The organism is Porphyromonas bobii (genome assembly GCF_943169685.1).
Taxonomy (GTDB): domain Bacteria; phylum Bacteroidota; class Bacteroidia; order Bacteroidales; family Porphyromonadaceae; genus Porphyromonas; species Porphyromonas pasteri.
In genome coordinates, this window is the sequence record NZ_CALPBU010000001.1 from 288,358 (window position 1) to 346,028 (window position 57,671).

Annotated in this window: 46 protein-coding genes and 1 CRISPR repeat array (2 of these 47 only partly in view); of the genes, 13 read left to right on the forward strand and 33 right to left on the reverse strand. The window is 54.2% G+C overall.

The genetic code is table 11. From position 1 onward, the window contains the following. The 23 genes from KO088_RS01185 to pyrH all read right to left on the reverse strand — a co-directional run. Window positions 1–107, reverse strand: the beginning of a protein-coding gene (locus tag KO088_RS01185; protein WP_215492992.1) for a NanQ anomerase/TabA/YiaL family protein. 343 nt of this gene lie to the left of the window's left edge; only the first 107 of its 450 coding nucleotides appear in the window; its start codon is at window positions 105–107; its stop codon lies off the left edge, out of view. A 526-nt stretch (window positions 108–633) separates the two neighbouring features. After that, window positions 634–2,097: a DUF5686 family C-terminal domain-containing protein gene (locus tag KO088_RS01190; protein WP_215492994.1), complete on the reverse strand. Its 1,464-nt coding sequence runs from the start codon at window positions 2,095–2,097 to the stop codon at window positions 634–636. Between the two features lie 16 nt (window positions 2,098–2,113). Then, the gene (locus KO088_RS01195) at window positions 2,114–2,761 is read right to left on the reverse strand and encodes a carbohydrate-binding family 9-like protein (protein ID WP_215492996.1); all 648 of its coding nucleotides are present in this window, start codon (window positions 2,759–2,761) and stop codon (window positions 2,114–2,116) included. Window positions 2,762–2,803: 42 nt separating this feature from the next. Then, window positions 2,804–3,460, reverse strand: a complete 657-nt coding sequence (locus KO088_RS01200; RefSeq protein WP_215492998.1) for a LysE family translocator — start codon at window positions 3,458–3,460, stop codon at window positions 2,804–2,806. A 12-nt stretch (window positions 3,461–3,472) separates the two neighbouring features. After that, entirely contained in the window at window positions 3,473–4,141 is a 669-nt protein-coding gene (locus tag KO088_RS01205; protein WP_251419706.1) for a MarR family winged helix-turn-helix transcriptional regulator, read from the reverse strand. Beyond that, a complete protein-coding gene (locus KO088_RS01210; RefSeq protein WP_215493001.1) occupies window positions 4,131–5,045 on the reverse strand; it encodes a DUF5106 domain-containing protein in 915 nt (304 codons plus the stop codon). The genes KO088_RS01205 and KO088_RS01210 overlap by 11 nt, the downstream gene beginning before the upstream one ends. After that, window positions 5,038–6,027: a glycosyltransferase gene (locus KO088_RS01215; protein WP_215493003.1), complete on the reverse strand. Its 990-nt coding sequence runs from the start codon at window positions 6,025–6,027 to the stop codon at window positions 5,038–5,040. The genes KO088_RS01210 and KO088_RS01215 overlap by 8 nt, the downstream gene beginning before the upstream one ends. Window positions 6,028–6,033: 6 nt before the next feature. Continuing rightward, the gene (gene cysS / locus KO088_RS01220) at window positions 6,034–7,509 is read right to left on the reverse strand and encodes a cysteine--tRNA ligase (RefSeq protein ID WP_215493005.1); all 1,476 of its coding nucleotides are present in this window, start codon (window positions 7,507–7,509) and stop codon (window positions 6,034–6,036) included. A gap of 298 nt (window positions 7,510–7,807) precedes the next feature. Continuing rightward, window positions 7,808–9,181: an MATE family efflux transporter gene (locus KO088_RS01225; protein WP_215493007.1), complete on the reverse strand. Its 1,374-nt coding sequence runs from the start codon at window positions 9,179–9,181 to the stop codon at window positions 7,808–7,810. Between the two features lie 120 nt (window positions 9,182–9,301). Further along, window positions 9,302–12,037, reverse strand: a complete 2,736-nt coding sequence (locus KO088_RS01230) for a transglutaminase domain-containing protein (protein ID WP_215493009.1) — start codon at window positions 12,035–12,037, stop codon at window positions 9,302–9,304. 49 nt (window positions 12,038–12,086) lie between these two features. Further along, window positions 12,087–12,839, reverse strand: coding sequence for a copper homeostasis protein CutC (locus KO088_RS01235; protein WP_215493010.1), 753 nt, complete (start codon window positions 12,837–12,839; stop codon window positions 12,087–12,089). A 7-nt stretch (window positions 12,840–12,846) separates the two neighbouring features. Further along, entirely contained in the window at window positions 12,847–14,178 is a 1,332-nt protein-coding gene (locus KO088_RS01240) for an alpha-L-fucosidase (RefSeq protein ID WP_215493011.1), read from the reverse strand. 415 nt (window positions 14,179–14,593) lie between these two features. After that, complete coding sequence (locus KO088_RS01245; RefSeq protein ID WP_215493012.1) at window positions 14,594–16,867, reverse strand: GH92 family glycosyl hydrolase; 2,274 nt, start codon at window positions 16,865–16,867, stop codon at window positions 14,594–14,596. 83 nt (window positions 16,868–16,950) lie between these two features. Beyond that, the gene (locus tag KO088_RS01250) at window positions 16,951–18,528 is read right to left on the reverse strand and encodes an MltF family protein (protein WP_215493013.1); all 1,578 of its coding nucleotides are present in this window, start codon (window positions 18,526–18,528) and stop codon (window positions 16,951–16,953) included. A 24-nt stretch (window positions 18,529–18,552) separates the two neighbouring features. Further along, window positions 18,553–19,992, reverse strand: coding sequence for a 23S rRNA (uracil(1939)-C(5))-methyltransferase RlmD (gene rlmD / locus KO088_RS01255; protein ID WP_215493014.1), 1,440 nt, complete (start codon window positions 19,990–19,992; stop codon window positions 18,553–18,555). 103 nt (window positions 19,993–20,095) lie between these two features. Next, window positions 20,096–21,490 carry a phosphoglucosamine mutase gene (gene glmM / locus KO088_RS01260; protein ID WP_215493015.1) on the reverse strand — a complete coding sequence of 465 codons (1,395 nt, stop codon included), beginning with the start codon at window positions 21,488–21,490 and terminating at the stop codon, window positions 20,096–20,098. Between the two features lie 18 nt (window positions 21,491–21,508). Further along, window positions 21,509–22,141, reverse strand: coding sequence for a DUF4827 family protein (locus KO088_RS01265; protein WP_215493017.1), 633 nt, complete (start codon window positions 22,139–22,141; stop codon window positions 21,509–21,511). A gap of 37 nt (window positions 22,142–22,178) precedes the next feature. After that, window positions 22,179–23,219: a DHH family phosphoesterase gene (locus tag KO088_RS01270; RefSeq protein WP_215493019.1), complete on the reverse strand. Its 1,041-nt coding sequence runs from the start codon at window positions 23,217–23,219 to the stop codon at window positions 22,179–22,181. 97 nt (window positions 23,220–23,316) lie between these two features. Continuing rightward, window positions 23,317–24,255 (reverse strand): M48 family metallopeptidase, encoded by a 939-nt coding sequence (locus tag KO088_RS01275; RefSeq protein ID WP_421957753.1) that lies wholly within the window; start codon window positions 24,253–24,255, stop codon window positions 23,317–23,319. A 42-nt stretch (window positions 24,256–24,297) separates the two neighbouring features. Next, entirely contained in the window at window positions 24,298–25,455 is a 1,158-nt protein-coding gene (locus KO088_RS01280; RefSeq protein WP_215493021.1) for a CapA family protein, read from the reverse strand. 6 nt (window positions 25,456–25,461) lie between these two features. Then, entirely contained in the window at window positions 25,462–26,415 is a 954-nt protein-coding gene (rsgA, locus tag KO088_RS01285; protein WP_060936159.1) for a ribosome small subunit-dependent GTPase A, read from the reverse strand. Between the two features lie 36 nt (window positions 26,416–26,451). Further along, window positions 26,452–27,015 (reverse strand): ribosome recycling factor, encoded by a 564-nt coding sequence (gene frr / locus KO088_RS01290; protein ID WP_188807327.1) that lies wholly within the window; start codon window positions 27,013–27,015, stop codon window positions 26,452–26,454. 41 nt (window positions 27,016–27,056) lie between these two features. Then, complete coding sequence (gene pyrH / locus KO088_RS01295) at window positions 27,057–27,767, reverse strand: UMP kinase (RefSeq protein WP_009433175.1); 711 nt, start codon at window positions 27,765–27,767, stop codon at window positions 27,057–27,059. A gap of 329 nt (window positions 27,768–28,096) precedes the next feature. On the opposite strand from pyrH, the gene KO088_RS01300 reads away from it, so the two are divergent. From KO088_RS01300 to KO088_RS01345, 10 genes are all read left to right on the forward strand, one after another. Beyond that, the gene (locus KO088_RS01300; protein WP_215493022.1) at window positions 28,097–28,744 is read left to right on the forward strand and encodes a DUF4230 domain-containing protein; all 648 of its coding nucleotides are present in this window, start codon (window positions 28,097–28,099) and stop codon (window positions 28,742–28,744) included. Next, the gene (locus tag KO088_RS01305) at window positions 28,741–29,382 is read left to right on the forward strand and encodes a DUF4230 domain-containing protein (protein WP_060936156.1); all 642 of its coding nucleotides are present in this window, start codon (window positions 28,741–28,743) and stop codon (window positions 29,380–29,382) included. The genes KO088_RS01300 and KO088_RS01305 overlap by 4 nt, the downstream gene beginning before the upstream one ends. After that, entirely contained in the window at window positions 29,366–31,297 is a 1,932-nt protein-coding gene (locus KO088_RS01310) for an ABC-F family ATP-binding cassette domain-containing protein (protein WP_215493023.1), read from the forward strand. The genes KO088_RS01305 and KO088_RS01310 overlap by 17 nt, the downstream gene beginning before the upstream one ends. 442 nt (window positions 31,298–31,739) lie before the next feature. Next, complete coding sequence (locus KO088_RS01315) at window positions 31,740–32,348, forward strand: DUF5063 domain-containing protein (RefSeq protein ID WP_215493024.1); 609 nt, start codon at window positions 31,740–31,742, stop codon at window positions 32,346–32,348. Then, on the forward strand, window positions 32,272–33,048 hold the full coding sequence (locus KO088_RS01320; RefSeq protein WP_188807332.1) for a 3'-5' exonuclease: 777 nt from the start codon (window positions 32,272–32,274) through the stop codon (window positions 33,046–33,048). The genes KO088_RS01315 and KO088_RS01320 overlap by 77 nt, the downstream gene beginning before the upstream one ends. Further along, complete coding sequence (locus tag KO088_RS01325; protein ID WP_215493025.1) at window positions 33,049–34,278, forward strand: class I SAM-dependent rRNA methyltransferase; 1,230 nt, start codon at window positions 33,049–33,051, stop codon at window positions 34,276–34,278. It abuts the gene before it with no gap. 44 nt (window positions 34,279–34,322) lie between these two features. Beyond that, entirely contained in the window at window positions 34,323–34,976 is a 654-nt protein-coding gene (gene upp, locus KO088_RS01330; protein ID WP_215493026.1) for a uracil phosphoribosyltransferase, read from the forward strand. After that, the gene (locus KO088_RS01335) at window positions 34,960–36,399 is read left to right on the forward strand and encodes an SGNH/GDSL hydrolase family protein (RefSeq protein WP_215493028.1); all 1,440 of its coding nucleotides are present in this window, start codon (window positions 34,960–34,962) and stop codon (window positions 36,397–36,399) included. Before upp ends, KO088_RS01335 begins: the two co-directional genes overlap by 17 nt. Next, window positions 36,383–37,624 carry a GDSL-type esterase/lipase family protein gene (locus KO088_RS01340; RefSeq protein WP_251419709.1) on the forward strand — a complete coding sequence of 414 codons (1,242 nt, stop codon included), beginning with the start codon at window positions 36,383–36,385 and terminating at the stop codon, window positions 37,622–37,624. The genes KO088_RS01335 and KO088_RS01340 overlap by 17 nt, the downstream gene beginning before the upstream one ends. A 14-nt stretch (window positions 37,625–37,638) precedes the next feature. Further along, on the forward strand, window positions 37,639–39,162 hold the full coding sequence (locus KO088_RS01345; protein WP_215493030.1) for an MBOAT family O-acyltransferase: 1,524 nt from the start codon (window positions 37,639–37,641) through the stop codon (window positions 39,160–39,162). Between the two features lie 448 nt (window positions 39,163–39,610). Further along, a CRISPR array of direct repeats spans window positions 39,611–41,460; the repeat unit is 33 nt; unit sequence GTTTCAATTCACGCACCCTGGGAAGGGTGCGAC. Between the two features lie 259 nt (window positions 41,461–41,719). On the opposite strand, the gene cas2 is transcribed toward KO088_RS01345, so the two are convergent. The 7 genes from cas2 to cas3 all read right to left on the reverse strand — a co-directional run bounded on the left by cas2 (window position 41,720) and on the right by cas3 (window position 49,865). After that, on the reverse strand, window positions 41,720–42,010 hold the full coding sequence (gene cas2 / locus KO088_RS01350; protein WP_060936149.1) for a CRISPR-associated endonuclease Cas2: 291 nt from the start codon (window positions 42,008–42,010) through the stop codon (window positions 41,720–41,722). Between the two features lie 7 nt (window positions 42,011–42,017). Beyond that, on the reverse strand, window positions 42,018–43,046 hold the full coding sequence (gene cas1c, locus KO088_RS01355; RefSeq protein ID WP_215493032.1) for a type I-C CRISPR-associated endonuclease Cas1c: 1,029 nt from the start codon (window positions 43,044–43,046) through the stop codon (window positions 42,018–42,020). Between the two features lie 278 nt (window positions 43,047–43,324). Further along, on the reverse strand, window positions 43,325–43,993 hold the full coding sequence (gene cas4 / locus KO088_RS01360; protein WP_215493034.1) for a CRISPR-associated protein Cas4: 669 nt from the start codon (window positions 43,991–43,993) through the stop codon (window positions 43,325–43,327). Window positions 43,994–43,999: 6 nt separating this feature from the next. Continuing rightward, entirely contained in the window at window positions 44,000–44,863 is an 864-nt protein-coding gene (gene cas7c, locus KO088_RS01365) for a type I-C CRISPR-associated protein Cas7/Csd2 (protein ID WP_215493035.1), read from the reverse strand. Window positions 44,864–44,886: 23 nt separating this feature from the next. Next, the gene (cas8c, locus tag KO088_RS01370; RefSeq protein ID WP_215493037.1) at window positions 44,887–46,815 is read right to left on the reverse strand and encodes a type I-C CRISPR-associated protein Cas8c/Csd1; all 1,929 of its coding nucleotides are present in this window, start codon (window positions 46,813–46,815) and stop codon (window positions 44,887–44,889) included. Further along, window positions 46,812–47,501 carry a type I-C CRISPR-associated protein Cas5c gene (gene cas5c / locus KO088_RS01375; protein ID WP_215493039.1) on the reverse strand — a complete coding sequence of 230 codons (690 nt, stop codon included), beginning with the start codon at window positions 47,499–47,501 and terminating at the stop codon, window positions 46,812–46,814. The genes cas8c and cas5c overlap by 4 nt, the downstream gene beginning before the upstream one ends. Before the next feature lie 30 nt (window positions 47,502–47,531). Next, window positions 47,532–49,865 (reverse strand): CRISPR-associated helicase Cas3', encoded by a 2,334-nt coding sequence (cas3, locus tag KO088_RS01380; protein ID WP_215493040.1) that lies wholly within the window; start codon window positions 49,863–49,865, stop codon window positions 47,532–47,534. An 852-nt stretch (window positions 49,866–50,717) separates the two neighbouring features. Between cas3 and KO088_RS01385 the strand changes: the two genes are divergently transcribed. Both KO088_RS01385 and KO088_RS01390 read left to right on the forward strand, forming a co-directional pair. Next, a complete protein-coding gene (locus KO088_RS01385) occupies window positions 50,718–51,836 on the forward strand; it encodes an AAA family ATPase (protein WP_251419711.1) in 1,119 nt (372 codons plus the stop codon). A 39-nt stretch (window positions 51,837–51,875) separates the two neighbouring features. Continuing rightward, window positions 51,876–52,541 (forward strand): outer membrane beta-barrel protein, encoded by a 666-nt coding sequence (locus KO088_RS01390; protein ID WP_215493042.1) that lies wholly within the window; start codon window positions 51,876–51,878, stop codon window positions 52,539–52,541. A 91-nt stretch (window positions 52,542–52,632) separates the two neighbouring features. On the opposite strand, the gene KO088_RS01395 is transcribed toward KO088_RS01390, so the two are convergent. From KO088_RS01395 to KO088_RS01405, 3 genes are all read right to left on the reverse strand, one after another. Further along, on the reverse strand, window positions 52,633–54,315 hold the full coding sequence (locus KO088_RS01395) for a PAS domain-containing protein (protein WP_215493043.1): 1,683 nt from the start codon (window positions 54,313–54,315) through the stop codon (window positions 52,633–52,635). Between the two features lie 14 nt (window positions 54,316–54,329). After that, window positions 54,330–54,611 (reverse strand): cupin domain-containing protein, encoded by a 282-nt coding sequence (locus KO088_RS01400; RefSeq protein WP_060936139.1) that lies wholly within the window; start codon window positions 54,609–54,611, stop codon window positions 54,330–54,332. 251 nt (window positions 54,612–54,862) lie between these two features. Further along, on the reverse strand, window positions 54,863–55,789 hold the full coding sequence (locus tag KO088_RS01405; protein WP_215493044.1) for a DUF3078 domain-containing protein: 927 nt from the start codon (window positions 55,787–55,789) through the stop codon (window positions 54,863–54,865). An 849-nt stretch (window positions 55,790–56,638) separates the two neighbouring features. On the opposite strand from KO088_RS01405, the gene KO088_RS01410 reads away from it, so the two are divergent. Further along, a protein-coding gene (locus KO088_RS01410) for a helix-hairpin-helix domain-containing protein (protein ID WP_215493045.1) crosses the window boundary here: on the forward strand, window positions 56,639–57,671 show its 5' portion. It continues 935 nt past the right edge of the window; 1,033 of the gene's 1,968 nt are visible here — the first part of the coding sequence; it begins with the start codon at window positions 56,639–56,641; the stop codon falls past the right edge of the window.

The window sequence follows — 57,671 nt, forward strand, 5'->3', positions numbered from 1 at the left end:
GGCTCCATAGCCCGTAGGTCGTGACTCTTGATGTAGTCGAAGACCTCCTTAAAGCGAGGATGAAGGGACTCGTAGCAAGCGGACTCGTCGAGGGTACTGTGGATCATAGGGTGATTAATAATGTATGTGTTGTTGCTTGGCGTGTGGTCTTATCCCGCGTGGGGAGTGGGAGCTCGCGTCATCAAGCTCATAGCAAAGGTAGAAACTTCCCGTTACTTCATCAAGCGCCGTTTGTGTCTGATTTGGGGGAAGCCTACCTCCTATTTCTCGTACAGAAGGCTCGTAGAAGGCTGGACGTGCTTCCGTCCGAAAGGGCAGAAGGTAGGGATGCTGGACAGAACGTATACCCTTGCTGAGTGCAACGTATAGCTATCGCGGGCAAAACGTATACGTTTGGCGATGAAAACGTATACGTTTCGAGCGTGAAACGTATACGTCTTGGTCATGAAACGTATACGTTTTGATCAGGGAACGTATACGTCCTCTTACCGCAGGCCTTTCCCTTTATAAATGCATGGTGCTCGGAAAGTATAGAGGCATTGCCCCTAAGCTCTCGCCAGCCCCTACTCAAGATAAAGCCACCCGACGTGATGCTATTGGCATCGCGTCGGGTGGCTTTATCTTGAGTAGGGGCTAATAGCGCTCGCTGGCGCTGGCCGAGAGGCAGAGGACGGGTAGGCTGATGCGGAAGGCAACGTGTGGTCGTGTCTTCTGCCAGTCATACCCAGCGAAGAGACCAAAGCGTGCCATATCGCCCCAGCCGATGGAGTAGCCGATCTCGCTGAAGGCACGACCGTCTCCGGTGAGGAGGTTGCGGGCATGGAGCGCATCGTCCATACGGAAGAAGCCCCCGAAGCCCTTGGTGCGTGAGAGGAGGAAGCGATTCGAATAGAAGTTGACTTCCTGCGTCGTCCAGCTCTTCCCCCCAGTGAAGAAGGGGGGCAGGGTCGCCCAGTTGTCCTTGAAGGGCGTGCGGTCAATGACAGGAGCGAGGGCGAAGTACTTCTCATCGCTTGGGGAGAGATATTCCCGAGAGAGGTACGTGCCCGCATTGACCTTCAGGTCGATCTTATTGTCCTCGTTCAATGGGATCGTGCCACGGACGAAGGCTTCGAGCTGCTGGAAGCGGCTGTAAGGGACGGCCGAAGCGGACTGCGTGCTCCCATTTGGGTCGAAGGCCTGCTTATAGATGACCCCCAGCTCACGGCGATGGCCGATGGGAATGGGTATGCCCGACTCGCTACGATTGAGGAAGGAGGGAGCCCAAAGCACTTGTCCCGAAGCAAGCAGGGCACGATGGTGCTCCAAGGGGATCCCTACTTGTGGCTTGCGATCCTCAAAGAGCAGGGAGGTCGAGAGGTCGAGGCTTTCGGTGAGTTGGATGCGATTGCGCAGCTGGAGATAGTCCTTGACGAACGATACGACGGGGCTATTTGCAGCAGGGAGCGCTCCATAGTATCCGCGGTAGATCTCCTCGGGAGTGAGGTGGAAGGTCTCTCGTGAGGTATGCCCGCCAGAGAGTACCATGAGTCCGTTGAGCTGGGGCGCGTAGTAGAGGAGCAGGTTATGCTCGTGATACCAGTTGCGGCTCTTGAGTGCATAGTTGATGGAGGAGCGCAGACGTATCGATCGACCTTCTCCCAGCTTACGTGCTATGAGAATGCCATAGCCAAACCACTGGCCGTCGATGGCGTTCTTGGCCGTCAGGAGGTCAATGACCGCATCAATGCCAATGCGCCACTTCCCGAAGTCAAAGTCCTTCCCACCCCCGATCTCAATGAGCGTCTTCAGGGGCCCGCCTGTACTGCTTGAGGGATTTTGATTACGAGCCATACTCGCTGCGACGGCATGGAGGAACTGATAGCCACGATTCTGATTGTAGGGGGCTACAGGCTCGTAGCGGAAGAAGCGGTCTATCATCGGGATGCCATACTTCGGGCGAGCCTCGTTGGCACGAACAAGCTCTCGGCGGAGCCCGTCAAGGGAGTCCAGACGCAAGCTATCCTGAGGGGTGAGTCCCGTCTGAGCTCTTAGAGGAGCCAGCGCGATGAGACTCAGTGCAAGAGCACCAAGCCAAGTGCAGTGTCGGTGGGGCATAGTGGGCGTATCGGGACTATGCTTGGAGGAAGAGCTCACCGAAGAACTGTGGACGATGGAAGGCGGGCTGAATTTCATCGATAGGTGCCCAGCTAAGGAAGTGAGGATGTGGGGTCTTGTCGCCGCACTTGTATAGGTTAGCACGCAGTGATGTGGGGAGCTTACCAGCTTCGTAGCCCATCGTCGTCCAGGGGATAGCGACGGTGACTTCCCATGCATGAGCACCCGTCAGCTCCAGCCCGTGCTCTCCGAGATGAGTCGCCCAGCGCTCAATGCTGGCGAACTCTTCTGCGCTGAGAAGCTCAGCTTCGGAGGGAGACTGGTGGTGTGCTGCGTAGCATACCCCAGCAGCATTGAACTCAAAGTTAATATAGGCCTCGCCAGCTTCGCGCTGCATGAAGAACTCGACGCAGCTGTCTTCGTGGACATAGTTCCCATCTCCAGGGGAGAGCGTGCGGAGGTCTTGACCATCGACGACGTAGGTGATGTAGAGTGCCTTGGCATCATAGCCCAGATAGGCAGCTACGAGTGGGCGGTGAGGGAAGTCTGCACGCCAGTTCAGCGTATCGATATAGAGCACTTCACCTTGCTCTCGCAGGATGGGAGTGAACTCAGATAGGGTGTGTGCACCGCGCTCGATGCGGGGAATATAAGCTTGCTTCATAAGTTTTGTACAAGGATAAAAAGAGGGAGGGCTACGCAGGGGCTACTCAAAGAGTGAGGTGTAGATCCCTACGAGAGCTAAGATGATGAGTACGAGGGCTACGATACGGTTGATCCATTCGAGACTCTTCATGCCAAAGCGGGCAGAGAGCTTCTTGATGATATAGGTCAGGATGACCCACCAGAGGAGGCAACCGATACCGATGCCCGCCATAGCTACAAAGAGCTCGACGAATTGGAGCTTCACAGCTCGTACGAACTCAAGTCGTGCGTACAGCGGGAGGAAGAGTAGGATGATGAAGGGATTGGAGAGTGTAAGAGCAAAGGCTCCAGATACCTTCTTTACACTGTAGGCAGACTTGAGGCGATGTGGGGGAGCGGGCGTGTCGTCTTCGCTCGTCGAGACGTGTCGCGTGAGGAGGATGATACAGAAGCCCAAGATGAAGATACTCCCACCGAGTCTGAGTGAGCTACTGTACTGATCGAGGAGATTCAGTACGATCCCTACGCCCCAGTAGGCGATGAGGCCATAGACTAAGTCACTGAGGGTCGCTCCGAGGCCTACCAGCATCCCATCGCGACGTCTGCCACGTGTCGTCTCTCTCATGCAGAGGAGACCCGTCGGCCCCATAGGGGCAGACACTAAGAGACCGATAAGTATACCTTTTGCAAACGTAAGGAGTAGCTCTAAGAGAAGCATAGGCAGATGATACTAATGGGATGGGGCACCACGTAGTGTCCTTAGAAGCTCGGCAAGATCACTGTCGCTCTTAGCGGGGGGCAGTGTCGAAAGAGCTCCGCAGAGATAATGGAGGAGGAAGTCCAGGGTAGCCTGTTGTTGCTCCTGTAAAGGCGCTGATAGGAGGAGGGCAGCTGTATGAAGCTGGGGGAATACCTTCATCAGTTCGGCTCGGCCCTGTGGGGTGATGGTGACGAGTACACTGCGTCGGTCTCGCTCGTCAGGGCGCTCTTCAGCCAGGCCCTTAGCTACCAAGCGACGGATGATCTCAGCACCCGAGGTCTTCTCCATCGCATTGAGTGCATTCAGCTCGGTCTTGGTCTGGGGCTTGCCACTCATAAGGCTTGCCAAATAGGAGTATTCCTCTTCGCTCTGCAGGAGGTCGGAGGCCATAAGCGCACGCTTGATGTAGCCCTTAGAGTAGCGATGGAGAAGGCTTAAGTGACGAGCTATGGATACCTCGCGCTGCTGCCCCATGTTCGCTGGACGCATCGTAGACGTGGGGCTTGCTTCCGCTCCCTCTTGCATACTCTGCACAAAGATGAGGAAGCTCTTCATACTGAGCTCCTCATCGTTGGGGAAGGACTGCTCGAAAAGCTCGATGTAGTCCAGTAGTTCCGTTAGTAGTCGCTTACTCTTCATCACGGGCATGGAGGTAAGTGGCGATCTTGGGGATGGAGGTGTTACGGAGAAGAACGGTCTTCTTCGCATCTAAGAGGTAAAGCGCACTACCGTGGCTCAAGTCATAGCGTCGCTGAGCTGTGATGAGCTGTGCGGAGTCGTAGCCCAGCGTCGCCCCAGACCAAAGACTTCTAAGGGCTGAGTCTGGGCGTGTAGCTCCCGTATAGACGACCAACGGGCGTAGGTTCCTCTCCTGCACGAGGCGATAAAGAGCCTTGTGCAGGTGGAGTGCTTCTGCCCATTGCTGATTTCTCTTATCTGAGTCGACGGAGAGGACGAGTAGGGTATAGGGAGCGTTGAAGTGCGATAGACGTCGGCTCACCGTACCCGTAGTGTCGCTCGTATGGTAGAGGAAGTCTTGGGCAGTACGACCTACAGCATTGTGCTGAAGGCGTATACGCTGGAGGTATGCCGCCACCTTTTGAGTTGAGTCTACCTTCATAGAGGACTCTTCCCACGACAAGACGAGGCTATAGAGCCCCTCGTTGTAGTGAGGACTCTCGGGATTATATAGCTGCGCGCGGTAGGTGGAGAGGGCTGTTTGGAGAGCTTCTCCAGAGAGGAAGTTTAGAGAACGGGAGATACTACGGCGAGCAGTCCCGAGGGGAGCTCCGTGTAGGAGACCACAGAAGTCTTCTATTTGGCGTGTAATAAGCGCTTGCGAGGTGTCAGGCTGTGCCTCCATCTTGTCCCAGTAGTGGTCGATGAGGTAGCCGAGACGCTCACGTGGGGAGGTGAGATGGTCGGGTAGGTAGACTTCGCCGAGGGATGAGGTCGCTACCTTTGGACGGCAAGCGCCCAAGGTCAAAGGTAGGAATACTACGATCCCATAGGTACGAATGTAGCTAACCCAGCCCTTACTCATAGAAGTTATCCTTGAAGGCAATGAACTCCTTACTGCGAAGGATGTACTTCCCCCACCAAGCACGAAGGAATCCTGAGCCATAGCCCCAAAGCTGGATGAAGCATGCGGGTACAGCGAGGAGGGCAACTTCGACAGATCGCCCGGCTCGATGATACGCATCAATAAAGAAGATGACGGCAAGAGCCAATAGCCCCAGCCGACCGATCCAAAGGAAGAGCGCGATGACGGAGGCAATGGTGAAGAGGGCGGGTAGAAGGTGCACTAATCGTGTGCTCCCAGGATGGCGCGTCTCCAGGTGGATACGTGCGATACCTGAGTTATGGACCTGCTTGAAGAACTTGCGGAAGTCTACTCTGCGCTTGTGGTAGACGAAGGCTTCTTGGATGAGTGCCGTGCTATGCCCTCCCTCGATGAGGCGAAGGCTGAAGTCAATGTCCTCACCGAAGCGCATCACTTCATTGAATCCTCCAAGCTGCAAGTATACAGAGCGACGGCAACCGAGGTTGAAGCTACGTGGCTTGAACTTCTCCATCCCGTCAGCACTCCCACCACGGATCCCCCCAGTCGTTAGGGGAGAGGTCATCGCATAGTTGATAGCCTTCTGCACCGTGGTAAAGTCGTCCGATGCAGCATCAGGCCCGCCGAAGGCATCCACGGGATGTTTCTCCAGGTAGTCATCTACTGCACTGAGATAGCCTGGGGGTAGGACGACATCCGAGTCGAGGATAATAAGGTACTCGCCTGTGGCTTCACGAGCTCCGAGGTTACGGGCTCGTGAGGGACCTCCATTGGGTACAGCGATATAGCGTAGAGCTGGGAAGCTCCCACGATAGCTCTCGACGATGGCTTCCGAACTCACGGAGCTGCCGTCCTCGATAATGACTATCTCGAAGTCGAAGAGCTCCTGATGGGTCAGGCTCTCCAGTAGCTCCCGCACCTCATCGGGACGGTTGTATACGGGGATGACGAAGCTATATCGCATAAGGGCTTAGAGGGACCACTCGGTACCTTCCTTCGTGTCCTTAATAGTGAATCCGAGGGCAGCCAGTTCATCACGTATGCGGTCAGAGGTCGCCCAATCCTTGTTGCTCTTGGCCTCAGCTCTTATAGAGAGGAGAAGGTCTACTGCGCCTGAGAAGGCTTCGCTTGCGCCTCCTTCGCCTAAGCGCTCGTCACGGAGTCCCAGCAGGTCGAAGAGGAAGAGGCGATATACTCGACGGAGCTCATCAAGATCCTCCGCTGTGATCGTGGCTTGCTTATGATGAATGGAGTTGATAGCACGCGCAGCCTCAAAGAGCTCAGCGATGGCAATCGGCGTATTGAGGTCGTCGTTCAGAGCCGCATGGCAGCGCTCTGAGAGACCTTGGATTCCTTCGATGGAGGTCGTGCTTCCAGCCTGTAGCCCGTCGAGTAAAGCGGCAGCGTCAAGCAGACGAGCCAAGCCCTTCTCTGCGGCCTTCAGAGCTTCGTTGCTGAAGTCTACTGTACCGCGGTAGTGAGCGCTGAGGATGAAGAAGCGAATCGTCATCGGCGAATAGGCCTGCTCCAGCTGGTCGTGTTCGCCAGTGAAGAACTGATCCAGTGTAATGAAGTTCCCGAGGGACTTCCCCATCTTCTGCCCATTGATGGTGATCATGTTGTTGTGCATCCAGTAGCGCACCATGGATTCTCCGCCTTGAGAGGCCTTGGCTTGAGCGATCTCACACTCGTGATGGGGGAAGACCAAGTCCATGCCACCACCATGGATGTCAAACTGTTCGCCGAGATACTTTCGTCCCATAGCAGTGCACTCTGCATGCCAGCCTGGGAAGCCTTCGCCCCAAGGGCTGGGCCAGCGCATGATGTGCTCAGGTTGGGCCTTCTTCCAGAGGGCAAAGTCCAGTGGACCACGCTTCTCATCCTGACCATCGAGAGCACGCGTATTGCTCAGCATATCTTCGATGCGGCGTCCACTCAGCTCACCATAGTTAAAGCTCTTGTCATACTTCTCTACGTCGAAGTAGACTGACCCATTGCTCTCATAAGCAAAGCCTGCATCAAGAATCTGCTGGGTCAAGGCAATCTGCTCAATGATGTGCCCTGAGGCCATAGGCTCAATGCTTGGAGAAAGTACTCCAAGGCGCTCCATCGCATGATGGTAGCGGGTCAGGTAGTACTGCACCACTTCCATGGGCTCAAGCTGCTCGAGGCGTGCCTTCTTAGCGATCTTGTCCTCTCCCTCATCTGCGTCGTGCTCAAGATGCCCGACGTCTGTGATGTTGCGTACATAGCGCACCTTGTAGCCTAAGTGGCTCAGGTAGCGGAAGAGAATATCGAAGGTAATCGCAGGGCGGGCATGCCCGAGGTGGGCATCCCCATAGACGGTAGGCCCACAGACATAGAGCCCCACGTGAGGAGCCTGCGCAGGGACGAAGGCTTCTTTGCGTCGGTGGAGCGTATTATAGATAGATAGCGGATGCTGCATCTCGTATATGATTATTTGCCACAAAGATAATAGTTCTTGCTGGCTTCCCCGCCCTTTGATCGCCTTTGTATAGGGCTTCTACACCCGAATGAAGGTAGACTTTGTTCAGCTGCTTGATCTTTCTCTACAGAGGGGGAGGGACAAGTGCCTCGGCCGGATAGTGGTATGAACCTATACTGGTCGACGGGTGAACCAATATAGGTCAGCTTCGCGACCTATATTGGTTGTTTTCACGACCTATATAGGTTCACCCGTCGACCAATATAGGTTGCTATCATCCCCTCAATGGGTATGGAGCTCACCTTGGTATAGAGATGCGGTCAAAGCGTCGCTTGAGAAGGAACCCCAAGAGCAGTAGGCTCACAGGGAAGGCAGACCAAACAGCAGTGAGCTGGATGCCTCCTCCTTCCAGTCCAAGCCCAAAGCCGAAGAGTAGACAGAGAGCTGGCGCTATGATGAGGTGTACCCCACAGGCATAGAGGGCCATCTGCTTCACGTCCTCCATCCCGCGGAGGGCATTGCTATAGATGACCTGAAGGGCGTCTGCCGGTTGGTATAGTGCCATAGGGAGTATGGCCAGTGCTGCCATCGCGATGATACTTGGGTCATCACTAAATATATAGCCGAGGTAATTTCGTCCTAGGATAAGTCCTACGAGGACGAGTAGTGCCACAGCCTCAGCTAAGATGAGGGCTATTCCCACGGTATGTCGCACTTGTTTACGATCTCCCTTGCTATGGGCACTGCTCACGAGGATAGTCGCTGCAGCCCCAATGCCATAGTACACCAAGAAGCCCAGTGCAGTGAGTGTGCATAGGATCTGATGGACAGCCAGAGGATGCTCACCCAATGGGGTGACGATAATAATGGCAAAGGTCCAGGCTGCAGTCTCTACCCCCGTCTGTATGCTGATAGGTGTCCCCAGACGGAAGAGGCGGACGAAATAGGCAGGGAAGATGCTGCGCTCAAAGGTGGCTCGGCTGATGACTTTAAATGAGTGGCTATAGCGCAGCACGAGTGTGAGAGCCACAAGCATATAGATGCGCGAGAGGAGTGTGGAGAGTCCAGCACCATAAAGCCCAAGCTCAGGGCATCCCCATTTGCCGAAGATCAAGAGATAGTTCCCGATGACATTGAGTAGGTTGGAGCTAAGGATAATCCACATGGGGACCTGCGTGCGTCCAATACCATCGAAGAACTGCTTCAGCGCTGCTGATGCCATGTACACGCCGAAAGAGACCATCTGTAGGATGAAGTACGGCCGGATGAGTGGCAGTAGGTCGGAGGGTACACGGAAGAGCTCCAGGAAGGTATATACTCCGACAAGTAGTAGGGTAAGGCCGAAGGCAATGAGCAGATTCAGTAGGGTGCTATGGCGAAGAAGTCGTCCGAGCCTAAGCTGATCACCACGGGTATGTGCCTTCGCTACCAAGGGAGTAAGCCCATAGCTGAAGCCCAGTCCGAGGACAAAGAAGAGGGCGAAGATATTATTGACGAAGGAGGCGGCTGCCAGAGCATCGGTGCTATACTTGCCGACCATGATGGTGTCAGCGAAATTCACCGAGATAATGCCCAATTGCCCAAGGATGATAGGCGTACCGATATGGAGGAGTTGGCGTAGCGTGTGAGACTGCTCATGTAGGTAGCTACGAAGTCGTTTGATAGGAGTCATCTGCATCTTTTGTGGGACAAAGATACGATACTCTCTCGGCTTGCTCCCTGGATAGATGGACAAGAGGCCCCCTCCCAGAGCTGGGAGGGGGCCTCTTGACGATGCTTTATAAGCGCTTGCTTATGGGGCAGTGCAGGTCTGCGTGGGAGCGGTGCACTGCTCCTTCTCGAGGGCGGTGATGACCTGACGGATCTGGCGACCCAAACCGATGGTGTAGCCCTGCGAAACGAAGACCACGCGGTTGAAGGTGTCAGCGATGACGAAGACGGGGAGGTTACCAGCACGGAGCTTCATATTCGTGACGAGCTCGGAGAGGATCGTACCCTTGTCATCAAGACCGAAGACTGTGCCCTTGGGAAGACCTGCGAAGTCCTCTGGACGGTAGCGGCTCTGGCTCGTCTTGTCCTTGAAGAGGAGTACAAGGTTACGGCCCCAGTGCTCGAAGACTTCACGCTCTGCGATGATGTCCTTAAGCGCATGGTTCGTAGGCTCTTCGCCTGCTCCGAGGACACCGAGGATATAGTAGCCACGGCCTGTCGTCGTGAGGATGGACTGTTCCTTACCAGTGGGGGCTACGAACTGCTCGGTCTTCGTCAGATCCTTAGCTTCACCATAGTAGGTATAGAGGTTCTCAGCATTGAAGCTACCGAGGACTGCTACAGCCGTGGTGTCGCGACGCATAAGGAGCTCCTCATCGGTCGTCTGCCCTGCCTTGATATCGAAGGTGCGCATATTCACCAGGACGCTACCGCTCGCCAGACGTGAGCCCGTGACAAGCAGGTAATGCCCTGCATCCATAGGAGCGCCATCCTTGAAGGTCTTAGCCCACGAGGTCCCTTGCTCCAGCCCGTTGTCACCTTCGTCATAGGCAAGTAGGCGAGTCTGCCCCTTGTCGTCGAACTTGGAGATAGTGAACTGGTAATAGTACTTTGGATTGTCGATGATACCATTGTCCTTATAGCTCAGGCGAAGTGTTCCCTGCTTAGCAGCTGTCTGGGGGAGTCCCTTGTCGAGGATGACATCGTGCCAGCCATCCTTCTCATAGACCTGTACCTTACCCGTCACCCCGTCGATCTGTGCAGGCCAGCCCATGGCACGTGCCAGCGAGACGAAGAAGATATTACGAGAGTGGGTATCAGCTTTCTGACTCTTCCACACCCCGATAGGCTCAATTGGGTAGGTCAGTGGGTTGTAGCTATTATCTATCTGGATGGTAGCGACGCACCACTGGCGTAGGGCTTCGAGGGAGGAGCGGAACTTGCTCTGCAGCTCTTGTGGAACTGCTTCGGCAAAGTATTTCTTATAGGGAACTAAGGGCTCGTTGGCTACACGAGGATTGTAGATGTAGCTCATAGCAAGCTCCTTGTTCGCTGCAAACTGGGGGAGGGGTTTCGTGTTATCCAGATGGTCGCGTAGCACTTCGAGAGGAATGTCACGGCGGTCCTTAGCGGAGATGACTCGGAGGAGAGCCTTGGCCTGCTCTTGATCCTTAGAGCCCTCGACGAATTCGTGTAAGGTCTTCCAATTGCCACGAGCATCGAGACCCTCGAGCTGCTTCCCGACGAAGGAGGCCACGTACTGCCCGCGGATAGAGTCCTCGACAGCCATGCGACGATTGTTCTCAGCACGCTGGGCCTCAGTGACGTTGGGGTACTTTGCATCCTCACGTGGAGGTGTGATGAGGAGGTCTTCATTGATACGATCTCCCGGGCGATACTTCAGCTGGAGGCGTACCTGCTTGTCAGTGCCGAAGGTGACCTTCTGCATGCCGAAGCGATAGCTTGTCCCCTCGGGCTTGCTGGCATAGACGAGCATATCTCCTTGTCCTGCAGTGAGTGAGACACGACCAGCGGCATCACTGACCTTGGTAGCTACGGTATAGAACTCCCCATAGTTGTACACGCGGAAGGAGACGGGGACACCAGCGAGGGGGCGACCCGTAGCATCGGTGACCTGCACACTGACCTTGCCTACATGAGCATAGTTGTCAATGACATTGATCTCGGTGTAGGTAGGAGTATTCCCGATAACTTCCTCTGGTCCGTCATAGCGGCCAAAAGCCTTCGTGTGGACGAGCATGGCTCGGGAAACGGGAGCGTTGAACCATGCGAGATTGAGCACAGGCTCAGGCTCGCAGGCTCCGAGGAAGAGCCACTTGCCATCTACCCAAGCTTCTACCCAAGCATGGTTGTCATCGGTGTGTGCCCAGCGAGGGGTATAGACCTGGCGAGCGGGGATACCGACTGCACGCAGAGCTGCGACCAAGAGCGTGGACTCTTCGCCACAGCGTCCATAGGCAGAGCGTATGGTAGCCAGCGGAGAGGAGGTGCGGGAATCACTTGGCGTATAGACGACGTGCTCGTGGCACCAGCGGTTGACCTCGAGTACAGCATCATGTAGGGAGAGTCCCTTGACGCGATCCTTCAGAGCGTCAAAGAATACCATGCGTGAGGCGTCAAGCGCCTCATTATTGACACGGATCGGGAGGACGAAGTGCTTCCACTCACGCTCAGGGATGGACTTCCCCCAAGGGAGTTCCTTTCGAGCGCGTAGTGAGGCGCGGACATTCTCAAGGTAGAAGTCCCCATCTCTATCGATGAGGTCATTCGTAGGCATGTACGCATAGAGGAAGGTCATAGCGTCACGCTCCTCGGGAGTCATCTGTTGCTTGAAGATTCGGAAGAAGTCACCCTTGGGGAAGGCCTTCTGCTTGGCAAGGAAATCCTGCTGGAGCTTAGAGGCTGTGGGGCGGCTGGTCTGTACCTTGCGGGTCGGCTTCTGAGGGAGAGCACTGAGCTCAGTGATCCCACCGAGGAGCCCGAGGGCAAGGGAAAGGGTGATGATTCGTGAATTCATGCGGATGTGTATAGTATCTGTACGTCGTGCGGATGAGTATCGAGTAGGCTTACTCGAGTGCTTGTAGGGCCTCTACAGCCTGACGTATCTTTTTGGGGTCAGTGAAGAGGTAGGCATATTCGTCGATGGTCACAGTGCCTCCCATTGAGACGCCCTCATGACGGTAGCGCATGGGACTTGGCTCGGCAGTTCGGCCTGAGAAGTGGAACTCTCGAGCACCTGTCTTACGAGCAAGGTCTGCTACATTCTCTGGGGTGACACCAGCTCCAGGCATGATGATGATGCGATCTGCAGCCTGCTTGACGAGGGCGGCGATGGCGTCTGCTCCCTCTGGTGCTGAGGCGGCACCTCCTGAGGTCAGTACGCGGGCGCAACCAGCTTCGATGATGTCCTCCAGTGCCTGGGCGCGGTCCTGACAGACGTCAATGGCACGATGGAAGGTCACGGGGAGGCCTTCTGCGGCCTCTACAAAGCGACGAAGGAGGGGCTTGTCTACGGCTCCGTCAGCTGTAAGACAGCCGACGACGATGCCGTCAGCGCCCAGCTCGCGAGCCATGCGAATGTCGGCAAGCATGGCCTCTACCTCAATGGGAGTATAGAGGAAGTCCCCGCTGCGTGGGCGGATGATGACGTTGAGCTTGATATTGATAGCTCGGCGTGCGGTGAGGATCTCACCATAGGAGGGGGTCGTACCCCCCTCGGGGAGACCAGCGCAGAGCTCGACTCGATAGGCTCCGCCCAGCTCAGCTCGGCGAGCGCTCTCGGCACTCCCTGCGCAGTTCTCTATCCGATAGGTACTCATTATTGTCTTAGTGGAGGGTGACCTCTACGATATAGTCAATAGCATTGGCTTCTGATGGAGCCTTGTCGAAGGAGAGCGTCAGCCCGAGCTTTGTCTGCTGGAAGGGGATGGGGCGACGGGTATCGTAGGCTACCACGCTCTTCACCTTCTCGGTCAAGGGCAGTGAGAGCATACGGCTCTTCCAGTCGAGGATATGCAGGTAGACGGTCTTACCCTTCTGGGTCGATACCCCCCATTCCTGCGGAGGAATGATGCCTTCGCGTACACCATCCTTGACGGTCTTGCCGTAGGTCTTCATCCACTTCCCGATCTTCTCGAGGCGGTCGATAGCCGTAGCAGGTAGAGCACCCGTAGCTTCGGGGCCGATGTTGAGGAGGAGGTTCGCATTGCGACCTGCGGTCTGGACGAGCAGACGAATGAGGGTCGTATCAGACTTGTAGGTCTGGTCGATGATCTTGTAGCCCCACATACCATTCATCGTCTGGCAGGTCTCGATGGGGAGCTTACTGATAGCCTGACCGGAGAGCCCAGCGGTGTTGGCACCGGGGACATCACGCTCAAACATCTGGAAGTCTTCGCCTGGGTGTACTTCACCGTGGTGGTTATTCCCGATAAGGCAGGCGGGGTTGAGCTTGTGGATCCCAGCGTACATCTTATCGAAGTTCCACTGGAAGTCTGGGTTGATATCCTGGTCCCATTCACCATCGAACCAAATAGCTTCGGCATTGTAGTCGCGGACGAGTTCGGCGAGCTGGGCGTTCATAAAGGTGTCATACGTCTTCCACTTCCCGTGCTTGGTGCGACCCGTACCCTGGCCTGTGCGCCCGAGGGGGTAGTAGTCATCGCGGTGCCAGTCAAGGAGGGAGTAATAGATGTGGAAGCCCAGCCCCTGCTTACGACACTCGTCGCGGAGCTCAGCGAGGATGTCTCGCTTGAAGGGCGTTGACTTGATGATATTGTAGTCGCTCTGCTTGGTGTCCCACATAGAGAAGCCTTCGTGGTGACGGGAAGTGATCGTCAGATAGCCTGCACCAGAGGCCTTGATAGCAGCGACCCACTTAGCGGCATCAAACTGTGCGGGGTAGAAGGCTCCTGCGACCTTGGAATACTCATCACGATTGAGATTGGCATTGGTCATATACCACTCGCCCTGACCGAAGATGCTATAGAGCCCCCAGTGTAGGAAGATCCCGAAGCCACGATCGCGGAATTTCTCGCGTGCAGCGAGGTTCTCCTTAGTAGGCTTATAGTTCTTTTGCGCATGGGAGATAAGGGGTGAGGATACGGCTAAGCCAAGGGCCAAAGCGGCCACACGTGTAGTAGTTAATAGGCTCTTCATTCTGATGTTTTAGTTCGTCAAATATGTGTATTGTCTACAGACGTACCAAAGATACTCAATTCGGCGCATACTGCCGAGAAAAAGCGCCTGAATTCAAGGGCTTCTTTCGAGGTCGATAAAATCGTCCTTTGAGTAGGATCGGTAAGGGGATCGTATGGGGTCAGTAGGATCTACTGATATGGGCAAGAAAATTGACCAGTACTGGTTGACGATTTGACCAGTACTGGTCAGAGCGGTGACCAGTACTACTTCATATAGGTGATCAGTACTGGTTCACTCACCGACCAGTACTGGTCGCAGCAAGCATCTCATAGAACTATTTCTAAGGAGCTGTATATGATCGCCCCCCACGGTGGGTTAGTTGATGGACTAACCTGCTGTGGGGGGCTAATTTAAGTGGATGGTATGGAGGAAACTACTTCTTCGCTCGCGAGAAAGAGTAGGGGCGAGCGGAGGCGTGTGTACCCCATGAGGTAGCTTTAGCCCTGAGGGTGAAGGTCATCGAGCCTCCACGTCGTAGCGTCTCATAGTCGATATAGGTCTTCTCCCAAGGCTTGCCATTGAGCTGTGCTGACTGGATGTAGGGGACGCTGGGATCGGAGGCACGGATGACGAAGCTCTTCCCCTCGGGCATGGATAGGCGGACCTCTCGGAAGTAAGGCGTGCCGATAGCATACTGCCCGAGTGCTGGTGTCACGGGATAGAAGCCCAGAGCAGAGAAGACATACCATGCCGAGGTCTGCCCATTGTCTTCGTCTCCGCAATAGCCGTCGGGGCGGTCAGAGTAGAGGCGTCGCATGACTTCGCGCACCCAGTACTGCGTCTTGGAGGGCTCCCCTGCATAGTCGTAGAGGTAGATCATGTGCTGTATGGGCTGGTTACCGTGGGCGTAGTTACCCATATCCATGATCTGCATCTCACGGATCTCGTGGATGACGAAGCCATAGTAGCTGTCGTCGAAGATGGGAGGGAGGGTGAAAATGCTGTCGAGCTTGCGAGTGAAAGCCTTATCTCCGCCCATGAGATCAATGAGCCCCTGCACGTCATGGAAGACGGACCAGCTGTAGTGGAGTGAATTGCCTTCAGTGAAGGCATCTCCCCATTTGAATACGGAGAAGGGAGACTGGAAGGAGCCATCCTGCCGGCGCCCGCGCATCCAGCCGATGCTGGGGTCGTAGAGCTTGCGGTAGTTCATCGCTCGCTCGGCATAGAGCTGCTGTTGGTCAGCTGAGGCTCCTGCCTTCTGAAGGGCCTGGAGGATACACCAGTCGTCGTAGGCATACTCAAGGCTTCGGGCGGCATGCTCATTGATCCCTGCATCGGAAGGTACATAGCCAAGTTTGTTGTAGTTCTTATACCCGAGGCGTCCGGTGGAGCGGATGCTTGGATGTTCGTTGTTGGCACCGTGGAGTAGCGCTGTGGTGAGCTCCTTCGGATCAATACGTCCCAGCCCCTTGACGAAGGCATCTGCGATGACCGAAGCGGAGTTGTTGCCGACCATACAGTCTCGATGTCCGGGGCTCGCCCATTCGGGGAAGAAGCCACTCTCGCGGTAGGCATTCATCATCCCCTCAGCCATCTTCGCTCCCTCCTCTGGGTAGACAAGGTGGATTAGCGGCATAAGGGCTCGGAAGGTATCCCAGTAGCCTGTGTCGGTATAGAGGTAGCCAGGGAGTATCTGCCCATTGTATGGGCTGTAGTGGACGACCTCCCCCTCGCCATTAATCTCATAGAAGCGTCGGGGGAAGAGGAGTGAGCGATAGAGGCAGCTGTAGAAGGTGCTCATCCGATCTGGGCTATCGGTGACAGCTATACGACTCAGCTGCTTCTCCCACTCAGCTTTGCCTTCCTCGCGGACTTGCTGGTAGCTCCGAGAGGCTACTTCTCTTAGGTTAAGCTCGGCTTGCTCACGGCTGATGAACGAGGAGGCAACATAGAAGGTCGTTGGTGAGCTTACCTTCTCGCCGGCGAGATTTACAGCAACAAGGGTGTGTCGTCCGCCTTTGCCTTTGCGCTCCTCACGCACGAGACGCTGGATAGGCTCGGTGAACCGCACGATGAAGTAGTTCGCAAAGCCCTTAGGCACTCCGCCACTATTCTTACGGCTGATACCAGCTATGGTATAGCGGTCCAGCTGCTGAATCTCGGAGCCTGAGTCAAAGGCATCTACCACGATCCAGCGCTCCTCGGGTCGTGCCATACGGGAGAACTCGACCTCAAAGACAGCGGCACACTCACTCGGAGCCATGCGGACGCGTGTGTCGTAGTCAGCCAGATAGACCTCATAGGAATAGGGACGAGCCTCCTCCGCCTTGTGGCTGAACCATGAGGCTCGCTTCTCCTCGTCAAAGACAGGAGCTTTCCCCGTCATCGGTAGTAGGGAGAACTGCCCGTAGTCGTTGATCCATGGACTAGGCTGGTGTGTCTGCTTGAGCCCGCGTAGCTTGGTCGCCTGATAGCTGTACTGCCAGCCATCTCCCATCTTCCCCGTCTGGGGCGTCCAGCTATTCATCCCCCAAGGACGGGAGATGACGGGGTAGGTGTTGCCCGAGCTAAGGTCGAAGGTGCTTTGAGTACCGACGAGGGGATTGACCAGATCGACATAGCTCGTGGGGCTGGTATTGCTCGCCTGGAGGGAGAGGCAACAGCCGAGAAGCAGGCTAAGTGGAAGGTGTCGGAGTAATTTCATCAAGGATAAGTGAGGTAAAAGAGAAGGGGGCGGGAAGACCAGTGCTTCCCGCCCCCTCAGATGTTGTAGAGGATGACGGAGGATTACTTTGTTCGGCTGAGGTAGCCGTGGTAGCGGGAGATGATTTCGTCTACGTAGCGTGCGACGCCCTTACCTCGGAGATAGCCTGCTCGGCAGACGGGGTCATTGTAATACTTCGCTTCGCTCTTCAATCGTAGAGCCGTCTCGATACCCCCCTCCCAGCGTGTAGAGGAGTAGCCGTACTTCTCTGCCAGTCGGATAGCATCCTGCAGGTGTGCAGGACCAGCGTTGTAGGCTGCGAGGGTAACCTTGATACGCTCCTCTGGATCGGTGAGTTGCTTTTGGAAGAGTGCATCAATTGATTTCAAGCAGTCCACTGCTACACGTACGGACACTGCTGGATCGAGGAGCTGCTTGACCGAAGCACCATAGATCTTACCCGTTCGGGGCATGATACCCATTAGTCCACGAGCGCCCGACCAACCAACGACCTCGGGGCGGAAGTTCGACTCCTGATAGGCGATGGAGGCCAATACCTGCCAGGGCCAGCCGATGCGTCGTGCCTCCTTCTCGAAGAGCTTGTCGAAGCGTGAGATACCGTAACCACCACTGGGAGTCGGTTCGTGTGTAGCGGTTTCCTTGGGCTGCTTCTCTGTGGTAGAGGGAGGCGATGGGCGAACAGGCTGAGTCCCATGCGACGGCTCCTTTATTTCTTTCTTGGTCGGAAGCTCACGCTCTTCCTTTGTCTGGGTATTGGGGAGAGGAGATTCCTCTCCATCATCAGACTTGCTGAGCTCGAAGTAGCGCTTATAGATCTCATGGAAGCCTCGGTCTTCGGGGATATCCTTCGCCCACTTATCCAGGGCATCAGCGAGTCCAATAGCCTTGGGAGAGACAAACCAGCGAAGACGCTGTGCAAAGCCAACCTCCAGCGAGATGTCCAGCTGAGGGTAGTAGGTCTTGCTGAGCTTAGCCAAGTCTGCATCAGCGATCGTATAGTTGATCTCTCGGCTGGCGACTTGAGCGATGAGGTCTTCCGTACTAATGGTATCGGCTGTAATCTCATGCATGAGGATCTTACCTCCAAGCTGCTCCTCAAGGCGCTTGATACGCTCCTCAGCGCGTGAGCCCCCCATGACAGTCAGCTCCTTACCGAGGAGGGCTGCTACATCTTGGATGTAAGGGATGCTATCGCCTGTCTTGGCTTTGCGCTGGACAAGTACCAGTCCTGTCATCACCTCAGGCCCCGCAAAGCGTAGGCGCTCCTTCGCAGAGTGAGTCATAGCCTGAGGGGTGATACAGAGATCGACACGCCCTTGCTCAACCATTGCTTCAGCCTCCTCCATGCTGTGAGTGACGTAGAGCTTCAGCGGGAGCTTGTGGCTTTGAGCAAAGAGGCGCACCAGTTCGTACTGGTAGCCCATCGGTTCATCGCGGTAGATGAAGAAGGTCGTAGCACCTGAGAGCGTGACGACTCGGAGTGTATCGGGGAGGCGTAGCTGCTCTGCTTGGAGCTCTCTCGCTGTCGCTTGCCTAGTCCTATGCCTCAGGAAGACAGCCGTAGCTATGGCAATAGCGATGCCGACAAGTAGGAAGAGCACTGTCGGGCGACGCAGGGATGCAAGGATCTTCTGAAGCATAGTTTGGGGAATTAGGGGAGAGGGCTAGCGGCGTACGAGCTGTACGACGTTCTCGATATGATGCGTGTGCGGGAACATGTCCACTGCACGTGACTTCGTCACACTGTACTCGCCCGTTGCGGTGAGTAGCTGAAGGTCACGAGCCTGTGTGGCGGGATTGCAGCTAACGTACACGATGCGTCGGGGAGCTGCACGCAGAATCGTAGCGACGACATCTTCATGCATGCCAGCACGTGGGGGGTCGGTGATGATGACGTCAGGCTCACCATGCTCGCTGATGAAGTCTGTGGTGAGGATATCCTTCATATCGCCTGCGTAGAAGAGCGTGTTCTCAATGCCGTTAACCTCGCTATTGACGCGTGCATCTTCAATCGCCTCGGGTACATATTCGATACCTACGACGGAAGCGCACTGCCTGGCGACGAAGTTGGCTATCGTCCCCGTCCCCGTGTAGAGGTCATAGACATGCTCCGAGCCAGTTAGCTCTGCGAACTCACGAGCTACTTTATAGAGCTCATAGGCCTGACGGCTATTCGTCTGGTAGAAGGACTTGGGCCCGATACGGAAACGTAGACCCTCCATCTCCTCCTCGATGTACTCTCGCCCGTAGAAGCAATGGATCTCTTGGTCCCCAATGGTGTCATTGCACTTACCATTGATGACGTAGAGTAGGGCTGTGATCTGGGGAAAGCGCTCCTGTAGAGCCGTGAGTAATGCGATGCGCGCAGCTTCATTCTCTCGGTAGAAGACGACCACAACCATGATCTCTCCCGTAGAGGTTGTACGTAGCATGAGGGTACGCATCAGTCCCTCCTGCTTGCGGAGGTCAAAGTAAGGATACTCCTCGGGACGAGCGGAGCAGTAGTCTCGGACGAAGAGACGGATCTCATCCATGACTTCGGCTCCGAGGTAGCAGGTGTCGATGTTGAGGACCTTGTCAAACATCCCTGGGAGATGGTAGCCGAGGCCGGAGAGCTCATAGGGCTCTGGTGGCGTAGAGCGTGCGTTGAGTACGTCAAGCTCCTCTGGGAAGAGCCAGCGCTTGTGGCTGAAGGTGAACTCAAGCTTATTGCGATAGCGCTCAGTTTCCACCGAGCCTAAGATGGGGAGATATTCGCCTACCTCAATCTTGCCGATTCGCTGGAGGGCGTCGCGGACGACCTGATCCTTGCTCTGTAGCTGGAGGGAGTAGGGAAGGTGCTGCCACTTGCACCCCCCGCAGATGGTGAAGTGTGAGCAGATGGGCTGGGTACGCTCAGGGGAGGGAGTGACGATACGTGCAATCTTCCCTTCCATAAAACTGCTCTTCTTTTTTGTGATCTGGATATCGCAGACATCCCCTGGTGCAGCGAAGGGAACAAAGAGTACCTTGCCGTCTATATGGGTGAGCGCCTTGCCTTCCCCAGCAAGACCTGTGATCGTGATACCTTCTAAAAGAGGGAGGTCTTTCTTCTTACGTGCCAATTGTCGTGTAAACCGTGAGTGATATGATAAGTACAAACACCAAGCCTCACGATACGGGGAGTCACAATGGAGCTTCCCTGCATGGTGAGGCTTGGTGTGTTGCTTAGTTAAGGTAAGAGAGGAGGACGGCCTTGAATTCGTCTGCGAGACGCTGGGCCTCCTCAGCTGTAGGAGCTTCGGTGTAGATGCGGATGATGGGCTCGGTATTGCTTCGGCGCACATGTACCCATTCTGTCGGGAGGTCGATCTTCACCCCGTCAATGAGGTTGATATCCCCCTTGTCGCTGTATTCCTTGGCTAAGCGCTCCAAGAGAGCACCTGCATCAACGTCCGAAGGGAGGTCTACTCGCTGCTTGCTCATCGCATAGTTGGGGTAGGTGGCTCGGAGTTCGCTGACCTTCTTACCGCTCTTTGCGAGGAGAGTGAGGAAGAGAGCGATACCGACGAGAGCGTCGCGTCCATAGTGAAGCTCGGGATAGATCACGCCGCCGTTTCCTTCACCGCCAATGAGAGCACCTGTCTCCTTCATCTTTGTGACTACGTTGACTTCGCCTACTGCTGCTGCCGTGTAGCTACCGCCATGAGACTCTGTGACGTCACGCAGAGCACGGGTCGAGCTGAGGTTGGAGACTGTATTTCCTCCTCCATTCAGCTGGAGTAGGTAGTCAGATACTGCGACCAGTGTGTATTCTTCGCCGAAGAAAGCGCCACGCTCATCGATGATGGCTAAGCGGTCTACGTCGGGGTCTACAACGAAGCCTACATCGACCTTGCTGGATCCGATAGCAGCACAGATCTCTGTGAGGTGCTCAGGGAGTGGCTCGGGGTTATGAGCAAAGTGTCCCGTAGGCTCAGCATTGAGAGCGGTGACGTGCTTGACTCCAAGGGCCTCGAAGAGTGCTGGAAGAGCAATGCCACCTACAGAGTTGACGCTGTCGAAGGCGACGTGGAAGTCTGCCTGGCGTATAGCCTCGACGTCAACTGATGGGAGAGCAAGTACAGCTTGGATGTGCTCATCCAAATAGCTCTCCTCGCTCAGAATGCCTCCGATGCTGTCGACATCAGCGAAGTCAAAGTCTTCGCTCTCGGCGATACGCAGGATTTCTTTCCCTTCAGCATCGCTTAAGAATTCGCCACGGCTATTGAGTAGCTTGAGGGCATTCCACTGCTTGGGGTTGTGGCTTGCCGTGAGGATGATCCCCCCATCAGCCTGCTTCCCTGTGACTGCCATCTCGGTTGTGGGCGTTGTGGCGAGCCCGATGTCGATGACATCACATCCCATTCCGAGGAGCGTCCCCGTGACGATGCAGTTGACCATAATGCCAGAGATGCGGGCATCTCTCCCCACGATGATCAGGGGGCGAGCCTTTTTTGTCTGCTGGCGGATGAAGGAGGCATAGGCAGCTGTGAACTGCGCCGTGCTAATGGGGTTGAGGCCATCGGAGACGTGTCCACCGATAGTCCCTCGTATACCCGAGATGGACTTGATGAGTGTCATAAGGCGGGGAGAAGAAGGTTATTGCTGGGGCTTCGTATAGAAGGTATAGACCGCCTTCTCTACGAAGAGGCTGTTACCAGCGGTATAGTTCTGTGAGGGACCGAGGTCGAAGGGGATGATGAGCTGTACGATAGCCCCGTCACCGAGTAGCGACATAGGGAAAGCAACTCCTTCGCAGATGAGGTCTTCATAGACGCCACTTTCGTTGAGAGAACTGTAGTGGATCTTCCCTTCGCTGGTCTCCCATAAGGCATATCGGAAGAAGAGAGGACGGACATTGGTATCTGTGAGGTTGTCGAAGATTGCTCCCTTGGACTGCGATACATTGAAGAAGTAGCCCTTCAGCTGTACCGAGACAGTGGTCTTATTTGCTTCAGGGCGGGTCGTCCCCTTGTCAAGCACACGTATATATAGTCCATTGGATAGACGATAGAATACATCGGGGGCAATGGTCGAGGGTAGTGTCTCGCTATCGAGCTCCTTCACTGTGAATGATGATTCCTTGATCAGTCGGTCAATCGCTTGGCGCTGCTCTCTCTTGAGCTGGGAGAGAGGCTTAATGGAGCGATTCTTCTTGCAACTTCCCAGTGCCAACACGGGGATGAGAAGCAGTAGGAGCAGGGCGATGCGATGGGTGATAAGTCTATTCATTATTTCTGTCTATGCTTGCTGGACGGTGATGATGAGCTTAGATGACTTCTTGAGCTCTCAGTTTCCTTAGTTCACAAAGGTAGATATTTTTAGCCTCTTGGATAGAGCCTTGGTGCTCAGCTCCTGCGGCATTGAGGTGTCCTCCCCCTCCGAAGCCTGCGCTGGCAAGTTGGTTGACGGGGAAGGTACCTGTGGATCGGAAGGAGAGCTTGACCTGAGTCTTATCCTCTCGGATGAAGCAACAGCAGTCTATTCCCTCAATAGTCAAAGGGATATTCACTAGCCCCTCCGTATCACCCTTTGAAGCCCCGAAGCGCTGAAGTTCCTCCTGAGTAAGAATGATACAGGCCGCACGGAGATCAGGGTAGAGCTCGAGCTTTTGGTCAAGGACATAGCCTTGGAGGCGGATCTGTATCTCGGGGTTGTGGTAGGTGAGGCGGTCGATGATGTATAGGTAGTCTGCTCCACGAGCCAAAAGGTCTGATGTTGTGACGAAGAGCTCTGGGGAGAGATGGCTATACATGAAACGTCCCGTATCGGTGATGATCCCAGTAAGCAGGAGGGTTGCAGCCTCAGGCGTGATATACTGCTCCCATCCGAGGGATAGGATAAGGGCATGAATCAGCTCACAAGTTGCAGAAGCCTCGGGATAGCTGAAGTTCAGAGTGAAAGTGGGATCAGGATCGAGGTGGTGGTCAATTAGGATATGGGGAGCTTTGGACTGCTCTACGGCCTCAATGAGTGGGGTATAGCGCAGGCGGCTTGGCTGGTTGTGGTCGAGGTGAAAGATGAGGTCAGCTGCGGAAATGGCTCTGAGACATTCCTCCTCTGCCTCGGGATAGATCAGAAGCTCATCAAGGTAGGGAAGCCAGCTGAGGTAGCTCTCGATACGGTCTGGGCTGAGTACACGGATGGTAGCCTCTGGATGTACTGCCTGAAGGACTTTTGCCCAAGCTAAGGTACTGCCCAAAGCATCTCCATCGGGAGCTGTGTGGGGGAGGATGATGATATTGCGATGGCTAAGTATGAGTTGGCGTAGTTGCTCTACGTGCTCTATAGACCAGTGGTATTTACCCATATTACTATGTCGAGGATTGTGGTAGCCCCATGCTATGAGTGTTCTTTGCTCATAGCATGGGGCTCTCCTATGAAGTGCTGGAAGGAAGTCCTTTCTACTATCGGTTGTTGAGGTAGTTTGCTACGTCGCTAGCACGTACGCTGCGTGTGTTGCTCTGGCGACGAGACTGGCTGGACGATCCCGAGTAGCTACTTGCTGGTGCGCTACCCTGGCCCTTGTAATATTGGAGAGCGGTGGGCAGGTAGGCCTCGATTGCCTTGATGCGGTTGGCATCACTGGGGTGAGTGCTCAGGAGTTCACTCTGCTGGCCGCCACCCTTTGACTGGGCCATCTTCTGCCAGAAGTTCACTGCATAGCGGGGATCATAACCAGCGATAGCCATTAGTACAAGCCCCATCTTGTCGGCTTCATATTCCTGCTTACGACCGAAGGGGAGGAGTACGCCGACCTGAGCGCCGAGACCATAGGCTTGGTTCAGGATCCCACTCAGCATCTCCGAGCGTGAGCCTACAGTGGCTCCGAGGAGCTGTCCACCAGCTTGCATGAGCATCTGGTTGCTGATACGTTCGTTGGCGTGCTTAGCCAGTGCATGGCTCAGCTCGTGACCCATGACGGCAGCGAGCTCATCGTCAGAATGGCTACCATTACCGACGAGGTTCAGAAGTCCTGTATAGACGACGATCTTTCCGCCAGGCATACAGAAGGCATTAACCTGCTTGCTGTCGACTACATTGAATTCCCAGCTCAGTGTCGAGAGCATAGATTCGTAGCCATTCTGCTTGAGGTAGATGTTAGTAGCAGCAGCCAGACGACGGCCCACCTGAGTGACCTTGTTGTTGTACGTGCTATTGTGGCTGAGCTGAGACTTGCTGATGAACTGGCGATACTGCGTCGCACTGGCGGCGAGGATCTCACCATCGGAGACGAGGTTGAGCTGGCGACGGCCCGTGATGGGTACCGTACCGCAGCTGTTGAAGATAAGGAGGCCGATACCGAAGAGGGTAGTCAGGGCTATGCTAAGCTTCTTCATATTCATAAGAGTTGGAGTCGTAATTAAGTGATACAATATAATAGGGAGCTACTTGACGAGAGGTATCATCTTATAGTAGCGCTGGAAGGCCTTCAGGTCGCTGGCTTCTTTTGGAGCCATGCCTTCGGGGATAGAGTCTAAGTCTACGGGACGAAGACGATAGATCGCCTGTCCGTTGGGTGAGCGCTTCTCGACGAAAACATACTGGTAGTGTGGCTGGGTCGTCCAAGCTGCATTCTTACTTTGTCGGATCAGCGTCAAGGAGAGGAGCATCCCACCGCGAGTAGCTGGCGGAGTGATTTGGTTGCTAATGAAGTTCCCCATCGAGTAGATAACGAAGGTCTCTCCACGCTGCGTATCTTGTCTCTGGAGGCGCGTGCTCTCTTGCACGACGTGAGGGTGGCTACCGATGACGGCATCTACGCCTTGGTCAGCGAGCCATTGCGCGAGCTCTCGCTGGGATCGGTTCGGGGACTTCTCGTACTCGTTACCCCAGTGGATCTGTACGATCTTGTACTCTGCTCCGAGGCTATCTGCACGGCGTAGGTCTGCCGCGATGTGCTCTTTGCTTATCGTGTCTATGACAGTTGGGTGGGGAATTGGAAGCCCATTGGTGCCATAGGTGTAGGCCAAGATAGCAAGCTTGATCCCACGTACTGATTGTATGAGGGGAGTGCGTGCTGGGCGCTCACTGAGGTTACGATAGCTCCCCGTGGTGGCTATCCCAAGGCTGTCGAGTACATCGATGGTATGGGTAATACCGTAGCCTCGGCGATCGCAGCTGTGATTGTTGGATGTCGTGAGGACATCAAAGCCAGCTTCACGGAGGGCTACTGAGAGGGCTTCGGGGGAGGAGAACATGGGATAACCGCTGTAAGGCTTACCTCCAAAGGTCGTCTCCAGATTGCCTATCGCCAGGTCTGCTCGCTCAATGGCGGGGCGTACAAGACCAAAGCTTTGAGCGAAATCATAGCTCCCATCCGATTGGGCTGCTGCACGTATCTGCGGCCCATGAGTCATGATGTCTCCAGCAAAGATAAGCTCGAGCGTATCGCCACGTAGGGTCGTGCTATCGATGTGTGCAGATGCAGCCTGGCTCTGTGTGCTACTCTGCCCATGGCAGGATAGCGTGAGCAGGCAGGCTGAGAGCGCTGTAGTAGATACGAGTGAGCGACGTAGCCCCCTCAAGAAATGAAGGTGGAGCATATTTATTTACTTGTATTCGGGGCGGTACTTCCCACTCTCCTTGTCCTCGAGGATGCCGAGATAGCTGATGTAGCGGGAAGAAGCTATACGCCCAGCCTCGACGGCTTCGCGTACGGCGCATCCAGGCTCATGGGTGTGTGTACAGTTGCCAAAGCGGCAAGCAGTACTCTCCTCGAAGAGCTCTGGGAAGTAATGGGATACCTCAGCATCCTCCATCTCGAGCATACCGAAGCCCTTGATACCTGGAGTGTCGATGAGATAGCCTCCCTCGGAGTAGGGGAGTGGGACCATCTGTGAGAAGGTCGTGGTGTGCATCCCCTTGAAGTGAGCTAATGAGATAGATCCTGTGCGTAGCTCTACGCCTGGGATCAGCTGATTGATGAGGGTACTCTTCCCCACACCAGAGTGTCCACTGAAGAGCGTGATCTTTCCCTTGAGGTGGTCAATGAGGGCTTCGACACCCTCTCCCGTCGTCGCTGAGACTCGGTGACAGGGATAGCCAATCCCTTCGTAGAGGGCGATGAGCTCCTCCATATAGTCGATAGCCTCTGGAGTATAGAGGTCTATCTTATTAAAGATAAGTTCCGTGGGGACTCGGTAGGCCTCTGCTGTGGCGAGGAAGCGGTCGATGAAGGTCGTACTGGTCTCAGGTGCTGCGATGGTGCAGACGAGGAAGGACGCATCGATGTTTGCAGCCAGGATGTGGGACTCCTTGGAGAGGTTTGCAGCCCGACGGATGATGTAGTTCTTGCGGGGGAGGATATCCTTGATGTAGAGGGTCTCTTCCTCCGCTTGGCCTGAGGTCTGCTCTACGACGACGTGGTCTCCGACGACGATAGGGTTGGTCGAGCGGAAGCCACGTAGACGAAGGTTCCCCTTGGCTAGACACGGGCGCTCTACACCATCCTCAGTGAGGACGATGTAGTGGCTACCTGTGTTCTTGATGACTAAGCCTGTCAATGCGTTGATAACGTGGATGGCGGTCTCGCGCGGAGCTTAGACCGTCATGATCTCCTTCTCCTTAGCTGCGAAGAGCTCGTCGATCTTCTTGATGAAGCGGTCGTGGAGCTTCTGTACTTCGCCTTCGGCGTCCTTAGCTACGTCCTCTGGAGTGTTGTCAGCCTTGATGCTCTTCTTGATAGCATCGTTGGTGTCACGGCGAGCATTGCGTACGCTTACCTTGGCATTCTCTGCATCGGCCTTGACCTGCTTGACGAGTTCGCGACGGCGGTCTTCGGTGAGCGGGGGGATACCGAGGCGAATCAGCTCACCATTGTTCTCTGGGGTGATGCCGAGAGGGGAGTTGATGATAGCACGCTCGATGTCACGGATGATACCCTTTTCCCAAGGAGTGATGACAATACTCTTAGCATCGGGTATGGTGACAGTACCTACCTGTGTCAGAGGGACGGGGCTACCATAGTACTCGACCATGATACCGTCGAGGATCTTGACGTTGGCCTTACCGGCACGTACACGAGCGAGCGCCTCCTCGAGGTGCTCTACGGTCTTCTCCATCTGGCTGGCGGCTTGTGCTATCAGCCCTTTCAGTTCGCTCATAGAGTTTATTTAGTCGTTGTTGATAGGATGGTTGCTTGTTCTTAGAAGCCCACGTAGGTGCCGATAGGCTCGCCACTGAGGACCTTGAGGAGGTTGCCTGGAGTGTCCATGTCGAAGACGATGATGGGTAGATTGTTCTCCATGCACATAGTGGTAGCTGTGAGGTCCATGACCTTCAGCCCACGCTGGTAGATCTCATCATAGGTGATGCGATCGAACTTCGTAGCCGTAGGATCCTTCTCGGGGTCGGCGGTATAGATGCCGTCGACACGAGTACCCTTGAGCATGACATCAGCCTCGAGCTCGATACCGCGGAGGGACGAACCTGTATCGGTCGTGAAGAAAGGATTCCCCGTTCCGCCCGAGAGTATGACGACTTCGCCTGCCTCAAGGGCATCGATGGCGCGACGCTTGGAGTAGAATTCGCCGATAGGCTCCATTCGGATTGCGGTGAGTACTCTGTTCTTCACACCACGAGAGGTGAGTGCTGAGCCGAGGGCTAAGCTATTGATGACGGTGGCCAGCATACCCATTTGGTCGCCTTGCACACGGTCGAAGCCTTGGGCGGCACCACTTAATCCGCGGAAGATGTTGCCACCACCGATGACGATGGCCACTTGTATGCCGCGCTTGACTGCAGCTTCGATGTCTTGTGCATAGTCAGCGAGGCGGTCATTGTCGATGCCGTATTGCTTCGCTCCCATGAGCGATTCGCCACTGAGCTTGAGGAGTACTCGTCTGAAGTTATTCATTTCGTTCTCTTTGAATATAGCTACTACTATGGTGCAAAGAAACGACTTTTACGCCTAATCTCCACGCTGGTGAGCTCTGCTCTGAGTTTAATGCTCAGCTTGCGCTGGGAGAGAGCCTTTGTAGAGGGGGATAAATGAACCAGTACTGGTTAGCGATCTAACCAGTACTGGTCACCCCTACCTACCAGTACTGGTCACGACGCGAAGTAGTACTGGTCACGATGCCGACCAGTACTGGTTCGTTTTCCTCTTCTTTAGAGGCGGCCCTCCCACCCGCATAAGCAGGGGGAAGTTCGTATCTTTGTCCTCATAAAATAAGTAGATAAGATATGTCTCGACTCAATAGCTGGATGAGCTACTTTGTGCTGGTGCTTCTCTCCCTCTCTTTCGCTGCTTGCTCGCAGAAAGAGGAGAAAGGGGAGACACCCCCAGTACAGCTCCTCCTGATCCAAGCCCAAAGCCTCTCACGCCTCGAGCTGGCTACGACACAGGTACGTATTGTACTTAAGATCGATCCCCACCGCGACGGCTTCTTAGGATTCAAGAAGCTCTTCGGTTCGAAGGAAACCCGTGTGGAGCTCCTTAGCCAAGCCTCTGCCTACTGCGATCTCTCGCTACTCACGGAGAAAAGCATCGTACAGCAGGCCGACAGCACAGTAGATCTCTATCTTCCCCCGATCGAGGTCAAGCGGGAGCTGGATAATCTGAACCACAACGTCCTGCAGGAGCCTACGGGCTTGCGCCGCCGCCTATCAACCAACGAACTTGATGAGATTATTCGCTCTCGCCAGACGATGATCGACGGGCTCGTTGCCAAAGCTTTGGAGCAAGAGCGGGGCGCACTAATCCGCACGGCATCGGCTACGCTGACGAATAAGCTGCAGCCGATCTTCCGTGACCTCCGCCTTACGGTGCGTGTCCACTTGGACGAAGCCGATGCCTCCCTCATTCAGTCCTCTAAGTCTGCAGCACAATGATAAAGCTCTCTTGGCGGATCCTTCGCCCGATCCTACTCCTTATTATATGTATAGCTGCGGGGCTCTTCATCTACCATAAGTTCTTCCGCAAGGCACCCCAGCCCGAGGTGACGACTGAGGAACTGCAGATGAAGGTCAGTCAGCGCCTGCGCCTCATCACCGAGGAAATCAGCTACCGGCAGGATGTCAATCTCTATGAAGCGGGGCAGCATGCTGTGGGCACCGCCGACCTCGTCGCCTACGTCAAGTATGACCTCGAGAAGCTCCACTTCACGACTGCAGGCGACACCGTCTACGTGAGCCTTCCTGCGCCCGAGCTTGAGCTGGGGCGACGGCCAGGCGGAAATCACTCCGTGCGCTACTATCTGGATCGTGGTGGGCGCCTTGGTGAAGCCAGCGCTGACCGCGTAGCGATACGTCGCTTCGACGAGCGTATCCTTCGCGATGCGGAGCTGGATATACGCACCAGCCCTCGCTATCTCCCCGCCGCACAGCTGCGTGCCGAGGAGCAGCTCCAGCGCTTCCTCTCCGCCTTAGCTCCCCAGCGCGTCATCCTTGTCGTCCCTGAGATCCGTATGCCCCAAGGTGATCTCCCCGCCGCTTCCTCCACCTCTATTCCTCATGATCAGCGTCAATAACGTATCGGTATATTTCGGGGCTAAGCCTCTCTTTGAAGACCTCTCGTTCGTCATCTCCGCCAAGGAGCGTATCGCTCTGGTGGGAAAGAACGGGGCAGGGAAGTCCACCCTCCTCAAGCTCTTGGCTGGAATCGCTGAGCCTACTGAGGGCGTCATTAGCCGTCCCAAGGGGATCAGCATTGGCTACCTGCCGCAGGTGATGAAGACGAGCGATGAGCGTACCGTCCTCGGTGAGTGCCAGCAGGTCTTCAGCCATATTACGGAGCTGGAGGCTGAAGTCGAGCGCCTCGCCGAAGAGATGGCGACGCGTACCGACTACGATAGCACGGATTATATGGAGCTTATCGAGCGCCACGCTCAGCGCTCGGACCAGCTCCTCATGCATAGCACGGGGAGTATCGAGGCTAATATCGAGAAGACGCTCCTTGGCTTGGGCTTCGAGCGCTCGGACTTCGATCGCTCCACGGCAGAATTCTCTGGTGGCTGGCGAATGCGTATCGAGCTGGCGAAGATCCTCCTGCAGCGTCCTGACGTCTTGCTCCTCGACGAGCCTACGAACCATCTGGATATCGAGTCTATTCGTTGGCTGGAGCGCTTCATTGCTTCGGGATCGGCGGCTCTGGTGCTGATCTCGCACGACCGCGCCTTCATCGACGCTACGACGAATCGCACGCTGGAGATCGAGCTCGGGCGCTTGCACGACTACAAGACGAACTACAGCCATTACCTCGTCCTACGTGAGGAGCGCCTCGAGCAGCAGCGCCGCGCCTACGAGAATCAGCAGAAGGAGATCCAGGCGACCGAAGACTTCATCGAGCGCTTCCGATACAAGGCGACTAAGGCTGTACAGGTGCAGAGCCGTATCAAGCAGCTCTCGAAGATTGACCGTATCGAGGTGGAGGACATTGACCGCGCGGCGATGCACTTCTCCTTCCTCCCCGCGGTGACGTCGGGTGCTTACCCCGTGATCATCGATAGCCTCACGAAGCGCTACGGCGAGCACACCGTCTTCTCGGATGTGAATATGACCATCGAGCGCGGAGAGAAGGTCGCTTTCGTCGGGAAGAATGGCTCAGGGAAGTCCACCCTCATCAAGTGTATCATGGGAGAAGTCAGCGACTACACGGGCACGCTCAAGCTCGGGCACAACGTCGAGATCGGCTACTTCGCCCAGACGCAGAGCCAAGAGTTGGACGGGAACTACACCGTCTACGAGACGATCGACCGCGAAGCGCAGGGGGATATCCGCTTGCGCATCAATGACCTCCTCGGGGCCTTTATGTTCGGCGGTGAGGAGTCGGAGAAGAAGGTCTCCGTCCTCAGTGGGGGCGAGCGTGGTCGTGTAGCCCTTATCAAGCTCCTCCTTCGCCCCGCAAACCTCCTCATCCTCGACGAGCCGACGAACCACCTTGACATCCGCTCGAAGAACGTCCTGAAGGAAGCCATCCTTAACTTCACGGGTACGGTCATCATCGTTTCGCACGACCGCGAGTTCCTCGACGGCTTGGTGTCACGTGTCTACGAGTTTCGCTCGGGCCATGTGACCGAGCATATCGGTGGTATCTACGATTGGCTGGAGAAGCGCGACCGTGAGGACGGCACGTCGATCAGCAACCCACGAGCCGCCGCACCCGTGCAGCGGGAGACGAAGGCTCCTGAGTCCACGACGGGAGCGCAGGACTACCAGCGCCAGAAGGAGGCGGCTAAGGAGCGTCGTGCCCTCGAGCGTGAGCTGAAGGCACAGGAGGAGCGCAGCGAAGCCATTGATGCCGAGCTGAGTGCTCTGGAGGAGAAGCTCGCTGATCCCGCCCATGCCACGGACGCCAAGCTCTTCGAGCAGTACAGCCAGCTGAAGAAGGAGCAGGAGCAAGTCCTCGCCCGCTGGGAAGAGCTCAGTATGCAGCTCGAAGGCTAAGCCGTTTCCCCGAAGAAAAATCCCCTCTTTTTGTACGGCGGGCGAGCTCCGTATATACAGTGGGAAATTTCGGTATATAGGGAAATAAATTTTCGTATATGCAGAAATATTTTTCCGTATATACACAAATATATTTTCGCATATACGGAAATTTAGCCTCCTTTGCACCGCAGGAAATATCCCTTTGCAAGACGCTCTATATGAGTGTGTAATCGTGGGTATTTCCTTGCTGATTAGAAGCCGCTTTTTTACCCCTATTTTTAAGGTGCTTTGGGCAGTGTTTTATCCCCAGATGCGGGCTGCGAAATGGCTCCCTCGTGGCGAAGATTTCCCTCGCCGCGCAGGGCCTCGCCCTTGAGAGCGTGCTGAGGTGCTTCTTTTCGCGCTCTTGCCGCACTCGGAGAGGGGACGAAGCTGCAGAAAATAGTACTTTTGCACCTGTATGGAATCAAATGTAAGAGAGGCGGAGAGCCTCTATACGAAAGAGATCTTAGAGTTCGCTGCAGTCGGCGTCCGCTATGCCGCGCTCTTAGAGCAGGCTTCCGAGCGTGACGCTCTCGTCAAGCAACTGGTGGCACTCCTGCCCCAGCTCTACTCGGTGACGCTGCACCTTCCCTCCTATTTCTACAGTCCCGAAGCCGATTATATCGAAGAGTATATCACCGAAGGTGCCTATGAGGCCGTGCGCAGCCGTGTCTCGTCACTCTTCGGTGAGGATGACGCATACCTCTCGGCGCAGTCCGAAGAGATGACCTACAGCGACACGCCGATAGCAGCCTTCATCTCCGAAGGCCTCTCGGATGTCTATCAGCAGGTAGGCAACCTCCTCGGGATCCTACGCGACGAGAATGAAGAGGCGCTCCCCGCAGCTGTCGGGCGCTGTCGCCACTACTTCCACGAATATTGGGGGCAGGCACTCCTCGAGTCGCTCACAGCCCTTCATCGTATCTACACCTCCCAGTTACAGACACAGGATGACGACAAAGACGAGCCCGAAGAGTCCTTCGGGGAAGAAGACGGCGAAGAAGCCCTCTTCGACCTCCGCTTCTAAAAAGCGCACCGCTGTCGAGAAGGCAGCGCCCCAAGAGAAGGAGCGCCCTGTACGCCGCTCGAGCGCCAAGCCCTCGGCCTTCGCTCCGGTCTACTCTTATCCCCCTTCGATCACGGACGAGGAGTTGCAGTCGCTTGCCTTGGCACGCTGCCCCGCTCCCATCACCATCATAGAGACCCGCGAAGAGGCACGTCGTGTGGCGATGCGCCTGCGTCGTGCTGGCATCCTCGGTATTGACACCGAGACGCGCCCAAGCTTCACAGCTGGTGTTCGCTACGAGGTCTCCCTCCTTCAGATAGCTACCGAAGAGGAGTGCTTCCTCTTCCGCCTCAATAAGATGGGCTTGCCCAAGAGCCTCATCTCCCTACTCGAAGATCCAGCGATCATCAAGGTAGGGCTTAGCCTGCGCGATGACATCACCGCCCTCTCACGTCGTGAAGCCTTCACCCCAGGCTCCTTCGTCGAGCTCCAGAAGCTCTGCGGTGGCTACGGTATCCGCGAGCTCGGCCTGCAGAAGATCTATGCGATCCTCTTCGCTGAGCGTATGAGCAAGTCGCAGCGCATGAGCGACTGGGAGGCGAAGAAGCTTAGCCCAGCACAGGCGCACTATGCCGCCCTCGACGCTTGGGCATCCCTGCGGATCTACACGACCCTTATGGCGCTCCCCGCTCCATCACCTACTCAATTTGCCCTGATATAAATGAGCTATCCTACGCTACGCCTACATCCTCGCAAGGAGGAGTCCGTCCTGCGCTTCCACCCCTGGATCTTCTCGGGTGCCATCGCTTCCTTCTCCGCCCCTGTGGAAGATGGCGACTTAGTCTCCGTCGTCGATAGCAAGGGGCATCCCTTAGGTACGGGCCACTTCGGTGGGGGAAGTATCGCAGTGCGCCTGCTGAGCTTCGATGCAGAGGAAGTCATTGACCGTGCCTTCTACAAGCGTCGCCTGGAGGCAGCGCTTCGTCTACGCCTCTCGTGCGACCTCGTTCGCCCCGTCGGCTCCAGCGATAGCCCCAATACGACCTACCGCCTCGTACACGGTGAAGGAGATAGTCTCCCAGGGCTCATCATTGATATCTATGACCGTACGGCCGTAGTCCAAGCGCACAGTCTCGGGATGCATCAGGCACGCCAGACCATCGCCGAAGTGCTGTGGGAGGTCTTCGCTGAGGCAGGCGACCCCGTCCTCCCTCTCGAGGGCATCTACTACAAGTCTGAGACGACGCTACCCACTCGTGATATGCGCGAACTCGCTTCGGACGGCTTCCTCATCGGGCATACCGAGGCAGCGCCTATCTATGAGAATGGCGTGCGCTTCACTCCCGACTGGCTTAAGGGCCAGAAGACGGGCTTTTTCATCGACCAGCGTGACAACCGCACTCTTGTAGCTCACTACGCTAAGGGGCGCACCGTCCTCAATGCTTTCTGCTACACGGGGGGCTTCTCGATTTATGCCCTCCACGCAGGAGCAAAGCGTGTTGATTCACTGGATAGCTCGGCCAAGGCAATGTACCTCACCGAGCAGCACGTGGCTCTGAACTTTGGTACGGATTGCCCCCGACACCACTCCGTCACGGAGGATGCTTTCGACTACTTAGAGCGTATGCCCGAGGGCGAGTATGACCTGATCATCCTCGATCCGCCCGCCTTCGCTAAGCACCGCAAGGTCCTGCGTAATGCCCTCATAGGTTATCGTAAGATCAATAGTATCGCCTTCAAAAAGGTCGCCCCAGGTGGGATTGTCTTTACCTTCAGCTGCTCACAGGCGGTATCGAAGGAAGAATTCCGCTTGGCGGTCTTCACCGCAGCGGCGGCCTCGGGGCGTAAGGTGCGCATCCTGCACCAGCTCACTCAGCCCGTTGACCACCCCATCAATATCTACCATCCCGAAGGCGAATACCTCAAAGGCCTCGTTCTCTACGTTGAATAGGAGAGCCTGAAGGTATATTTCCCCTTCCCAAAGCTTCATCATCAATGAAAGTAAAGCACCTCATCGAGGAGAATTCTCTCCTTTGCCACTTCGTCGCAGAGATGCGCGATATAGAGATACAGAAGGATGCCATGCGCTTCCGTCGCAATGTCGAGCGCGTCGGTGAGATCATGGCCTATGAGCTGAGTAAGAAGCTCCACTATACGGAGCGTGACGTGCAGACGCCGCTCGGCATCGCCCGCTGTGCTCAGATCTCGGACCAGATAGTCATCGGTACGATCCTGCGTGCAGGCCTTACGTTGCACCAGGGCTTCCTCAACTACTTTGACAAGGCAGAGAATGCCTTCATCTCGGCTTATCGTAAGTATAAGGATCGCCTGAACTTCGATATCTTCATCGAGTATATCGCTTCGCCTTCTCTTGAGGGGAAGACGCTACTGCTCGTAGACCCGATGCTCGCTACGGGAAGCTCTATGGAGCTCGCCTATCGTGCGCTCTTGACTAAGGGTACCCCCAAGGAGGTGCACCTCGTCTCGATTATCTCCAGCCAGCAGGCTGTAGATACGCTCTGCGAGTCTTTCCCAGACGACAATGTGACGCTCTGGGTAGCTGCTATCGATCCCGTCCTCGATGACCACGCCTATATCGTCCCGGGCTTAGGGGACGCTGGAGACCTGGCCTATGGGGAGAAGCTCTAAGTCGCCCGATTACCTCCTTCGCTTCTGGCTACTGGCTCTGGCGGTGACGCTGGGGCTCCTTCTGCTCTACTTCCTGCCGGATAACATCTTCGGTTGGGAGCCGAACAAGGTAGACTTGCTCTCTGACCTACGTCGTGAGCAGGTAGACTCTCTTGCTAATAAGAGCGAAGACGCCGTAGCTCTTAGCCAGCAGGCTCGTAGCACGGATAAGAAGGTGCAGGAGCGTGAGCGTATCCATCGCGAGCTGGAAGCTCAAGCAAAGGCGGCTACACCCGACTCGGCGATGTCTGCTGAGAAGCTGGACTCGACCATCCATCCTACAAGTATCCTTGTTGATATGACTCCCGCTCACGACGGCCTGCAGCATTTCTTTGCGCAGCTCCGCCGTCGTAGCTCGCTGGGGCGTCCTGTACGTATCGCTGTCCTTGGAGACTCCTTTATCGAAGGAGATATCTTCACCAGCAGCATACGTAGCCAGCTGCAAGCTCGCTATGGTGGCTCTGGGGTAGGGTGGCTTCCTTTGACTTCGGAGACAGCAGGCTTCCGTCGTACAGTTCGCCACGAGTTTAAGGGCTGGAAAGAATATAATCAGCTTCACTCCAAGGGACGCTATCCACTCCCGAGCCACTACTATACGGGCTCTGTCGGGGACTGGGTGCGCTACACCCTTCCTAAGGGAGCTCGTCCCTGCAATGAAGCGGTCATCTATTATAAGGCTCCATCAGGAGCTACCCTTGAGGTCTCTACGAACTCAGAAGAAGCTACGACGCTTGAGCTCCCAGCTACCGAGGCGCTTAGTGCTTGTCGCCTCGCCTCAGGCTCGATTAGCTCTGTGCGCTTCACCCTCACGGGTGGGGCTTCTGGCTTCGTTTGCTATGGAGTTTCGCTGGATGGTACTTCAGGGGTGAGCGTTGATAACTTCTCTATACGTGGGAACTCGGGGCTCATCTTAGCTTCGCTTGATGCTGAGCTTAATAAGGCTTTCTTCGCAGAGCGACCCTATGACCTTATCGTCCTGCAGTACGGCCTCAATACAATCTCTCCGAAGCAACTTGATTACTCGGGCTATACCAAGCAACTGGGTAAGGCTATTGATCACCTTCGTGCAACGACGGGGCGTGCCGACTATCTCCTGCTCGGCGTATCAGACCGTGGTGTCAAGGCCTCGGGGGGAGCAGTAGTCACGATGCCTGCCGCTCTTGCTTTAGAGCGTGCACAGATCCGTCTCTCTGCCGATAAGGGCGTGGTCTTCTGGAGTACGCGTGAAGCTGTCGGTCGCCTCGGAGGTATTGGAAAGCTTGCCAGCAAGGGCTGGGCTGCCAAGGACTACACCCACCTCTCTCATCGCGGGGGTGACGAGCTCGCTCGCCAGTTCCTCGATGCCTTCTTCCTCGAAGAAAAGTACTATGATGCGATCAAGTAAGCGTGCAGCACTTCTCCTCACGGTAGGAGTGCTGGGTATTGCTGGATCTCTATTTGCTGCTGGTCCAGTGCCAAAGAGCGAGCCGAACTTCTATGCTCCCACAGGCTACTTTGCGAGCTTAGCTCAGGAGCTACGCGTAGCAGCAAAAAATGGTAGCACGGTCTCCATTGTTCAGCTCGGAGATAGTCATATCCAAGCAGGGCATACGACGGCTCCACTGCGTGCCTCGCTGCAAGCTTCCTTCGGGGATGCAGGACGTGGCTGGATAGGCTGGTACGCGCTCTATGGCTCCAATTCTCCACGGGATTACCGAGTCACCTCGTCTGGATTTGGTTGGCAGCGTGAGCTCATCCTCAAGCCTGAGGGCACGCGTCCTATGGGCTTAGGGGGCTATGTGCTCTCTACGCGTCCCAATAGTCGCTTTACTATCGGTGTCACATCTTCGGATCACCCTTTCCGACAGATGCACCTTGTTCGCACTGCTTCTTCGCTCCCCTTGACCGCATTCCCTCTTGCCGAGCTCCGCACAGGACGCTTCTCTACGGGAGCCTACGTAGTAGATACGCTTTCTTGGCGCTCACCCTATACGAGTGTCACACTCACGGGGGCGGAGGAGAATGATGCGGATGAAGCTGTCTATGCGGGCTGTGTCCTTCTCTCAGGGATGGGTGGTGTCCTTGTCCATGATATTGGTATTAATGGGGCTGCTTACCGGCACTATGCGCTCGCTGACTATGTCGAGCAGCTCTCATTGCTGGAGCCTCAACTGCTCATCCTCTCAATGGGAACGAATGACTGCTACAGTACGCGCTTCCAGATGGCAGACTTCACCGAGAGCCTTGAGCAGATGCTTATGCTGGTCAAGGAAATCTTACCTAAGACAAAGATCCTACTGACAACCCCTCCCCCCAGCTTCTTCCGCCAAGCCTCTACGCACTATGTCGTCACGGGACGTCGGCGTAAGCACCGCAAGAAGGTAACTACTATGACCTATCGATTCAATGAGAATGCGGCGCGTGTCTCAGAGGAGATTATGCGTCGTGCAGAGCTGCATGGCGTAGCTGCCTTCGACCTCTTCTCTGCTATGGGAGGGCAATCAGGGATCAATTCCTGGATCGCCGATGGCCTGATGGCAGGTGATCGTGTGCACTATAGCCGTGATGGCTATGAGCGGCAGGGGCGACTTATCACCTCGGCCCTGGAGCGTGCACTCTCTATTCGCTAACCCTTTTACGACGAATGACCTTCTTCGATACAATCGACTGGGGGAGACTCCCCGATGTACTGCGCTTTGACCGCGAGAGTCCGATGATCTTCTCCTCGGGACTCTTCCTCTTCTGTGCGCTCTTTTTCCTGCCGATCTACATGCTACTTAGGAAGACGACGACGCTACGCATTATCTACGTCGCTCTCTTCTCACTTTTCTTCTACTACGAGAGTAGTGGGGAGTATGTCTTGATTCTCCTCTTTGCCGCCACGATGGACTACTTCATTGGGCGGGCTATGGGGCAGAGTGAAGATCCGCGTCATCGCAAGCGCCTCTTGATCACGAGCGTCTGTGTGAATCTCGGGATGCTCTCATACTTCAAGTACTTCTATTTCCTTCTGGATCTGGGGCAGACATTGCTCGCAGCGATTGGCATCACGACACCTCCAGCAGTGCCATTGGAGGCTCGTGACTACTTCATCCCTGCGGGTATATCGTTCTATACCTTCCAGACGCTAAGCTACACGGTCGATATCTACCGAAAGGAGATCACCCCACTGCGTCGCTGGATTGATTACCTCTTTTATCTCTCCTTCTTCCCGCAGCTGGTCGCTGGACCTATCGTCCGTGCGAAGGACTTTATACCGCAGATCTATCGTCGCCCGCAGTTGCTGAAGGCTGAATATGGGGAAGCCCTTACACTCATCATCAGTGGCTTGATCAAGAAGGCGATTATCGGAGACTTCATCGGGGCGAACCTTGTAGACCTCATCTTTGCTGAGCCAACTCGCTTCACAGGGATAGAGAATCTCTTTGCGGTCTACGGCTATGCGATGCAGATCTATTGTGACTTCTCGGGATACTCAGATATGGCTATTGGGATCGCCTTGCTACTCGGCTTCCGCTTCAATATCAACTTTGATTCTCCCTACCAGTCGGGGAATATTACCGAGTTCTGGCGACGCTGGCATATCTCCCTCTCAAGTTGGTTGCGTGACTATCTATACATTCCGCTCGGCGGAAATCGAAAGGGACAGATCCGCACCTATATCAACCTCTTCCTGACGATGCTCCTTGGCGGGCTATGGCATGGAGCAGCTCTCCGCTTTGTCCTTTGGGGAGCCATCCATGGTGTGGCTCTTGCTCTGCACAAGCTGTATATGCAGATCTTTGATCACTTCGGATGGCGTCGCCGTGAGCCCCTTCGTTGGCAGCGTTTCGCAGGGCAGATCATTACCTTCCATCTCGTCTGCTTTGCTTGGATCTTCTTCCGTGCAGACTCGATGGAGACAGCTTGTGCGGTGATTACTCAGATCAAGGATCACTTCACCCCTGAGGTCTTCCTGCAGTTTGTCGTGGGATACAAGAATGTCTTGCTGCTCTTGCTTATAGGTTACCTCCTGCACTTCACCTCACACAAGCAAGAACTTCGCTTCCGTGAGTGGATCACGGATCTCTCTTTCCTTAAGCAAGCATTGCTCTTTATTGGGGTGATCTTCCTGCTGATCCAGATCAGAAGCGCAGACGCTCAGCCCTTCATCTACTTCAACTTCTAAAGGCTTCCTCCACTCAACTATCATATGGCTTGCCCGCACCGCCTTCTTGAAGCGGTGCGGGCAAACTGTATATCACAGAGCTCTCTGTAGAGACCCTGTATCAACCACTATTGGTCGGCGAGTAAACCAATAGTGGTCGGTGTGTGGACCAATAGTGCTTCGTTCGTCGACCAATATTGCTTCGCCCGTTGACCTATATAGGTTGCTACTCCTACTTTTATTGCTTTTTTCTATCATCTCCTATCTATGATAGGTTACCGATTCACCTATGGGTAGGTTGAGCAGAAGTGCTTATCAATAAGTCTAGTCCTTAATCCTTTAGTTGAGGAGCAATAAAGCTTGTTGTGATATTATCTTGGGAAAGCTTTAAGAGAATAACTCCTATAGCCTTGGAACATAGACATGTGATTATAGGCATATCGAAAAAGGCCTGAGGGATAACGTCAATGATTTAATTCACGCACCCTGGGAAGGGTGCGACCTTTGCAAAAGAGTGTGAGGTGCGGTGGGGCTTGTTTCAATTCACGCACCCTGGGAAGGGTGCGACAACAGACTGTTTTCGGTCGTCGTATCTACGGCGTTTCAATTCACGCACCCTGGGAAGGGTGCGACGGTCAGTGCTCTCCGAGCCGTCAAAGCGGATAGAGTTTCAATTCACGCACCCTGGGAAGGGTGCGACAATAATCATCGGGAGTAACTGTACTACGAAAATCGTTTCAATTCACGCACCCTGGGAAGGGTGCGACTTGATATCTCCGAGGTTGTTACTACTGCCCTCACGGTTTCAATTCACGCACCCTGGGAAGGGTGCGACGATCTACTATATCATCACGCAAGACCAGCAAGTAGTTTCAATTCACGCACCCTGGGAAGGGTGCGACGACCTGCTCGAGGTGTACGAGCTTGGCGATGATGTTTCAATTCACGCACCCTGGGAAGGGTGCGACGAGGTATTTTTGTACCTCATCTTCACTAAGAGACGTTTCAATTCACGCACCCTGGGAAGGGTGCGACGACGCCACCCAGCCCGAGGAGTTAGCGCCGAGGAGGTTTCAATTCACGCACCCTGGGAAGGGTGCGACGAAGACGTAGACTTCTGCTTCAACGGCGTGCAGAGCGTTTCAATTCACGCACCCTGGGAAGGGTGCGACCTCCCTCGGCATCGACCTTATGACGCACATAGAGCTGTTTCAATTCACGCACCCTGGGAAGGGTGCGACAGAAGCCGTGGTGCCGCTGAGGTCGCTACTCCAAGTTTCAATTCACGCACCCTGGGAAGGGTGCGACGCCTTCGCCGCCGCCGAGCAGACGAAGCAGACGGCGTTTCAATTCACGCACCCTGGGAAGGGTGCGACGCCCGCTTCGGCGTCTTTGCGCTCGAGACGGGACTGTTTCAATTCACGCACCCTGGGAAGGGTGCGACCAGAGCGCCGCGCAAGCATCGACGGACTACATAATGTTTCAATTCACGCACCCTGGGAAGGGTGCGACCTACGCCTCGACACGCGACGAGGTGATGGCGCTACGTTTCAATTCACGCACCCTGGGAAGGGTGCGACGGGGAGCTGGTAGCCGCGGGTATTGCCTTCAGTGGTGTTTCAATTCACGCACCCTGGGAAGGGTGCGACTACGTTCAAAACGAGCGTTATTAGAGAACTCAGAGTTTCAATTCACGCACCCTGGGAAGGGTGCGACATGCTCGTACTGAGAACAAGATTAAGCGTCTCAAGTTTCAATTCACGCACCCTGGGAAGGGTGCGACTCCAGAGGTGTAGAAACCTTGATCTTCTGGTTTGTTTCAATTCACGCACCCTGGGAAGGGTGCGACGTAACGCAGGGAAAATGTCTCATAAGTTAAATCAGTTTCAATTCACGCACCCTGGGAAGGGTGCGACTCACGAGGATGAAGACGTAAATCCTCATCAGTGGTTTCAATTCACGCACCCTGGGAAGGGTGCGACAGAGCGAGTAGACACATCATTAACATTACCAAGACGTTTCAATTCACGCACCCTGGGAAGGGTGCGACCTCTTTATACACCGCAGTGACTTAGGGGGTCAAACGTTTCAATTCACGCACCCTGGGAAGGGTGCGACTAATCTCCTGAGCTTCCAAAGGCTTAATATGCTTGTTTCAATTCACGCACCCTGGGAAGGGTGCGACTTGAGCTGTACGTGCAAGAGCGGACTGGATACGAGTTTCAATTCACGCACCCTGGGAAGGGTGCGACAGAGCGCAGACGGCTTAATACCAGAGCTGGTAAAGTTTCAATTCACGCACCCTGGGAAGGGTGCGACAGTGTGGTGCAAAGGTGCGTATTATAGGGCGGATAAACAAGCGTAATCTGCGACTGGGGGTATTGTCTTAACGATAAGGGCTATGCTTATGCCTCTATTCTTGCTTATGTGATTGATAACCAGCGCCTGCGGATGATACGGGGAATGACTGTTCGCTTGGGGTTCGCTGGAGGCTTGTGTAGATGCGCTCGGGAACTTACTGAGAATGTGCTTTTGGAGAGGTCGCTGAAATGTTTAGGTAGGGCTTGCTGAGGTGGGGCTACACGATTAGTTCCCCTTCGATCTCGAAGGAGGTGACCTTGCCATAGACGTGGATCTGCCGTTGGTAGTGCTTGTCTAGCTGGTAGATCCGAAGACTATCCTCTTGATCATCGATCACGGAGAGGAGTTCATGGCGAAGGTTTACGAGCTGTGCTGGATCGACCAAGCATTCGAAGACCGACGCTTGGACCCGCTGGCCGTAGTTCTTGCAGATGCGAGCTACTTGGCGGAGGCGCTTAGCGCCCGAGGGAGTCGCCGTGGCGACATCGTAGGTGACGAGGATATACATCTTTTGCTCAGACTATTAGGAATACAGGGTACTCATCCAGGTCCCCTCGTAGGTGTCTGGCTAAGAGGAGCGCTTGGATATACGGGAGCAGGCCTAGGGGCATCTTCTCCTTGAGAAATGGATGGGTGATCTCATCCTTTTTGCGTTTTTGCCAGAGAGCAATGAGACGTTTGCGAGCATCCTCTTTGAGGAGAAAGCCCTTTTCTCCCTGTGGGATGAAGTCACTTCGCTCGACCTGCCTTTTGTTGATGATCGATAGGACAAAGCGATCGACTAGGTAGGCACGCATCTCCTCCATGAGATCGAGGGCAAGGCCTGGCCTACCTGGGCGATCTACGTGAAGGAACCCCACGTAGGCATCCAGACCCACCGTCTCGAGGGCTGCACGCACATCTTGTGTCAGCAGGGTGTAGAAGAACGAGAGTAGGGCATTCACTTCATCCTTGGGGGGATGTTTGCTTCGTCCTGAGAAGGTGAATTCTTTGTTGAGGATTAGGTGTTGGAATAGGCCGAAGTAGATATTCGCAGCATAGCCTTCCACTCCCATCACGCCTAAGCGTGAGGTCTGCTCGGATAGCTTATGTTGCTGCTGTCTGAGCAGTGCCCGAGCCTCTTCGATCTCGCTCTCTACCTCATGCAGAGGATGATGGTCCCGACAAAATCGGGCTAAGACACTCCGATGGTTCGCTATCTTCCCTGCGATGAAGATCGAAGCCATATGCGACGAGAGTACGTCGTCATCAGCCAGACGATATTGCTCCCGTCTTAGGAGCACATTCCCCTTGATCGGCCCTTCGAGCGAACCGATGTACTTCCCCGTCGGAGAGAGGAAGGAGAGCTTCACCCCATTGTGTACGCAGAGCGACATGGCTCCAGGTGAAGCTCCTAGGTATGAGAAGCAGAGGATGCTCTCGAGGTTGTGAATCGGTACACGTAGCGTCTCCTCATCGTCGATGCGGACGACGATATTCTCTCCATCCTTGACTAGATAGGCATTGGGCGTAAGGATATAGAGGGTGTTTAGAAGGTGTCTCATCGCTTAGCAAGGGCTGGGGAATTGATTCGATACTCCTAAGGAGAATAGGCTAGCCTTCCAAGTACCCCATACATGCCTCCCTCAAGCGACCCATGCATGGGTCGGTCGAGGACCCCATTCATGGGGCGGAAGTGGACCCCATGTATGGGTGCCTAGTGAGGAGGATGATCTAAGGGGAGAAGAGTATGAGCTGTGTGCCTTGGGTTGGCTGAAGTTATGCCCTATAGAGGCTGATGGGCGCTTCGTGATGCGTGCTCATGAAGGCCTTAGCCTAAGGGCTAGTCAAGGAGGTGATAGCGACTGAGGTAATCCGAAGCTCGCTCTCCTTGATTCATCTGAGGCATGCAGAGATCTAGTAGAGAGCAGGAGCGACAGCATGCAGCGTAGCGTGGAGGAATGCTCTCTCCGCCTTTGTATAAGCGGTGCATCTCGATAGCCATCTGTAGGGCCTCGGTGCGAAGCTCAGTGTCGAAGGTAACTTCCTCCCGATGCTTCGTCTCACCATAGAAGAGGTATCCTTGGGAAATGTGTATGCCATAGGCTTCCTCGAGACAGATAGCTTCGGCGCAGAGCTGTAGCTTGTCGGCATTCGTTCGCTTGGGTCGTCCCCGCTTATACTCGATTGGTATAGCCTCCCAGTCTCCTGGGTACTTGGGGTGATGGAAGTGAGCCCCTTGGGACTCCGATGCTGGGTGTAGCTCCACAGCATCGGAGTATCCATAGAGGCCAAGTGAGGGGGAGGCTAAGGGGACGGAGCGGAGTGTGATAACACTGCCTCGCCGACCACTCTCCTCGGGCTGATGCACCTTCTCATGGAGTAGATGCCCTTCGGACGTCAGATGATTTTCCTCCCAGAGTTGCTCCACATGGATGAGGTACCACTGTCTCGGGCAGAAAGCATAGTGCTGGATGCCTGAGAGGGGGAGCATCTCGTCCTCGGGGTACATGGTGCGCTAGATGAGGTCGAGTAGCTGGACTCCCTTGGGAAGCTTGCTCTCATCGACAGTGATCTCGTAGTCGCTGAAGGAGCGGGCAGGACGGCTGGGATCCTTTGCTTCTACCTTCACCAGCTCAAAGAGCTTGTGAGCGGGAGCATTGCCTAGGTCATCTTTGTGCTTGAAGACGATGAGTCGACGCGCAGCCATGAGCCCACGGGCGGCGGAGCGGTCGAGGTCGAACATGTTCTTCAGCGCCTCCCAGAGCAGTGCTAGGTCGTCCTCACTGAATGTCGTCTCACGAGCTAGCGCCGCAGAGATGAAGCCATGAGCACGATAGAGCCCGTAGGGTACGGTAGCCTTGCGCCCCATGGTGCGCTCCTTATCCTTGTCCTTCTCGTCGGTGACGGCCATACGGGTGACTGTATGCTCGGAAGTCATTACTGGGTCTATGGAGCGAGCAAATGTCAGCTGGACGGCACCTCGTACCTGACCAGCATTCTTCCCCGTAGTCATCACAGCTCCAAAGGTGCGGATGTCGTAGTAGTGCTCGCACATGTACTGTCGAGCCTTACCCTTATTCTCTGACTCCTTAGTTTTATCCTTGGCATCGAGGTCAAGAGCTACATAAGCTTTATCAATCTCACCGTTGAGGACTGCGGCCTCCTTGACGAAGATCTGGCTGAGTGGATCACCTCCCACCTTGGTCTGCACATAGTTACGAACCTTGCGCTTGAGGCAGACATCGGTGACGAGACCTTGTCCCGTCTCGAAGTCTATGCGAGGGAGGTTCCCTGCATCAGGGTCTCCGTTGGGGTTGCCATCTTGTACGTCGAAGAGATAGATGAAGTCGTACCTGTTCTGGATAGGTTGCTTACTCATGATTGTATGGATATTAAGTTGGGTTAATTTTCTGTTTCTTGTTCTGCTTCAGTAGCTCCATTCTCATCCTTCTGATCGCGGTAGGCCTTCTGATGATAGTAGCCCACAGCGAAGATGCTCTGCTGGTCAGGGGAGAAGAACTTATCGAACGTAGCTTGTCCTCCAGGGAGGAGTTCTAGTACCTCCTGTATCTGTCGATCGAAGTAGTAGCCGAGGCCTCCTTGCTCCTTCTTAATCTTTGATAAGTGGAAGGCTGAGAGCTGGAGGAGACGACCAAAGATAATCCCTGGTGTCGCTGAAGCTGTACGGAAATAGCGATCGGTGATGTTCGCCTTGACTCCGGGTATCGCTTTCTCTTGGATGCGCTCTAGAAGCGCAAAGAGTCGTCCGGCTAAGTAGGCTGGGTTGGAGTTTGACTTGTCTAGTGCCATAGTTAGCTGTTTTATTTGAGAATTCTTTCTGTGTTTGCGGTTGATGTATGCCTTGAGTAGGGCTGCTCGAAGCTCTGTGACGGGATACTTGCTGGTGTGGTCATGATGGATCCGCTCGAGGCATGCCATCTGGAGGGCTGGTGCATAGGGGAGCCCCTTGATGATGCTCTCAAGGAGCTCTTGCACCACCTGTCTCGGCCATTTAGTGCTATCTGTCGCTGTGTAGATAGCCTTCATGATCCTGTAGACGGGGCGAAGGGGAGGAGTATCTTCGTCTAGGAGACCATTGAAGCGGACGATATTCATATCATCGAGGTGTGCGAGGGTATTACCGACGATCTCGCTGATTGTGCCTTCCATCCAGAGCTTGACACTGACACGCTTGGCGTTTGGCGCAAGTGCTAAGATGTAGAAGCGATCGAAGTGATCCCGATCTATATTTGCATTCTTACCTCCTAGTGCTGACCGAAGAGCCTGGACCACCACCTTCGTCCCTTGCTCGGGGTTCTTCTTCTTGGCTACTTTCTTCTTGGATGTCGAAGTGGCTTCCTCTTCCTCATCAAAGTCGCTATCGGAAGGGAGACCAGTGAAGGTGGCTTCCTGATAGTTCTTGAGCAGTTCATCGTCCTGCAGGGTGTTCCAGAATACGAATGTAGTCTCTCCTATGCGGTAGTTTGTGTTCTTATCCTTCTCAAGGAGCAGGTTGAGCCCCGAGATAATGGCATCGGATGCCGGCTGAGAGATTGGGGCATTGAGCCCCTGCTCCTTGCCATAGGAATCATAGCCCGAGAATTTTTGGAAGCTGATGAGCGTAGCATTGGCCTGAGCTCCGAAGAGACTGATCCCACCATGTAGTCTAGCTATGGTGCCCTTCTCTCCAGTGACCAAGCATCGTCCCTTGTCTTCTCCTTCCTCCTCAGCCCCCCCAGCTTGGTACGACTGGATATCTTCATGGGAGGAGATCAGCTTATTAGGATTACTCTCTGTACTCAGTAGGAATGAGATATTTGCCCCGACCTTTTTCTTGATCTCCAGCAAGATGTCTTCAGGGATGATGTTCGCAAGGTCTTTTACCTCCTCTGCAAATAGATCTGAAGGCTCTTCCTCCTTTTTCTCTTCATACTTCTTGTAGAAGAGTTCTATAGCCTTGAAGCCTTTGTTCTCTGGGAAGAGCTCTCGGAACTTAGCGAGCTCTTGCTTGAAGGCATCATGCTGTTTAGGAGCCATGACCTGCTTCTCTTCACTATCATCCGTGGGGATCCCCAGCACATAGCCAGAGTGATCCCAGAGGATTTGGGAGATTGCATAGCTCTTGGATCCTGAGCGTCCTTTAGGTTTGGCTACGAGGTACTCACGGCCTTGCTTATTCTCTTTATCTCGGGTATCAATCACCCGTCTGAATGTACCATCCTCATCAATGACGATGATGAAGGGAATAGCTTTCCATTCCATACCAGAGGGAGCTACCTTCCCCAGCTCCGCCATCGCTTGGTAGTAGTCGTAGAGTGCTTTGAGTATCATCTGAGTATCTCCTTACTTGATTTGTGGGGAACTTCGATCACACCATGCTCCATCTGGGCATGGAAGAAGAGGGGAGGAGGACACTGGAGATTCTTCTCGAAGTCCATGTCGAAGAGCATGATCCCGAGATCTCGAGATTCGTCGATGGGTAAGTCTTGCTCCTGACCTCGTGGAATGTACTCAAAGGAGCAGGTGAACTCACGACAACCTAGGTAGGGCTGTGTGAAGCACTGCCCCTTGGTAGCTCGCCCTAAGAAGATCGCATCATACTTCTCGGGTGTCTCCGCCTTAGGATCTTTGCACTCCTCTTGCTGCTTCTTGGTACGCTTCTCCAAGGGGATGAACTCCATCTCGGCATAGATGCGGTAGGCTACATCACGAAGGATATAGGCTGTACGCTGCTGACGATTCTCCTCGATGAAGAGAGGCTTTATAGCCTTGTGGCTCATCGTAGATCCTACCTCATTGCGACGGATAGAGGTGCGTGAGATGGGCTTGAGTACCTCAATCCTACGGACATGCCATTGGATGGCTGGCTTCCAGAAGATGCACTGGAAGATGTTGCGTGCTGCCGAGGGAGTGATGACATCGTAGCTGACACGCTCGACCTTGAGATCGGGTCGTGTGAAGCAGGCAAAGTCACCACGTATCTCTAAGCAATAGAGTTTAGGGTTTGTCTTATCCATAGTTGCTGATTGTATTTGTTGCTTGTTCGTTTAGCCGAAGAGGGGCTCGTCGAGGAGGGGATTCGTCGTGCAGACACCGAGAGCCTCATCGTAGCCTTGGGGCGCAAGTACTAGGATGCTCTTCCCCGTCTCCCTATCGATTACTACCTCGGAGAGAAGGCGAGCTTCCTCTAGCTCCTCATATCTCCACTTAGAGATCGATACATGGTACTGCTGGAGCTCCCTTAGCGTCCTGTGATTGAGGTAGAGGGTATGCTTCTCAAGCCCCTCAAGGAGCTCCTTCCCTCTGCCGTAAGGGACGAAGAGGTCACGATCTACATTTTCTATGAGCTGGAAGTCTTCAGAGGCTTGCTGGAAGTCAAATCGCCAGCGCTTAGCTTCTTCCTCATCATATAGGCTCTCGGCAATATTCTTGGAGTCAAAGCTCTCAATAGAGGCGTAGTAGCGGTCGTAGTACGCTTCGATAAGCTCCAGAGGTATGCTGGGACGGGTATGTTCCTTGTCGTTGTCGAGTAGGAAGCGTGTTGCATTCTGGCCATGGGCTATAGCACCGAAGGCTTTACCGCCATCACTTAGGGAGAATACATAGACTTCACCAGGAGTTGGTCGCTTTCCTTCTCTATTACAGCGCCCACCTGCTTGGACGATCGAGTCAAGACCACTCATAGCTCGGTAGACGATGGGGAGGTCAATATCTACCCCCGCCTCTATCAGCTGGGTGCTGATGACGATTGTGGGGATCTTCGCCTTCAGACGCTGACGCACCTCTGCAATACGTTCCTTTAGATGCGCCGAGCACATATTGCGGGATAGGTGGATGACATTCTGAGCCTTCTTCCCTTCCTCTAGTAGTGCATGGTAGAGCCGTGAGGCATCTCGGCGCGAATTGACGATACAGAGGGCAGAGTCGTGCTGAGATAGCTCTTGGGCCTGCTCCTTCGTCGTGTACACCTTCTCCTCGAGATGATAGATGACTCGGTCAAATACCTTGAAGAGCTCGGGATCTTCGGGGATGATCGGCTGGATATCTTCGCTGAGCTGATGGAAGTCATTTACTTTCTTAAAGGAGCTACTATGGTCCTTGTCAAAGGGTGGGAGTGTAGCCGAGCAGAAGAGGAGCTGCGTGCGGAAGATGCACCTTAGATCCTCCAGGAGGCGAAGCATGGGATGTAGGAATTCGGTCGGGAACATCTGTACCTCGTCAAAAACCACAACAGAGTTCGCTATGCTGTGCACCTTTCTACTCCGTGATACTTTATGGGAGAAGAGACTCTCGAAGAATTGTACGTTCGTCGTCACGATGATCGGAGCCTCCCAGTTCTCCGCTAATAGGCGTGTGCGCTCGTAGCGCTCTACCTCTTGGGAGGCTTTATCCCCAGAGAAGGAGATGTCTGAGTGATGCTCCAGTACATTCTCCTCCCCGAAGATCTCTCGGAAGATACCTGCTGTCTGGGTGATGATCGAGGTATAGGGGATGACGTAGATGATACGCTTAGCTTCGTGCTTCAGAGCTGTCTCTAGTGCCCAAGTCATTGAGGAAAGCGTCTTCCCGCCACCTGTGGGGAGGAAGAGCGAGTAATAGCCCTTCGAGCAGGTACACCCATGCTCTCGGCATTGGTTGAGGAAGGCTCTACGAGCCTCGTTGATCTCACCCTCTATCGAGAAGCTCTCCATGTGCTTTGTTAGCCGATCTCTCAAGATCTCTATGGAGGTATATCTGCTGGTAGCCTCATGACGACACTCTTTTCGCTCTTCATCCATGAAGGCTTCGGTATCAAGGAAGTCTGCATCTACGAGGCAGGAGAAAAGTAGACGAATCAAGGCTTGGGCTTGCTCCTCACCTTCTACACGACTTGCAAGTTTTCGTAGATAGGCCTCTGTTCTCGGCCCGTGCTTTCTGATCCAGGTTTGGATCTCAGACATAAGTTCAGAGAGATTTTCCTCTGCCTTTTTGCTGCGATCCTTAGTATCTATATCTTCAAGTTTATTTTGTAGTCCTGCATAGTTGTATAGTCCTCGGTGGTGCCCGCTGATAGCATAGGCCAGTAGCTGAGCGATACGAGTGCGCTTGAGTAGACTCCCCTTAGGAAGAGTGGATAGAAGTTTGGTAGATAGAAGTGCTCCCGCTGCACTATGTGGAGCTTTGGTTGCACTCTCTCCACGGATATAGCTCTGGAAGGCAGACTGAGCCTTCCCCGCATCATGTAATCTGCCGAGGAGTTCACCTAAAGGGATGAGTTGCTTCAGCCCAGCTTCAGTAAGATTACGGCGTATCTGAAGAGCAACACCTTCTACATGATCATATAAAGATTGTTCTTCTCCGCCTTCTGTACGGTGGGCTATGATGGTGGTGTCGTGTAGCATGGTTTCGTTGTGCCTAATGAAGTTTTTATCTGTGTAGGCTTGTTCTTTATGTCAAAGGTAACAATAAATAGCTTTAGATATTGTGCTTTCCCTCTCTTCCAGATAACTTTCAAGGTGTGAGTGGTTAATGCTTAACATAGCTTCTTAATCATATTCTTCCTTTTAAATATTATCAAAAGAGAACTGCTTAGCTACCTGGGGACTGAAGCTGTAGGCGGATAGTGTCAAAGTAATAGTCGTTGGCCCACAAACTAGTAGCTATTCCGTGTATGAACGAATAGTTGTTCGTACGCGATACGAACAGTCATTTGAGTCCGAAACCTATAATTATTCGTGTGCAGATCTGTAGTTATTTACGAATTCATCAAAGAATTTTGTGTCGTGCTGGTAGATGTTGTCTCAGTATACCCTTAGGTTTTTTTGATGATGAGGTCCTACATCTCTATCATCCTGTCTCTCCTTAGGAGTATGTCTTGTTTTTACTTTCCAATAGATTTGCTCTCTATCTATACGGCTAGTGCTGACTGATGGCTGAGTGACTCTTACTCAACACCACTCGCCGCTACCGCTTCCCCTTAGATCAGCAATGCTTACATATCCTTACGGGAAGGCTAAGTTGCGTGGAGAGTTTGATATTATCCCCTGACAAAAGATAGACAATAAGTTGTTTAGTTATTTTAAAGTAATTTTGCCCGCATACTATATGTATTCACCAAGGGAGGGCCTGAGTTCTGTGTACACAGGCTTCTCTCTGAAACCATATTGAGAGAAGGAATAAGATCAGTGGATTATTTGCACCGCACGCATAGTGCGCTACTAAGGCAAGGCAAGCCCACGCTACAGCGGGCTCTAATGAATGAGATCAATTGGGAGGATCGGATCATCGGTATCCGTGGCTCCCGTGGTGTGGGGAAGACAACCTTCCTCCTTGACTATGCCCGTCGCCACTATGCGCCCGATAGCCCTGAGTGCCTCTACATCAATCTCAATCAGTTCAGCTTCACGACGATTCGCCTGGTGGACTTTGTCGGTGACTTCATCAGACAAGGCGGTCGTCGGCTTTTACTTGATCAAGTCTTCAAGTATCCGAGCTGGATGGAGGAGTTCAAGGAATGCTACCATCGCTATCCCGAACTACATATCGTCTTCACAGCTTCTGCTGTGATGAACCTCGAGGAGGAAGACCCTGAGTTGGCTTCGATCGCTTCGATCTATCATCTGGCGGGATTCTCTCTGCGTGAATTCATTCAGCTGGATAACGGGATTACCCTCCCTACACTGGAGCTGCAAGATATCATGGAGCATACGAGTGAGGTCGTAGGAGATATCTTCTCCTCAGTTAATCCGGGACTATGGATGGATCGTTACCTTGAGTATGGCTATTATCCCTTCCACTTGGAGCCGCGACTGTACTCGGAGAATCTGCTGAAGACGCTGAATATGACGCTGGAGGTTGACCTTCTCTTCATCAAGCAACTCGAGCAGCGCCTCCTGCACAAGCTTCGTAAGCTGATCTATATCTTAGCGCAACGTCCTCCGCTACAGATGCTCAATATCTCCCAGCTGGCTCTCGAGATCGAGACCTCGAGAAGTACGATCGTGAACTACCTGCGCTATCTCTCCGATGCACGTGTCGCACGACCGATCTACCGAGCAGAAGATACCGAGATGGGTAAGCCTGCTATCGTCTATCTGGGTAATCCTAACCTCTATCACGTCTTGGGTCAAGAGGCTTGCGATCGCTCAGAGCTCCTGCGTACTTTCGTATTTAATCAGCTGAGCAAGGGACATCAGGCGCGTATCTCTTCACGCTCCTCACTGGCCCTCTTTGAAGTTGATGGGCACTATCCCCTTCAGATCGAGGAGGAGCTTGCTGGTCGCTATCGCAGTGACCGCTACTATGTGCTTGAGCGTGGTGACCTTTCCCGAGAGAAGACGATCCCCGTCTGGCTCTTCGGCTTCCTCTACTAAATAGTCTATAGAATATCCCAACTATAAATACAGACAACAATGAAACTCTTTAAGAATCTCCTCCTCGGCGCAGGCCTCGCCCTCGCTACTGGTACGGCTCTCTCCGCTCAGGAGCTGGGTCAGCTCCACTATCGTGCTGAAGCAGGTCTTGCGATCTCGCGTATCTCAGCCCTCGGTGTCCACCACAATGGTGACACGGGTAAGTATCTCACCAGCTTTCGTGCTGGGGGTAGCCTCGTGATGCCCTTCGACAATACGATCTTCTCTTTCGCCCCAGGACTCTACGTCGTAGGTCGTGGTGAGAAGCAGGGGACGATCCTTGATGATGGTCTGAATCAGAAGAAGCTTTCTACCATCCAGACCTACTCACTCCAGCTCCCACTGGATCTCTCCTTCCGTCTGGCTACGATTGCAGAGAAGCACCGCATCTTCCTTAATGCTGGTCCTTACTTTGCTTACGGTCTGTCGGCTAAGCTTTCGGGCGAGAATATCGATAAGGATCTCTATAAGGAGAATGCCTTCAAGCGCTTTGAGTTCGGTGTAGGTGCTAACCTTATGTATCAGTACAACCGCGTTTATCTTCGTGGCGGTATCGATGCAAGCCTTACGGGCATTACGAAGAAGAGTCTGGGCGCACCTTACTACATGAGCCTCAAGACTCCTCGCTATGTCACGAGCTACATCACCCTCGGGTACGAGTTTTAAGACTCGCTGGAGATAACAAAAACTAAGTGACACGCCCCATGAGCAGAGCTGCTCATGGGGCGTGTCATTTTATCTGTTAGGGAAATGCTTGCTACTTGTGCTCAGCGATACGCTTCTTAATAGCATCGATAAGGCTCTGCAGGTCCATTCCACTACGTTCGCTCATCATGCCGACCGTTGCCTTGGGGATCATGATGCGTGCCAAGGGGGAGGAGAGCATCTTGAAGGCTGGATTAATCTCGGCAAGAGCCCCCTTGAGCCAAGGGTGATGCTCAAGGAGATCCTTGAGGCGGGTAGAGGCTGTGATCTCTGCATCAGCACTATGACCCGAGCAGCCACAGCTTTCTGCCTTCTCTTCGGTATCTGGTACCACCTCGGGTGCTGCAGGAGCGTGACTACTTCCCTTCATGCAGGAGCAGGATACATATTCGCTCTCTCCCTCTACTGCAGGGGCGGGAGCCGTAGGCGCAGCTTCTGCGAGCTTGTCATCCCCATGCTTGGAGGCCGCCTTGTTGCTCTTGTCCCAAGAGAGGAGCGTGCGCGAGCCTTCGAGGCTACGGATACGTGTGCAGTCCTGCATCATCTCGAGGACGCCACGGAAGCGCCCTTCCTCATCGCGTACAGCGACGTAGTAGATATAGATGAAGAGTCCAGGCTTGTTGATCCAGAAGTCTACTTCATTCTGCTCTCCACGGCGGAACTTCTCGACGATCTCTTCGACAAGGTGTACGCTGGTGCGTGGGTGGCAGTTCTTTACATCACGACCGATGACGTTCTTACTACGAGGGAAGACGCGGTGATCGGTGTCGGTGTAGAAGCGCACGATCTCGTTCTCATCTACATAGGAGAAGTCTACAGGCATGTGCTTATAGACGAGGTTGATCTGCTCAAGGGTCATCTGACCCGTAGCTACCTCGAGAAGTGCGCCCGGTGTGCTCCCCCCGCCGAAGCCATACTTACCGAGGAGGCTCGCAAGTTCGTTGGCAAAGCCTGCTGCAGCTGTAGTAGGTGTGGTCTCCTTAGAGGTATCAGCCTTAGGAGCTTCTTTGCCGACTTGTATCCATGCAAAGCCAATCTCACGGTCACCTGACTTCATCTCCTCAAACTCGGCTGGGCGGATCATCGCCAGCGAAGTGGGGTAGAGTACTGTCTCTTCCTTCTGCATCAGGTCGAGTACGTCAGCTACGACTGTGGGCTGCATAGCGATGAACTCATCGTCCTTATTCTCCTCGAGGAGACGGCGGGCATCGCGGATCTCATCGCGGATGAAGTCGTCGAGGAGCCACATCGTCGTGGTGGGACGGTCGAAGCCCTTGCGCTCAAGGATCGAGTAGAGCTGATTCTGCTTGCGCGAGAGGTGAAGGCGGAACTTATGTAGCTCATCATAGAGCTCGAGCCACTGGTTCTTGATGACTGGGTACTGAGCAAGCTCTTCGACCTGCTTCAGTAGACGGCGCATCTCATCGTTCTCACGCAGATAGCATATGATGGGATGGTCCTCGGGGAGGTCGGGACGGCTGCGGTCGAGTACATCTTGGAAGAGCTCCATCATCTGCTGGATATCTTCCTTGCGACATTCGTCTTCGTCGAAGGTCTTTAGCTCCTGCTCTGCCAAGGCGATCTCGTAGGGACGCAGTGTCTTGACGCGCTCACGGAGTATGGCTCGCGCTTCGTCGAGCGTGAGCTTGCCGTCGAGGTATCGCTCCTTGGTGTCGAGTACGATCTGGAGCTTCTCCATATCGATCTCGGGCAGGTTATTGCGCATATTCTCCATACGGGGAGGGAAGCTTAGAGGTTGATGAGGTAGACGAAGAATTCGCTGTCGACGAGGGCTTCGATGCCGATGAAGGCTTCACCGCCGAAGTGCAGCAGGGTGCCTGGGCTTAGTGTATGCTCTTCGCTATTGTTGAGGGTTGCCTTGACTTGGCCCTTAACGACGCTGAAGAAGATATCCTGCCCCTGGTGATCGTGTGGTGCGATCTTCTTGCCTTGGGGAAGGTTGACGTGTACAACCATAAGCTTGTCATTGTTGATGACTTGGCCAAACTCCTTGATTTCCGTTCCGATCATAATGCTACTATGTGGTGATATGTGTGATGATCTATCGGGCAGGATGAGGGGTAATCATCATTTTCACCCTGCTTCCATAGAGAAAGTATCCTGCTTTATCTTTCATTCGCAAAGAAAACAAATATATCTGGCTTTTCGTTCATCCCTCGACAATTCGTTCGCACTCGACTGCCCCAGATGCAGCAAGGGCTACCCCATATACTGATGATATGCGGTAGCCCTTGGCGTATATGAGTCGGGTAGGCTATGCCTTAGAAGCTGTAGGCAAGACCGAGGCCGAGTACTTCACGGAACTGGACCTTGGCACCGCGCTGGTTGCCAGCTGCGTCGACCGTCTTGATATCGTCGTCGTAGACGAGGTTCGTGGTCAGCGTCGTGGTGAGGAACTTATTGATCTTGAAGGCGATCATCATATCCCAGTTCACGTCGATGTTACCGAAGTCCTCGTTGTAAGGCGTGAAGAGCGTGAGCTTCGTGACGAGGTTGATGTTCTCAGCGAGCTTACGCTTGTAGTTAGCTACTGCAAGAGCACCGACTTCTGCGAGCGTCTTCTTACCGGGCTTAACCCCGAAGGCTCCAGCTGCAGAGAGGCGGTTGTCAAGGACGAAGGTCATCTTCCCTGTGATGGGAGAGAGCAGTAGGGAGAAGTCTTCGTTGGGCTTGTAGTCAGCACCGATAGCGAGTGTCAGATAGCCCGGGGCGAAGAGGGTAGAGATGTACTTATCCTTGTTCCCTGGGATGTTGGGGTTCGTGTCAGAGTCGTACCCACGAGCGAACTGCGTGAGGAAGTCTCCGAGAGCAGAGATGCTCCAGTGCTTGGAGATGTTGCGACCGATCTTGGTGCTGAAGTTCAGCTTATCGACGCTCTTGAGCCACTTATTGGAGGTCGTGAAGGTCTTACCGAAGTCTGTGATCAGGGCATTGTCCCAGCTCCAGTCTCCCTTCTTGTAGTTAGCCGAAGCATTGAGGTAGAGGTTCCAAGCTACGGAGTTCTCACCACCTGCAGCCCAGTTGGTGAGTGATGTCTGAGCAAGGTTAAGGCCCGATACACCGGAGAACTTCCATGCTGGTGCAGGAGCTGGTACTTCGGGAGCTTCGGTGGGGATAGAGTCCGTCTGTGCTGCTACCTGTCCCACGGAGAGGGCGAGGAGCGAAAAGGCGATAAAGAGTTTCTTCATTGTCTGTATTTATAACTATGCTTGTGTGGAATTACCTTAGTTTAAAAGGTCTGCGAAATTACACATTTTTATATAAAGTGTGCTTGTGATCCAGAAAAGGTGCGAATCTATCCTGTCTAAATCTATGGAAATATTGGAGCTATATTGAGGTCGTATCTGCCAGTGCCAAGCGGATCCTTCGATAAGATTGCCCTGTGGAGACTATTGCCGAGACTCCTGCCCTCTATTTAGAGTGTCAAGGCATCGTGCGCCCAGTTCTCTGATATGCCTCTCCGAAGAGAAGAGATACATAAGCCCTTCGCCTTATCGCGAGTATTCCTCTTATCCAGCGGAGGGAAAAGCATCGTTCTCGTGAAGAAAAAAGCGCCTTCACGTAGTGGTTTTCCTCTGTCTATGCACGTAGTCTTAAAGACCAGGCACGTAAATCCCAATATCCACGTACGTAGATGTTAGATCCACGTACGTAGCCCAAACTTATCAGCCACTCGTCCAAAACTTTTATCCCTACGCAGAGCAACAACCTAATAGAGGTCACTTCACAAAGCTATATAGCTTCCTTCACCATCCAATATAGCTCCACCGACGCACCCATATATCTATAGAGAATATTGTGCAAGTCCACCTCTTCATTACTCGTACCTTCTTGAAGCTACTCTTGCTGTATGCTGTATGCTGTATGCTACTCTATTGTATAGCGGTTCTTAGATGATGCAATAGAAGCCTATTCGTAAACGACTACTGGTTTCGGAGTCAAACGACTATTCGTTTCTCTTGCCTCAAGAGACTGTGCTACACTTTCAGTACCTTTACAAGAAGAGTGCCCCACACAAGCACCCTAATATCAACACCATGAGCACAATGAATCCTCATGTCATCACCCCCTTTATAAGGAGTAGTATAGCCCTGCTCCTCTTGGGGTTAAGTGCACTACTCAGCTCACTCCAAGCTCAGACGCCTACGGATAGCCTCCGCTCGGATGGGGGCTGGGAAGTTTTTATTGAGAGTCAGCTACAGGTGGGTTTGCTTACCGAAGAGGAGGCGCACGAAGCGGCTGTACTCTATGACGAGCTGCGGCGAGCACCTCTAGATATCAATTCTGTCCGAGAGGAGGAGCTACGTCGACTCCCGATGCTCTCGGACTATCAGATCTATCAGTTCGTCCGCTATCGCACCGATCATCAGGCTTTTCATGAACTCTCAGAGCTGAAGCTGGTACCAGGCTGGAGTCTCTCGCTCATCGCCCTGCTACGCCCCGTCATGGTCTGTCGCCCCATAGCCGAGGAGCGCCCCTTGCTGGGAAATACGTTAGAAGCCACCCACGAGGCGCGTATCTTTTATGGTAAGCGTAGTAGCACCGACTTTCCTTCGAAGAAGCCACTTCTCGGCTCGGAGGATGCATTACGGCTAAGCTATAGCTATGCTACGCCCCATAGCCTGAGTCTCTTCTTCGCGGGGGAGAAGGACTATGGCGAGCCTTGGCGACAACGTACGCACCGAGGACTCGATGCCTATAGCCTGCATGCCCAGCTGGAGCATCGTGCGCTGACCCTTGTCTTGGGTGATTACCGCGTGGCACGTGGCAGCGGGTTGATCCTCTCGCAAGGAGCTTTCCCGCTGAGCTTCCTCTCACTGACCCCACGCCAGGGTACGGGAGTGCGTCCTGTGCGGAGTATGACTGAGAGTGACTTCTCCCGTGGGGCAGCTGGTATGCTTAGCTTGGGGAGCTACCGCTTGGGGCTCTTCGCCTCTCATCGCCGTATAGACGCACATCGCTCTGACGAGGGCTTGCTTACTGCGCTCTCGGAGACGGGACTGCATACGACAGAGGTGGCTTGGGCGGCACGTCGGCAAGCTTTGACCCGTCTCTATGGAGGATGGATCG

What these genes read in the sequence shown, in the direction of transcription:
- KO088_RS01310 (WP_215493023.1), top strand. Translation starts at nt 29,366, where the DNA reads ATGATCAGCGTCAATAACGTATCGGTATATTTCGGGGCTAAGCCTCTC.
- KO088_RS01275 (WP_421957753.1), bottom strand. Translation starts at nt 24,255, where the DNA reads ATGAATATGAAGAAGCTTAGCATAGCCCTGACTACCCTCTTCGGTATC.
- KO088_RS01230 (WP_215493009.1), bottom strand. Translation starts at nt 12,037, where the DNA reads ATGAATTCACGAATCATCACCCTTTCCCTTGCCCTCGGGCTCCTCGGT.
- KO088_RS01385 (WP_251419711.1), top strand. Translation starts at nt 50,718, where the DNA reads ATGAATGAGATCAATTGGGAGGATCGGATCATCGGTATCCGTGGCTCC.
- cas1c (WP_215493032.1), bottom strand. Translation starts at nt 43,046, where the DNA reads ATGAGACACCTTCTAAACACCCTCTATATCCTTACGCCCAATGCCTAT.
- cas8c (WP_215493037.1), bottom strand. Translation starts at nt 46,815, where the DNA reads ATGATACTCAAAGCACTCTACGACTACTACCAAGCGATGGCGGAGCTG.
- cas5c (WP_215493039.1), bottom strand. Translation starts at nt 47,501, where the DNA reads ATGGATAAGACAAACCCTAAACTCTATTGCTTAGAGATACGTGGTGAC.
- KO088_RS01200 (WP_215492998.1), bottom strand. Translation starts at nt 3,460, where the DNA reads ATGCTTCTCTTAGAGCTACTCCTTACGTTTGCAAAAGGTATACTTATC.
- glmM (WP_215493015.1), bottom strand. Translation starts at nt 21,490, where the DNA reads ATGACACTCATCAAGTCCATCTCGGGTATACGAGGGACTATCGGTGGA.
- KO088_RS01305 (WP_060936156.1), top strand. Translation starts at nt 28,741, where the DNA reads ATGATAAAGCTCTCTTGGCGGATCCTTCGCCCGATCCTACTCCTTATT.
- KO088_RS01405 (WP_215493044.1), bottom strand. Translation starts at nt 55,789, where the DNA reads ATGAAGAAACTCTTTATCGCCTTTTCGCTCCTCGCCCTCTCCGTGGGA.
- KO088_RS01340 (WP_251419709.1), top strand. Translation starts at nt 36,383, where the DNA reads ATGATGCGATCAAGTAAGCGTGCAGCACTTCTCCTCACGGTAGGAGTG.
- cysS (WP_215493005.1), bottom strand. Translation starts at nt 7,509, where the DNA reads ATGCAGCATCCGCTATCTATCTATAATACGCTCCACCGACGCAAAGAA.
- KO088_RS01235 (WP_215493010.1), bottom strand. Translation starts at nt 12,839, where the DNA reads ATGAGTACCTATCGGATAGAGAACTGCGCAGGGAGTGCCGAGAGCGCT.
- KO088_RS01225 (WP_215493007.1), bottom strand. Translation starts at nt 9,181, where the DNA reads ATGACTCCTATCAAACGACTTCGTAGCTACCTACATGAGCAGTCTCAC.
- KO088_RS01210 (WP_215493001.1), bottom strand. Translation starts at nt 5,045, where the DNA reads ATGAGTAAGGGCTGGGTTAGCTACATTCGTACCTATGGGATCGTAGTA.
- KO088_RS01250 (WP_215493013.1), bottom strand. Translation starts at nt 18,528, where the DNA reads ATGCTTCAGAAGATCCTTGCATCCCTGCGTCGCCCGACAGTGCTCTTC.
- KO088_RS01245 (WP_215493012.1), bottom strand. Translation starts at nt 16,867, where the DNA reads ATGAAATTACTCCGACACCTTCCACTTAGCCTGCTTCTCGGCTGTTGC.
- cas7c (WP_215493035.1), bottom strand. Translation starts at nt 44,863, where the DNA reads ATGAGTAAGCAACCTATCCAGAACAGGTACGACTTCATCTATCTCTTC.
- KO088_RS01400 (WP_060936139.1), bottom strand. Translation starts at nt 54,611, where the DNA reads ATGATCGGAACGGAAATCAAGGAGTTTGGCCAAGTCATCAACAATGAC.
- KO088_RS01240 (WP_215493011.1), bottom strand. Translation starts at nt 14,178, where the DNA reads ATGAAGAGCCTATTAACTACTACACGTGTGGCCGCTTTGGCCCTTGGC.
- KO088_RS01265 (WP_215493017.1), bottom strand. Translation starts at nt 22,141, where the DNA reads ATGAATAGACTTATCACCCATCGCATCGCCCTGCTCCTACTGCTTCTC.
- KO088_RS01335 (WP_215493028.1), top strand. Translation starts at nt 34,960, where the DNA reads ATGGGGAGAAGCTCTAAGTCGCCCGATTACCTCCTTCGCTTCTGGCTA.
- KO088_RS01325 (WP_215493025.1), top strand. Translation starts at nt 33,049, where the DNA reads ATGAGCTATCCTACGCTACGCCTACATCCTCGCAAGGAGGAGTCCGTC.
- KO088_RS01315 (WP_215493024.1), top strand. Translation starts at nt 31,740, where the DNA reads ATGGAATCAAATGTAAGAGAGGCGGAGAGCCTCTATACGAAAGAGATC.
- KO088_RS01270 (WP_215493019.1), bottom strand. Translation starts at nt 23,219, where the DNA reads ATGGGTAAATACCACTGGTCTATAGAGCACGTAGAGCAACTACGCCAA.
- KO088_RS01215 (WP_215493003.1), bottom strand. Translation starts at nt 6,027, where the DNA reads ATGCGATATAGCTTCGTCATCCCCGTATACAACCGTCCCGATGAGGTG.
- KO088_RS01345 (WP_215493030.1), top strand. Translation starts at nt 37,639, where the DNA reads ATGACCTTCTTCGATACAATCGACTGGGGGAGACTCCCCGATGTACTG.
- upp (WP_215493026.1), top strand. Translation starts at nt 34,323, where the DNA reads ATGAAAGTAAAGCACCTCATCGAGGAGAATTCTCTCCTTTGCCACTTC.
- KO088_RS01195 (WP_215492996.1), bottom strand. Translation starts at nt 2,761, where the DNA reads ATGAAGCAAGCTTATATTCCCCGCATCGAGCGCGGTGCACACACCCTA.
- cas2 (WP_060936149.1), bottom strand. Translation starts at nt 42,010, where the DNA reads ATGTATATCCTCGTCACCTACGATGTCGCCACGGCGACTCCCTCGGGC.
- KO088_RS01390 (WP_215493042.1), top strand. Translation starts at nt 51,876, where the DNA reads ATGAAACTCTTTAAGAATCTCCTCCTCGGCGCAGGCCTCGCCCTCGCT.
- KO088_RS01395 (WP_215493043.1), bottom strand. Translation starts at nt 54,315, where the DNA reads ATGGAGAATATGCGCAATAACCTGCCCGAGATCGATATGGAGAAGCTC.
- frr (WP_188807327.1), bottom strand. Translation starts at nt 27,015, where the DNA reads ATGAGCGAACTGAAAGGGCTGATAGCACAAGCCGCCAGCCAGATGGAG.
- pyrH (WP_009433175.1), bottom strand. Translation starts at nt 27,767, where the DNA reads ATGAATAACTTCAGACGAGTACTCCTCAAGCTCAGTGGCGAATCGCTC.
- KO088_RS01190 (WP_215492994.1), bottom strand. Translation starts at nt 2,097, where the DNA reads ATGCCCCACCGACACTGCACTTGGCTTGGTGCTCTTGCACTGAGTCTC.
- KO088_RS01205 (WP_251419706.1), bottom strand. Translation starts at nt 4,141, where the DNA reads ATGAAGAGTAAGCGACTACTAACGGAACTACTGGACTACATCGAGCTT.
- KO088_RS01300 (WP_215493022.1), top strand. Translation starts at nt 28,097, where the DNA reads ATGTCTCGACTCAATAGCTGGATGAGCTACTTTGTGCTGGTGCTTCTC.
- KO088_RS01280 (WP_215493021.1), bottom strand. Translation starts at nt 25,455, where the DNA reads ATGCTCCACCTTCATTTCTTGAGGGGGCTACGTCGCTCACTCGTATCT.
- cas4 (WP_215493034.1), bottom strand. Translation starts at nt 43,993, where the DNA reads ATGTACCCCGAGGACGAGATGCTCCCCCTCTCAGGCATCCAGCACTAT.
- cas3 (WP_215493040.1), bottom strand. Translation starts at nt 49,865, where the DNA reads ATGCTACACGACACCACCATCATAGCCCACCGTACAGAAGGCGGAGAA.
- KO088_RS01320 (WP_188807332.1), top strand. Translation starts at nt 32,272, where the DNA reads ATGACGACAAAGACGAGCCCGAAGAGTCCTTCGGGGAAGAAGACGGCG.